The sequence below is a fragment of the Delftia sp. JD2 genome (genome assembly GCF_001682645.1).
GTDB lineage: Bacteria > Pseudomonadota > Gammaproteobacteria > Burkholderiales > Burkholderiaceae_C > Comamonas > Comamonas acidovorans.
This window is the reverse complement of the sequence record NZ_LFJT01000016.1, coordinates 56,190-111,060: the sequence shown is the minus strand read 5'-3', so window position 1 is coordinate 111,060 and position 54,871 is coordinate 56,190. Positions and strand designations below refer to the sequence as shown.

57 protein-coding genes (2 of these 57 only partly in view) are annotated in these 54,871 nt (G+C 67.4%); 25 read left to right on the top strand and 32 right to left on the bottom strand.

Going from position 1 to position 54,871, the window contains the following annotated elements; all coding sequences use genetic code 11:
- The 12 genes from ACM14_RS11380 to ACM14_RS11325 all read right to left on the bottom strand — a co-directional run.
- Positions 1-1,000, bottom strand: the 5' portion of a protein-coding gene (locus tag ACM14_RS11380) for an acyl-CoA dehydrogenase family protein (RefSeq protein ID WP_065346186.1). 182 nt of this gene lie to the left of the window's left edge; the window shows 1,000 of its 1,182 coding nt (coding positions 1-1,000); it begins with the start codon at positions 998-1,000; the stop codon falls past the left edge of the window.
- Positions 997-1,620 carry an FMN reductase gene (gene msuE / locus ACM14_RS11375; protein WP_013803959.1) on the bottom strand — a complete coding sequence of 208 codons (624 nt, stop codon included), beginning with the start codon at positions 1,618-1,620 and terminating at the stop codon, positions 997-999. Before msuE ends, ACM14_RS11380 begins: the two co-directional genes overlap by 4 nt.
- Positions 1,621-1,891: 271 nt before the next feature.
- On the bottom strand, positions 1,892-3,193 hold the full coding sequence (locus ACM14_RS11370) for an acyl-CoA dehydrogenase family protein (RefSeq protein WP_065346185.1): 1,302 nt from the start codon (positions 3,191-3,193) through the stop codon (positions 1,892-1,894).
- A gap of 88 nt (positions 3,194-3,281) precedes the next feature.
- Positions 3,282-4,646 carry an LLM class flavin-dependent oxidoreductase gene (locus tag ACM14_RS11365; RefSeq protein WP_065346184.1) on the bottom strand — a complete coding sequence of 455 codons (1,365 nt, stop codon included), beginning with the start codon at positions 4,644-4,646 and terminating at the stop codon, positions 3,282-3,284.
- Positions 4,647-4,671: 25 nt separating this feature from the next.
- Entirely contained in the window at positions 4,672-5,496 is an 825-nt protein-coding gene (locus tag ACM14_RS11360; RefSeq protein ID WP_012203704.1) for a MetQ/NlpA family ABC transporter substrate-binding protein, read from the bottom strand.
- A 25-nt stretch (positions 5,497-5,521) separates the two neighbouring features.
- The gene (locus ACM14_RS11355; protein WP_012203705.1) at positions 5,522-6,799 is read right to left on the bottom strand and encodes an SfnB family sulfur acquisition oxidoreductase; all 1,278 of its coding nucleotides are present in this window, start codon (positions 6,797-6,799) and stop codon (positions 5,522-5,524) included.
- Between the two features lie 5 nt (positions 6,800-6,804).
- On the bottom strand, positions 6,805-8,097 hold the full coding sequence (locus tag ACM14_RS11350; protein ID WP_065346183.1) for an SfnB family sulfur acquisition oxidoreductase: 1,293 nt from the start codon (positions 8,095-8,097) through the stop codon (positions 6,805-6,807).
- 83 nt (positions 8,098-8,180) lie between these two features.
- A complete protein-coding gene (locus ACM14_RS11345; RefSeq protein ID WP_012203707.1) occupies positions 8,181-8,843 on the bottom strand; it encodes a methionine ABC transporter permease in 663 nt (220 codons plus the stop codon).
- Positions 8,815-10,008, bottom strand: coding sequence for a methionine ABC transporter ATP-binding protein (locus ACM14_RS11340; RefSeq protein WP_065346182.1), 1,194 nt, complete (start codon positions 10,006-10,008; stop codon positions 8,815-8,817). Before ACM14_RS11340 ends, ACM14_RS11345 begins: the two co-directional genes overlap by 29 nt.
- 23 nt (positions 10,009-10,031) lie before the next feature.
- Positions 10,032-10,838: a MetQ/NlpA family ABC transporter substrate-binding protein gene (locus tag ACM14_RS11335; protein ID WP_065346191.1), complete on the bottom strand. Its 807-nt coding sequence runs from the start codon at positions 10,836-10,838 to the stop codon at positions 10,032-10,034.
- Positions 10,839-10,885: 47 nt separating this feature from the next.
- Entirely contained in the window at positions 10,886-11,701 is an 816-nt protein-coding gene (locus tag ACM14_RS11330) for a MetQ/NlpA family ABC transporter substrate-binding protein (protein WP_016449091.1), read from the bottom strand.
- A gap of 267 nt (positions 11,702-11,968) precedes the next feature.
- On the bottom strand, positions 11,969-12,541 hold the full coding sequence (locus ACM14_RS11325) for a MarR family winged helix-turn-helix transcriptional regulator (RefSeq protein WP_065346181.1): 573 nt from the start codon (positions 12,539-12,541) through the stop codon (positions 11,969-11,971).
- A gap of 141 nt (positions 12,542-12,682) precedes the next feature.
- Between ACM14_RS11325 and ACM14_RS11320 the strand changes: the two genes are divergently transcribed.
- From ACM14_RS11320 to ACM14_RS11305, 4 genes are all read left to right on the top strand, one after another.
- Positions 12,683-13,141, top strand: coding sequence for a VOC family protein (locus tag ACM14_RS11320; RefSeq protein WP_012203712.1), 459 nt, complete (start codon positions 12,683-12,685; stop codon positions 13,139-13,141).
- A gap of 39 nt (positions 13,142-13,180) precedes the next feature.
- Positions 13,181-13,867 (top strand): flavin reductase family protein, encoded by a 687-nt coding sequence (locus ACM14_RS11315; RefSeq protein WP_012203713.1) that lies wholly within the window; start codon positions 13,181-13,183, stop codon positions 13,865-13,867.
- A 10-nt stretch (positions 13,868-13,877) separates the two neighbouring features.
- The gene (hpaH, locus tag ACM14_RS11310) at positions 13,878-14,681 is read left to right on the top strand and encodes a 2-oxo-hept-4-ene-1,7-dioate hydratase (protein ID WP_016449088.1); all 804 of its coding nucleotides are present in this window, start codon (positions 13,878-13,880) and stop codon (positions 14,679-14,681) included.
- Between the two features lie 138 nt (positions 14,682-14,819).
- Positions 14,820-15,590 carry an SDR family oxidoreductase gene (locus ACM14_RS11305; protein ID WP_013803947.1) on the top strand — a complete coding sequence of 257 codons (771 nt, stop codon included), beginning with the start codon at positions 14,820-14,822 and terminating at the stop codon, positions 15,588-15,590.
- Positions 15,591-15,608: 18 nt separating this feature from the next.
- On the opposite strand, the gene ACM14_RS11300 is transcribed toward ACM14_RS11305, so the two are convergent.
- Positions 15,609-16,616, bottom strand: coding sequence for an AraC family transcriptional regulator (locus tag ACM14_RS11300; RefSeq protein ID WP_016454133.1), 1,008 nt, complete (start codon positions 16,614-16,616; stop codon positions 15,609-15,611).
- Between the two features lie 192 nt (positions 16,617-16,808).
- Here ACM14_RS11300 and ACM14_RS11295 point away from each other — a divergent pair, with 192 nt between their 5' ends.
- The 8 genes from ACM14_RS11295 to cutA all read left to right on the top strand — a co-directional run bounded on the left by ACM14_RS11295 (position 16,809) and on the right by cutA (position 23,787).
- Positions 16,809-17,600, top strand: coding sequence for an SDR family oxidoreductase (locus ACM14_RS11295; RefSeq protein ID WP_012203717.1), 792 nt, complete (start codon positions 16,809-16,811; stop codon positions 17,598-17,600).
- Positions 17,601-17,636: 36 nt separating this feature from the next.
- Positions 17,637-18,932: a styrene monooxygenase/indole monooxygenase family protein gene (locus tag ACM14_RS11290; RefSeq protein WP_065346180.1), complete on the top strand. Its 1,296-nt coding sequence runs from the start codon at positions 17,637-17,639 to the stop codon at positions 18,930-18,932.
- 14 nt (positions 18,933-18,946) lie between these two features.
- A complete protein-coding gene (locus ACM14_RS11285; RefSeq protein ID WP_043824614.1) occupies positions 18,947-19,474 on the top strand; it encodes a flavin reductase family protein in 528 nt (175 codons plus the stop codon).
- Between the two features lie 59 nt (positions 19,475-19,533).
- Positions 19,534-20,769, top strand: a complete 1,236-nt coding sequence (locus tag ACM14_RS11280) for a dienelactone hydrolase family protein (protein ID WP_065346179.1) — start codon at positions 19,534-19,536, stop codon at positions 20,767-20,769.
- Positions 20,770-20,920: 151 nt separating this feature from the next.
- Positions 20,921-21,466 carry a MarR family winged helix-turn-helix transcriptional regulator gene (locus tag ACM14_RS11275; RefSeq protein ID WP_065346178.1) on the top strand — a complete coding sequence of 182 codons (546 nt, stop codon included), beginning with the start codon at positions 20,921-20,923 and terminating at the stop codon, positions 21,464-21,466.
- Entirely contained in the window at positions 21,459-22,292 is an 834-nt protein-coding gene (locus ACM14_RS11270) for a class II aldolase/adducin family protein (RefSeq protein ID WP_302621867.1), read from the top strand. The genes ACM14_RS11275 and ACM14_RS11270 overlap by 8 nt, the downstream gene beginning before the upstream one ends.
- A gap of 18 nt (positions 22,293-22,310) precedes the next feature.
- A complete protein-coding gene (locus tag ACM14_RS11265) occupies positions 22,311-23,336 on the top strand; it encodes a 2-dehydropantoate 2-reductase (RefSeq protein WP_016454138.1) in 1,026 nt (341 codons plus the stop codon).
- A gap of 52 nt (positions 23,337-23,388) precedes the next feature.
- On the top strand, positions 23,389-23,787 hold the full coding sequence (gene cutA, locus ACM14_RS11260) for a divalent-cation tolerance protein CutA (protein WP_065346176.1): 399 nt from the start codon (positions 23,389-23,391) through the stop codon (positions 23,785-23,787).
- Here cutA and ACM14_RS11255 read toward each other — a convergent pair.
- From ACM14_RS11255 to ftsY, 4 genes are all read right to left on the bottom strand, one after another.
- A complete protein-coding gene (locus ACM14_RS11255) occupies positions 23,774-24,763 on the bottom strand; it encodes a tripartite tricarboxylate transporter substrate binding protein (protein ID WP_065346175.1) in 990 nt (329 codons plus the stop codon). The genes cutA and ACM14_RS11255 overlap by 14 nt on opposite strands.
- Positions 24,764-25,086: 323 nt before the next feature.
- Positions 25,087-26,016 (bottom strand): DMT family transporter, encoded by a 930-nt coding sequence (locus tag ACM14_RS11250; protein WP_065346174.1) that lies wholly within the window; start codon positions 26,014-26,016, stop codon positions 25,087-25,089.
- A 524-nt stretch (positions 26,017-26,540) separates the two neighbouring features.
- Positions 26,541-27,278 carry a GntR family transcriptional regulator gene (locus tag ACM14_RS30590; protein ID WP_254662032.1) on the bottom strand — a complete coding sequence of 246 codons (738 nt, stop codon included), beginning with the start codon at positions 27,276-27,278 and terminating at the stop codon, positions 26,541-26,543.
- Positions 27,279-28,224: 946 nt separating this feature from the next.
- Positions 28,225-29,445: a signal recognition particle-docking protein FtsY gene (gene ftsY / locus ACM14_RS11240; protein WP_013803937.1), complete on the bottom strand. Its 1,221-nt coding sequence runs from the start codon at positions 29,443-29,445 to the stop codon at positions 28,225-28,227.
- Positions 29,446-29,473: 28 nt separating this feature from the next.
- Here ftsY and ACM14_RS11235 point away from each other — a divergent pair, with 28 nt between their 5' ends.
- From ACM14_RS11235 to coaD, 4 genes are all read left to right on the top strand, one after another.
- The gene (locus ACM14_RS11235) at positions 29,474-30,952 is read left to right on the top strand and encodes a pitrilysin family protein (RefSeq protein WP_013803936.1); all 1,479 of its coding nucleotides are present in this window, start codon (positions 29,474-29,476) and stop codon (positions 30,950-30,952) included.
- A 26-nt stretch (positions 30,953-30,978) separates the two neighbouring features.
- Positions 30,979-32,340 (top strand): pitrilysin family protein, encoded by a 1,362-nt coding sequence (locus ACM14_RS11230; RefSeq protein ID WP_065346172.1) that lies wholly within the window; start codon positions 30,979-30,981, stop codon positions 32,338-32,340.
- Entirely contained in the window at positions 32,337-33,047 is a 711-nt protein-coding gene (gene rsmD, locus ACM14_RS11225) for a 16S rRNA (guanine(966)-N(2))-methyltransferase RsmD (protein ID WP_012203729.1), read from the top strand. The genes ACM14_RS11230 and rsmD overlap by 4 nt, the downstream gene beginning before the upstream one ends.
- A gap of 130 nt (positions 33,048-33,177) precedes the next feature.
- Positions 33,178-33,678, top strand: coding sequence for a pantetheine-phosphate adenylyltransferase (coaD, locus tag ACM14_RS11220; RefSeq protein WP_013803934.1), 501 nt, complete (start codon positions 33,178-33,180; stop codon positions 33,676-33,678).
- Positions 33,679-33,756: 78 nt separating this feature from the next.
- Here coaD and ACM14_RS11215 read toward each other — a convergent pair whose 3' ends face one another.
- The 5 genes from ACM14_RS11215 to ACM14_RS11195 form a co-directional block, all read right to left on the bottom strand.
- Positions 33,757-34,878, bottom strand: a complete 1,122-nt coding sequence (locus ACM14_RS11215) for a putative zinc-binding metallopeptidase (protein ID WP_065346171.1) — start codon at positions 34,876-34,878, stop codon at positions 33,757-33,759.
- Positions 34,879-35,050: 172 nt separating this feature from the next.
- The gene (locus tag ACM14_RS11210; RefSeq protein WP_013803932.1) at positions 35,051-35,371 is read right to left on the bottom strand and encodes a BON domain-containing protein; all 321 of its coding nucleotides are present in this window, start codon (positions 35,369-35,371) and stop codon (positions 35,051-35,053) included.
- Positions 35,372-35,443: 72 nt separating this feature from the next.
- Positions 35,444-35,833, bottom strand: coding sequence for a hypothetical protein (locus tag ACM14_RS11205; protein ID WP_013803931.1), 390 nt, complete (start codon positions 35,831-35,833; stop codon positions 35,444-35,446).
- A gap of 111 nt (positions 35,834-35,944) precedes the next feature.
- The gene (locus ACM14_RS11200; RefSeq protein WP_013803930.1) at positions 35,945-36,106 is read right to left on the bottom strand and encodes a DUF1328 domain-containing protein; all 162 of its coding nucleotides are present in this window, start codon (positions 36,104-36,106) and stop codon (positions 35,945-35,947) included.
- A gap of 361 nt (positions 36,107-36,467) precedes the next feature.
- Positions 36,468-37,847 carry a CHASE3 domain-containing protein gene (locus tag ACM14_RS11195; protein WP_013803929.1) on the bottom strand — a complete coding sequence of 460 codons (1,380 nt, stop codon included), beginning with the start codon at positions 37,845-37,847 and terminating at the stop codon, positions 36,468-36,470.
- A 143-nt stretch (positions 37,848-37,990) separates the two neighbouring features.
- Here ACM14_RS11195 and ACM14_RS11190 point away from each other — a divergent pair, with 143 nt between their 5' ends.
- Positions 37,991-38,623, top strand: a complete 633-nt coding sequence (locus ACM14_RS11190) for a response regulator transcription factor (protein ID WP_012203736.1) — start codon at positions 37,991-37,993, stop codon at positions 38,621-38,623.
- Between the two features lie 88 nt (positions 38,624-38,711).
- Here ACM14_RS11190 and ACM14_RS11185 read toward each other — a convergent pair whose 3' ends face one another.
- From ACM14_RS11185 to gpmA, 4 genes are all read right to left on the bottom strand, one after another.
- Positions 38,712-39,110 (bottom strand): response regulator, encoded by a 399-nt coding sequence (locus ACM14_RS11185; RefSeq protein ID WP_013803928.1) that lies wholly within the window; start codon positions 39,108-39,110, stop codon positions 38,712-38,714.
- A gap of 119 nt (positions 39,111-39,229) precedes the next feature.
- On the bottom strand, positions 39,230-39,982 hold the full coding sequence (locus tag ACM14_RS11180) for a HesA/MoeB/ThiF family protein (protein ID WP_065346170.1): 753 nt from the start codon (positions 39,980-39,982) through the stop codon (positions 39,230-39,232).
- Between the two features lie 76 nt (positions 39,983-40,058).
- Entirely contained in the window at positions 40,059-41,495 is a 1,437-nt protein-coding gene (locus ACM14_RS11175) for a S41 family peptidase (RefSeq protein WP_013803927.1), read from the bottom strand.
- A gap of 121 nt (positions 41,496-41,616) precedes the next feature.
- Positions 41,617-42,360 (bottom strand): 2,3-diphosphoglycerate-dependent phosphoglycerate mutase, encoded by a 744-nt coding sequence (gpmA, locus tag ACM14_RS11170; RefSeq protein ID WP_034390756.1) that lies wholly within the window; start codon positions 42,358-42,360, stop codon positions 41,617-41,619.
- Positions 42,361-42,458: 98 nt separating this feature from the next.
- On the opposite strand from gpmA, the gene ACM14_RS11165 reads away from it, so the two are divergent.
- The 4 genes from ACM14_RS11165 (at position 42,459) to ACM14_RS11150 (ending at position 44,928) form a co-directional block, all read left to right on the top strand.
- Entirely contained in the window at positions 42,459-42,866 is a 408-nt protein-coding gene (locus ACM14_RS11165) for a rhodanese-like domain-containing protein (RefSeq protein WP_013803926.1), read from the top strand.
- An 88-nt stretch (positions 42,867-42,954) separates the two neighbouring features.
- On the top strand, positions 42,955-43,212 hold the full coding sequence (grxC, locus tag ACM14_RS11160) for a glutaredoxin 3 (protein ID WP_034390758.1): 258 nt from the start codon (positions 42,955-42,957) through the stop codon (positions 43,210-43,212).
- 129 nt (positions 43,213-43,341) lie between these two features.
- Complete coding sequence (secB, locus tag ACM14_RS11155; RefSeq protein WP_013803924.1) at positions 43,342-43,797, top strand: protein-export chaperone SecB; 456 nt, start codon at positions 43,342-43,344, stop codon at positions 43,795-43,797.
- 120 nt (positions 43,798-43,917) lie between these two features.
- A complete protein-coding gene (locus ACM14_RS11150; RefSeq protein WP_013803923.1) occupies positions 43,918-44,928 on the top strand; it encodes an NAD(P)H-dependent glycerol-3-phosphate dehydrogenase in 1,011 nt (336 codons plus the stop codon).
- Between the two features lie 178 nt (positions 44,929-45,106).
- On the opposite strand, the gene lysA is transcribed toward ACM14_RS11150, so the two are convergent.
- On the bottom strand, positions 45,107-46,360 hold the full coding sequence (gene lysA, locus ACM14_RS11145) for a diaminopimelate decarboxylase (RefSeq protein WP_065346169.1): 1,254 nt from the start codon (positions 46,358-46,360) through the stop codon (positions 45,107-45,109).
- A 102-nt stretch (positions 46,361-46,462) separates the two neighbouring features.
- Between lysA and ACM14_RS11140 the strand changes: the two genes are divergently transcribed.
- Complete coding sequence (locus tag ACM14_RS11140) at positions 46,463-47,392, top strand: LysR family transcriptional regulator (RefSeq protein WP_013803921.1); 930 nt, start codon at positions 46,463-46,465, stop codon at positions 47,390-47,392.
- A 22-nt stretch (positions 47,393-47,414) separates the two neighbouring features.
- Here the strand turns inward: ACM14_RS11140 and ACM14_RS11135 are convergent, their stop codons facing one another.
- From ACM14_RS11135 to ACM14_RS11115, 5 genes are all read right to left on the bottom strand, one after another.
- Positions 47,415-47,627, bottom strand: coding sequence for a DUF3079 domain-containing protein (locus ACM14_RS11135; RefSeq protein ID WP_013803920.1), 213 nt, complete (start codon positions 47,625-47,627; stop codon positions 47,415-47,417).
- 45 nt (positions 47,628-47,672) lie between these two features.
- Positions 47,673-48,524, bottom strand: a complete 852-nt coding sequence (gene panC, locus ACM14_RS11130) for a pantoate--beta-alanine ligase (protein WP_012203748.1) — start codon at positions 48,522-48,524, stop codon at positions 47,673-47,675.
- A gap of 58 nt (positions 48,525-48,582) precedes the next feature.
- A complete protein-coding gene (gene panB, locus ACM14_RS11125) occupies positions 48,583-49,464 on the bottom strand; it encodes a 3-methyl-2-oxobutanoate hydroxymethyltransferase (protein ID WP_012203749.1) in 882 nt (293 codons plus the stop codon).
- Between the two features lie 87 nt (positions 49,465-49,551).
- Positions 49,552-51,114: a hypothetical protein gene (locus tag ACM14_RS11120; RefSeq protein WP_065346168.1), complete on the bottom strand. Its 1,563-nt coding sequence runs from the start codon at positions 51,112-51,114 to the stop codon at positions 49,552-49,554.
- Positions 51,115-51,117: 3 nt separating this feature from the next.
- The gene (locus ACM14_RS11115; protein ID WP_065346190.1) at positions 51,118-52,338 is read right to left on the bottom strand and encodes an ABC transporter ATP-binding protein; all 1,221 of its coding nucleotides are present in this window, start codon (positions 52,336-52,338) and stop codon (positions 51,118-51,120) included.
- A 165-nt stretch (positions 52,339-52,503) separates the two neighbouring features.
- On the opposite strand from ACM14_RS11115, the gene ACM14_RS11110 reads away from it, so the two are divergent.
- The 3 genes from ACM14_RS11110 to pabB form a co-directional block, all read left to right on the top strand.
- A complete protein-coding gene (locus ACM14_RS11110) occupies positions 52,504-53,229 on the top strand; it encodes a Crp/Fnr family transcriptional regulator (protein WP_034366081.1) in 726 nt (241 codons plus the stop codon).
- 222 nt (positions 53,230-53,451) lie between these two features.
- Positions 53,452-53,763: a DUF4148 domain-containing protein gene (locus ACM14_RS11105; protein ID WP_013803916.1), complete on the top strand. Its 312-nt coding sequence runs from the start codon at positions 53,452-53,454 to the stop codon at positions 53,761-53,763.
- A 189-nt stretch (positions 53,764-53,952) separates the two neighbouring features.
- Positions 53,953-54,871, top strand: the 5' portion of a protein-coding gene (gene pabB / locus ACM14_RS11100) for an aminodeoxychorismate synthase component I (RefSeq protein WP_065346167.1). The gene runs 251 nt beyond the window's last position; 919 of the gene's 1,170 nt are visible here — the first part of the coding sequence; its start codon is at positions 53,953-53,955; its stop codon lies beyond the right edge, outside the window.

Sequence of the window (54,871 nt, the reverse complement as noted above, 5' to 3'; positions counted from 1 at the left end):
CCAGCCCCGAGCGCGTGGTGGCAATCTTGGCGGCCGTCACGGCCACGGCGACTTCGCCGCGCTCGTGGGCGGTCAGCGCCGGGCCACGGCGCCAGGCGGCGTCAAAGCGCTGCGCGGCCTGCAGGGTCAGCAGGCGCGCGCCTTCCAGCGCGGCCCACAGCTCGCCATACAGCGCCTGGATGTGGGGGTCTGCGCCGGCCGCATCGGCAGGGGACTTGAACCAGGGCCGCGCCTCGTTCAGCGTGTAGCCGCGCGCCTGCTCCAGCGCGCCCTGGGCAATGCCCAGGAACAGATGGGCCAGGATGAGCTGGGCCAGCAGCGGGCGCAGCGCGGCATGCGGCGTGGACAGCGGGCCGGGGTCCAGCAGCAGCTCGGCCGCCTCCACGCGCACGCGCTCGAACAGGGCCGAGCCGCTGTCGGTCTGGCGCTGGCCCATGTTGTCCCAGTCGCGCAGCAAGGTGATGCCCGTGCGCTCCGTGGGCACCACGCCGATCAGCAGCTGGCCGCTGTCGGCATCGATGGCCGAGGCCACCAGCATCTGCGAGTCCAGCGCGCCCGAGGTGAAGCTTTTCTTGCCCGAAAACTCCCAGTGGCCGGGCTGGCGCGTGGCCGTGGTGCGGCGGTCCAGAGGGTTCAGCGTATTGCCCCAGAACCAGCGGTGGCGTGCCGTCTGCAGCAGCCAGGGCCGCCACTGGGCGGGCTGGCCGAACAGCTGCACGGTGGCCAGGTGCAGGTGCTGGAAGCCGTAGACATGGGCCAGCGAGCCGTCTGCCGTGGCCAGGATGCGCACCGTCTCCAGCGTCTGCACCCAGTCCGCGCCCAGGCCGCCCAGCTCGCGCGGAATGCTCAGTGCCAGCAGGCCGCTGGCGCGCAGCGCATCGCGCTCGGCCTTGGGCGTGCCGCCTGCGGCATCGCGCCGGGCCGCCGTGGCGGCAAGGCGCTGCGCCAGATCCTGCGCAGTGGCTATCGGGTCCGCAGGGACGGCCTCTGCCTGGCTCACGCGGGCTGCCCGGCCAGGGCCAGGTCGGCGGCTTCGGGAACGGGCCGCTGTGCCTCGGCCTGGGCCTGCACCAGCTGCTGCAGCGCACCGCGCAGCACCGGGGCCGACAGCTGCACGGTCAGCTCGATGCGCTGGCGCAGCGATTCGCTGTGCACCTGGCCGTCCTGGATGTCCTCGGGCGTGGAGTACACGCCAATGGGCAGGGTGAGGGCCGAGAAAAAGCCGAACAGCGGGCGCAGCTGGTGGTCCAGGATGAGGGCGTGGCGCGGGCTGCCGCCGGTGGCGGCCAGCAGCACGGGCGTGCCCTGCAGCGCGTCCAGGTCGATGAGGTCGAACAGGTGCTTGAGCAGGCCCGGCAGGCTGGCGCGGAAGACCGGCGCGCCGACGATCAGGAAGTCGGCCTGCTCGATGGCTTCGATGGCCTGCAGCGTGGCCGGCGGCAGGTCGTTCTTGGACAGGGCCGCGCCCAGATGGGGCTGCAGGTCCAGCAGGTCGATGACCTGTGCCTGCAGCGGCAGCTCCTGGCCCAGGCGGGCATGCAGGGCGTCCAGCAGGACACGGGTACGAGAGGGGCGGCTCAGGCTGCCATTGACGATGACAGTCTTCAGCGATCGGCTCATGGAAACTCCTTGGCGTGGGTTCCAGGAGGCAGCGCGGCATGCGGTTTGCGAAGACTGCCAGCCCGGATGAGGTGGGATGGATGCCTTCATTACAGGGCCGAACGCCGGTATGGCGAAAGAAACTTAACGCATTTGCTTATCGGTTTGGGTGCCTTGGCAAGTGCTTGTTTCTGAAAGGAATTTTGTGGCGCATGGCATGTGCTAATGCGTTCTGGCGATATGCGCACGGCCGCTGCGCCCGTCCCTGCGCAGCGCGGCCGCGCAAGGGCCTTCAGCCCGCCACTCCCGCCACTCCCACGTGCCAGTAGTAGATGGGGTCGGCGCCGTTGAGCAGGATGTCGCCCGCCGAGCGGGCCTTGTACAGCACGGGGTTGTGCGAGGCCAGGGTGCGCGCATTGCGCCAGTGGCGGTCCAGTGCCAGGTCTTCGGACAGGGCGCTGGAGCCGCCCACCTCGAACAGCCGCGCGGCCGCCTGCAGCACGGGATCGACCACGGCCACCTGGGCCTGGGCCGTGCGCAGCTCCAGGGCATGCAGCTGCTGCAGCGGCACCTCGCGCCCGGCCTCGCGCTCGCGCGCGATGCGGCCCAGTTCGGCGGCCACGTCGGCCACGGCCAGGCCTGCGATGTAGGCCGTGCCGGCCAGCTGGCCGACGATGTGCTGCACCAGCGGATCGTCCTTGGGCAGGGTGGCGCTGCCGTGGCTGAACACGCGGCGGCGCGCCTGCACGTAGGCGATGGCATCGCGCTGCAAGGCCCGTGCAATGCCAGCCAGGGTGGCCAGGTGGGCCAGCTGGAAATAGGCCACCAGGGGCGTGGGCTGGGCGCGCGGGAAGCGGATCACGGCGTCGTCGGGCACGCGCACCTGGCTGAGCACGGTGGTGCCCGAGCCGGTCAGGCGCTGGCCAAAGCCGCGCCAGTCATCGAAGCGCTGCACGCCGGCCTCCGAGGTGGGCACGACGGCGTGCACGGTCTGGTCTTCCCTGCCCGGCTCCACCGCGCGCGCCACCACGGTCACCCAGTCGGCATACAGCGTGCCCGTGCTGTAGAACTTGCGCCCGTCCAGCCGCCACCAGCCGGGCTGCGCATCGGGCACCAGGGTGGTCTGCAGCGTGCCCAGGGTGCCTGCGCCCACCTCGGTGGTGGCATTGCCGAACACGGCGCCGCGCGCGGCCAGCGGCAGCCAGCGGGCCTGGGTGGCGGCATCGCGGTCGATGAGCACGCGGTCCAGAAAGCCGAAGTGCGGGCGCAGGATCTGGGCGACGTTGGAGTCGGCCTCGGCCAGCTCGGTCCACAGCGCGAACAGCTGCTCCACGCTGGCGCCGGCCCCGCCAAGGCGGCGCGGCACGCGCAGCGCGGTGAAGCCGCTGTCACGCAGCCAGGCGATGGGTTCATGGGCCAGGCTGCGCGTGCGTTCGCGCTCGGCCGCACCCTGGGCGATGCGGTCGAACACGGGGCGAAAACGCGCCTGCAGGGATGGCAGCGAGGGCGCGTCGGGATCGGCCGGGCCGTCTGTGGTTGGGCCGGGCGCCGCGTAGGCCGCAGGCTCGGTGGCGCAGGGGAGGGTGGTAGTCATGGCTTTGCAAATTCAAAGGCCCGCCAACCCGGCCTGCCTGCAAGGCAGGGCCGGGCCACGGGCCGGTGGGGGAGGGTGGCTAAGGACTTCAACGCCGCCAGCGCGCGGCGGCGTGGCTGGCGGGCAGGCGGTCGCCCTGGCCGAACAGGCGCTGGCGCAGCGTGGCGTCCTCGCCGTAGCTGGTGCGGTAGCGGCCCCGGTTCTGCAGCTCGGGCACGACCAGGCGGGCGAAGTCTTCCCAGGTCTCGGGCGCGACGATGCGCGTCAGGTTGAAACCGTCGATTTCGCCCACGTCGATCCAGCGCTCCAGCTCGTCGGCCACCTGGGACGGGTCGCCCACGATGGTGGCGTAGCGGCTGCCCAGCGTGAACTGCTCCAGCAGCTTGCGCCGCGTGGTCCAGCCCTGCTTCTGCGCGGCCTGGGCCGCCGACTGGATGGCGTTGGTGTTGCTGAAGGAGATGGGGTCGTCCAGCCCGTACTGCGCAAAGTCCACGCCGGTGCTGGCGGCAAAGTGGGCCAGCCCGCTTTCCGCGCTGGCGTGGGCCAGGTAGTCGGCGTATTTCTCTCGCGCCTCGGCCTCGGTGCGGCCGGGCACCACGGCCACGCCGGCGTAGATCTTGATGTCCTCGGGGCGCCGGCCCGCGTCCACGGCGGCCTGGCGCAGCTGGCGCGAGGCCTCGCGCGCGGCCTCGGGCGTGCGCGCGCCGATGAAGATGCCCTCGGCATGCCGGCCCGCAAAGCGCAGCCCGCGCGGCGAGGTGCCGGCCTGGAACAGCACGGGCGTGCGCTGGGGCGAAGGCGCGCTCATGTGGATGGCGTTGGCGCGGTAGAACGGCCCCTCGTGCACCACCGGGTGCACCTTGCCGGGCAGGGCGTGGATGCGCCGCGCCTTGTCGGCGATCACGGCACCCTCTTCCCAGCTGCCTTCCCAGAGCTTGTAGGAAAGCTCCAGGAAGTCGTCGGCGCGGTCGTAGCGGCTGTCGTGCTCGGCCAGGCCGTCCTGGCCCAGGCCGCGCGCGCCGCTGTCCACATAGCCGGTGACGATGTTCCAGCCGATGCGGCCATTGGTCAGCTGATCCAGCGTGGTCACGTCGCGCGCGAAGGTATAGGGCTGGTGCGCGCCCACGGTGGCCGTGAGGCCGAAGCCGATGTGCCGCGTCACCGCCGCCATGGCCGAGACCAGCAGCCAGGGGTTGTTGACGGGCAGCTGTATGCCTTCGCGCAGGGTCAGGTCCACGCCGCCCTGGTAGACGTCGTAGTAGCCGACCACATCGGCGATGAAGATGCCGTCGAACAGGCCTTCCTCCAGCACCCTGGCGATGTGGGTCCAGTAGGCCAGCGTGCCGTACTCGGTGGAGCGGTCGCGCGGATGGGTCCACAGGCCGTGGTGTATGTGGCCCACGCAGTTCATGTTGAAGGCGTTGACGTGGATGTGGCGCTTGGCTTGCGTCATGGGGCGGGTCCTGCAGTCCGTTGCGTCAGTTCTTCAACCAGGCCAGGCGGTAGAGCTTCTGGTCGTTCAGGTAGAAGGCGTGGATGGTCTTGCGCACCACGTCGGAGTTTTTGTAGATGTCCAGGAAGCGGGCGATGCGCGGGTCGGCCGCGCGGTCGCTGCGGGCCACGAACTGGATGGCCCAGGAGTCGTCCTCGTAGCTGGTGTAGGCCAGGCCCTTGCTGGCATCGAAGGCCTTGGAGGCGATGATGAAATACGGAAAGCCCTGGGCCAGGTCCACGTCGGGCGTGGTGCGTGCCAGCTGCGGGCCCTCGATCTCCACGAACTGCAGCTTCCTGGGGTTGGAGACGATGTCCGCCTGGGTGCCCAGCAGCCCGGTGTCGGGGCGCAGCGTGATCAGGCCTGCGTGCTGCAGCAGGCGCAGGCCGCGGCCCACGTTGACGGGGTCGCTGGCAATGGCCACCTTGGCGCCCGTGGGCAGGTCGGCCAGGGATTTGTGGCGCGTGGAGTACAGGCCCAGATAGGACAGGATGCCCGCCTGCACGCTGGTGAACTTGAAGCCCTTGCTGCGCGCTGCATTGGCCAGGTAGTTGCTGTTCTGGTAGTAGTTGAGGTCGATATCGCCCGCGTCCAGCGCCACGTTGGGCGTGGCCCAGTCGGTGAATTCCACCACCTGCACGTCCAGGCCCTGCTTCTTGGCCTCCTTGGCGGCGGCTTCCACCGAGTCCGCGAAGATGCCTGGCACCACGCCGATCTTCAGGGGCGCGGCCAGGGCGCTGCCCGCGAGCAGGGCAGCGCCCAGGAAGGCGGCCAGCCGGGGCCAGAGGGTGGGGGAGGTCGTTGTCATCATTGCATTCCTGTGTCGTTGATAAAGGTCAGAGCGCGCCATGGCGCGGCGGGCGTATGCCGTTGAGCACGTAGTTGCCCACGGCGTGGTATTTCCAGCGCACGGGGTCGTGCAGGGTGTGGGTGCGCGCGTTGCGCCAGAAGCGGTCCAGGCCCTGTCCCGCCAGGGTGGAGGCCGTGCCTGCCAGCTCGAACAGCTTGCTGCCCGCCAGAAGGCTGGCGCTGGTGCTCAGCGCCTTGGCCTGGGCCACGGCCACCGAGGCGGCGGCCACGCTGTCGTCCGTGGGCGTGCGCTGGGCGGCGTCCACGGCCAGGGCCGCGCGGGCCACCAGGGCATCGGCGGCGCGCAGGCGCACGTGGACATTGCCCAGTTGCTGCAGCAGCAGCGGGTCCTGCGTGGCGCTGGCCACGCCCGCGTCCACCCAGGGCCGCGCATGCTCGCGGATGAAGGGCAGGGCGGCCTGCAGCGCGCCGTGGCCAATGCCCGCGTCCAGGGCGGCATGGATGATCTGGGCAAAGGGGCCGATGGTGGTGGGCCGCTCGAAGGAACTGGTGAAGGGCACCACCCATTCGGGCTCCACGCGCACGCGGTCGAACTGCACCGAGCCGCTGCCCGTCACGCGCTGGCCAAAGCCATCCCAGTCGTCGGTGACGGTGACGCCGGCCGCATCGCGCGGGATGAAGACCAGATACATGCGCTCGCCTTGCCCCGGCGCCTCTTCCTGCGCGCTGACCAGGGTGGGAATCCAGTGCGCGAACAGGGCGCCCGTGCAATAGAACTTGCGCCCCTGCACGAACCAGCCGCCGCTGTCGCGCAGCAGCCGGGTGCGGCGCTGGAAGTCGCGGTGGCCGATCTCGGCCAGCGCATTGCCCAGGCGTTCGCCGCGCAGCACACGGTCATAGAAGAAGGCCTTTTGCGCGGGCGATCCGCCCACGCGCAGCACTTCCAGCGAGTAATAGTGGTTCTGCGGAATGTGGCCGAAGTTGCCATCGGCCGCCGCAATCAGGGCAATGGCCCGCGTCAGCGTGGCCGTGGACACGCCCGCGCCGCCGTACTCCCGGGGAATGGTGATGCCCCACAGGCCGCTCTGGCTGAACTGCTCCACCTCCTGCCAGGGCAGCAGGCGGTCGCGGTCGCGCGCCAGGGCGCCGGGGGCGATGAGGGCGGCAAAACTGCGGGCCGCCTCCAGCGCCTCGGCCTCGCTGCCGATGATGTGGGCGGGCCGGGCCGGAGGCGCTGCGGGAGCGGGCTGGCTGCCCGGTGTGGAGGCCAGGGCCTGCAGCTCTTGGGTCGATGTCTGTGTCATGGCGGTCAGTTCCACTGGTGGCGGCGCGGCAGGGCGCCGTTGAGCAGGTAGTTGCCCAGCAGGTGGTATTTCCAGCGCACGGGGTCGTGCAGCGTGTGCACGCGGGCGTTGCGCCAGTGGCGGTCCAGGCGGTGGGCAGCGCGGCTGGCCGAGGAGCCGGCCAGCGCGAACAGGTGCTCGCCGGCCTGCAGCGCGGCCTCGGTGGTGAGGATCTTGGCCTCGGCCACGGCCACCGAGGCCTGGGCGCTGGCCTGCTCGTCCACCGCGCCACCAGCCGCTGCAGCAAGCGCATCCAGCGTGCGCGCGGCCTCCAGCAGCACGGCATGGGCCGCGTCCACCTCGATCTGCAGCTGGCCGACCTCGTGGATGAGGTGGGGATCGTCGCTGGCGCGCGCCACGCCGGAGTCCATCCAGGGCCGGCTCTTGTCGCGCACGAAGTCCACCGCGTCGCGCAGCGCGCCCTGGGCGATGCCCGCGTCGATGGAGGCCTGGATCAGCTGCGACACCGGGCCGGACAGCGAGGGCGTGGCCTCGAACTGCCAGGCAGGCACCACGTCCTCGGGCTGTACCTGCACCTGGTCCAGCTGCGCGCTGCCGCTGGCCGTGGTGCGCTGGCCGAAGGAGTCCCAGTCGTCGAACACGGTCACGCCTGGCGCATCGCGCCGCACCCAGACCTGCACGATGCGGCCCTCCTCGTCCTGGGCGCGAAACGGCACCCAGTGCGCGAAGGCCGAGCCTGTGGAGTAAAAGCGCGTGCCGCTGACGCGCAGGCCGCCTTCGGCATCGCGCGACAGGCGCGCCGTGGCCTCCAGCACATGCGCGGCGCGCCCCTTGCGCTCCGGCCCGGCATTGCCCAGGCGGTGGCCGGCCAGCACGTCGGCGAACCAGCGGCGCTTCTGGGACTCGCTGCCCATGTCCCGCAGGTTCTGCAGCACGGCGAAATGGTTCTGCGGAATCTGGCCCAGCGAAGGGTCGGCCGCGCACAGCGTGACGAAGACCTGGGCCAGCGTCTCGTAGGAAGCGCCCAGGCCGCCGTAGGCGCGGGGCACGGTGATGGCGCCCAGCCCGCTGGCCGTGTGGCGCTCGATTTCCTGCCAGGGCAGGCGCCGCTCATGGTCGCGGGCGGCTGCGTCCACGCGCCATTCATCGGCCAGGGCCTGGGCGGCCTGCAGGGCCTCGGCCTCGCTGGTGATGCGGTGCGGAGGGGAGGGGGGCAGGGGCAGGCGCCGCAGCGCCCCGCCCGGGGTGTGGTGTGTGTTGCCGGGCAAGGCTGCGCCCAGGGCATCCGGTGTGGTCATTCCGTGCCTCGTTGCTGAGTCGGTGGGGAGAGGGCCGCCAGGCGGCGGCCCCGGAGGGAAAGGCGTGGTGCCTGTTTTCAGCGTCAGCGGCTGCGCAGCCGGCGCACGTAGCGGTCGCCCAGCACCTGGACCACGGTGACCAGCGCGATCAGCACGGCAATCACCAGCAGCATCACCTGGGTGTCGAAGCGCTGGTAGCCGTAGCGGATGGCCAGGTCGCCCAGGCCGCCCGCGCCCACGGCGCCGGCCATGGCCGAGGAACTGATCAGCGCCACCAGGGTGATGGTGAAGCCGCCCACGATGCCGGGCAGGGCCTCGGGCAGGTAGACGTGGCGCACGATGTCCCACTTGCGGCAGCCCATGGCCTGGGCGGCTTCGATGAGGCCGGGATCGACCTCGCGCAGGCTGACCTCGACAATGCGCGCAAAGAACGGCGTGGCGCTGATGGCCAGCGGCACGATGGCCGCCCACACGCCGATGGTCGTGCCCGTCACCAGCCGCGTGAACGGGATCAGCGCCACCAGCAGCACGATGAAGGGCGTGGCACGGAAGCCGTTGATCACGCTGCCCAGCGCGCGGTGCGTGCGCGGCGAGGCCAGGAAGCCGCCGGGCGCGGTGACGATGAGCAGCACCGCCAGCGGAATGCCCGCCGCCAGCGCGATGCCGCCCGAGACGCCGACCATCATCAGCGTGTCGGCCAGCGCGTTGCCATAGCGCTCAATGGGAATGGACAGATTCAGCGACATATCCGAGATCCTTGATGTCATGCGCAATGGCCGCCGGGCCCTGCGTCAATGTGTGCCAGTCATGCGCGGCGGCGCCGCCGCCCAGCGCGATCAGCAGCTGCCCCTGGGCATGGCCCTGGATGCGGTCCACGCCGCCATGCAGCAGGCGCACCCGGCCGCCCAGGGCCTGGGCGATGCGCGGGAAGTCGGGCTCCAGCCCGTCCTCGCCGCGGTAGGTCAGCTGCAGGATGCGTTCGTGGCGGCCTGCGGGCGCGGTGCTCAGCAGGCGCTGGCGCAGGTCGTCGGGCAGGCCGTGCTGCAGCGGTGCCAGCAGGGCGCGCGTGGCCGGGTGCTGCGGGTTGCCGAAGACCTTCCAGACCTCGCCCAGCTCGGCGATGCGGCCCTGCTCCAGCACCAGCACGCGGTCGGCGATCTCGCGGATCACGCTCATCTCGTGCGTGATCAGGATGATGGTGATGCCCAGCTTGCGGTTGATGGTGCGCAGCAGCTCCAGGATGGACTGCGTGGTCTCTGGGTCCAGGGCCGAGGTGGCCTCGTCGCACAGCAGGATCTCGGGGTCGGTGGCCAGGGCGCGGGCAATGCCCACGCGCTGCTTTTGCCCGCCAGACAGCCGGCTCGGATAGGTGTCTGCCTTCTCCTGCAGGCCCACCAGGGCCAGCAGCTCTTTCACCCGCGCATCGATGCGTGCGCGCGGCAGGCCCGCCACCTGCAGGGGCAGGGCCACGTTGTCATGCACCGTCTTGGCCGACAGCAGGTTGAAGTGCTGGAAGATCATGCCGATGCGCCGGCGCAGCTGCACCAGCTGCGATTCGTCCAGCGTGCCGATGTCCACGCCATCGACCCGCACCTGGCCGCTGCTGGGCTGCTCCAGCCGGTTGATGGTGCGCAGCAGGCTGGACTTGCCCGCGCCGCTGCGCCCGATGATGCCGAAGATGCTGCCCGGCGAGATCTCCAGGCTGATCGCGTCCAGCGCCTGTACGGGCCCGGCCGAAGACTGGTAGGTCTTGGCCACGCCGCTGAAGGCCACGGCGCCGGGTCCACGGATGGATTCCCGCGTGCTGCCGGCCGCTGCCGATGAGCGCCTGCCCGCGTCATGGGCCGGCCTGTCCGCCTCGTGGGCCGGCCTGTCCGCCAGGGGCTGCCTGGCTGCAATGCTGGTTGACATGGCTGAAGTCCTCCCCGTGCCGCTCAGGGCTTGACCCAGGCCAGGTTGTACAGGCGCTTGTCGTTGGAAAAGGCGCGCTGGGCCTCGGCCTTCACCGCATCGGAGTTCTGGTAGATGCGGATGAACTTCTGCACCACGGGGTCCTGCGTGCGGCTGGCCTTGACCACGAACTGGATGGAAAAGCGCGCGTCCTCGATGCCCGAATACGCAAGCCCGCTGGAAGGATCGAAGGCCTTGGCCGCCACGATGAAGTGCGGGTAGCCCTGGGCGATGTCCACGTCGCCCGTGATGCGCACCAGTTGCGGCCCCTCGACCTCGACGAAGCTGAGCTTCTTGGGGTTCTCGACGATGTCGTCCAGGCTACCCAGGTAGCCCACGCCGGGCTTGAGCTTGATCAGCCCCACCTTCTGCAGCAAGAGCAGGCCGCGCCCCTGGTTCACGGGGTCGTTGGCAATGCCCACCTTGCCGCCCTGCGGCACCTGGGCGATGGCCTTGTGCTTGAGCGAGTACAGGCCCACGTTGGCCAGGATGCCCGTGCCCGCGCTGGCCAGCTTGTAGCCGTTCTTCTGGATGGCGTTGTCCAGGAAGGGCTGGTGCTGGAAGTAGTTGATGTCCAGGTCGCCCGAGTCCACGGCCACGTTGGGCGTGGTCCAGTCGGTGAACTCCACCACCTGCACATCGATGCCCTGGGCCTTGGCCTCCCTGGCGGCCACGGCCACCGAGTCGGCGTAGGCGCCGGGCACCACGCCGATGCGCAGCTTGTCGGCAGCGTGGGCGGAGAACAGGGCCAGGGCGGCCAGCGGGGCGATCAGGGCACGGGAAAGCTTCATCGGGATCTCCGGAAAAAAAGGTTCGAAAAAGGCAGAAAGGGGCTGCGTCACGGCTTGCGCCACGGCAGGCTGTACAGCCTGTCGTTGGCGGCGAATGACTTGTGGATCTGCGCCTGCACGGCGCCCGAGGTCTGGTAGATGCGCACGAACTGCGCAATGCGCGGGTCCCGGGCGTTGTCCTGGCGCGAGACGAAGCGGATGGCGTAGTACAGGTCGTCAATGCCCGAATACAGCAGCGCATTGCCGGCCACCTGCGGCCGCCCGGCGTTGACGAAATGGGCCGGGTAGCCCTGGGCCAGGTCCACATCGTCCAGCGCGCGCACCAGCTGCGGTCCCTCGATCTCGACAAAGCGCAGCCTGCGCGGGTTGGACACGATGTCGTCCAGCCCCGCGCGCGGGCCCTTGCCTTCGCGCAGCTGGATCAGGCCGGCCTTCTCCAGCAGCAGCAGGCCGCGCCCTTGGTTGACGGGGTCGTTGGCCACGCCGACGCGCGCACCCTCCTTCAGGTCGGCAAAGCGCTGGGTCTTGAGCGAGTACAGGCCGATGTTGGGCAGCAGGCCCGTGGCCACGCTGGTGAAGGCATAGCCGCGCTCGCGGATGGCGTTGTCCAGGAAGGCCTGGTGCTGGAAGTAGTTGAGGTCGATGTCGCCGGCCGCCAGCGCCGTGTTGGGCGTGGTCCAGTCGGTGAACTCGATGACCTGCACGTCCAGCCCCTGGGCGCGCGCCTCCTTGGCGGCGACCTCCACGGAGTCGGCCAGCGAGCCGGGCGTGACGCCTATCTTCAGCGCGGCGGCCGCCGCAAGGCCGGGCAGCGCCAGCGTGGCGGCGAGCGACCAGAGCAATGTGTTTCTGCGCGTGGGCAAGGCGTGGTTCCTCCAGCTCGGCCAGGCCCGGCGCCGGCGCCCACATGGCGCCTGCCGGCATGGCCTCTGGAGGCATTGCAACACCCGGCCCCGGCGCGCACCACGACGGAATTCACATTTCCTTATAGCGAGCCATGCGCGGCGCAAGGCATTGATCGCAAAGGAAATTTTGCACAGGCAAGATTGAGCTTATGCCCGCGCGAAATATGGCACCGTGCCGGCTGCGCAGGCTTGCGGCAGCCAGGGCAGCCTGCCGCGCTCCCAGGATCAAGCGCCCTGTTGCGCCTTCATCCTCGTCCAGGCCTTGAAGAGGATGGACTGCAGGCTGGCACGCTCGTCCTCGTCCAGGTAGTCGACCAGGGACTCGCACATGCGCCAGAAGGCCGGCAGCGCGCGGGCCAGCACCTCGCGGCCCTGGTCGGTGAGCGTCAGGTCGAAGCTGCGGCGGTCTTCCTGGCTGAGGCTGCGCGCCAGCAGCGAGCGCTTTTCCAGCCAGTCCAGCAGGCCCGTCACCGACGAGCGCGTCACGCCGACGTAGCTGGCGATATAGGAGGGCGTGACCACCGTGTCGCCCAGCAGCCCGCGCTCGGCCAGGCCGAAGATCATGAGCACGTCGAGCTTGCTCTCGGACAGGCCGAACGCCTGCAGCGATGCGTTGGCGCGCTGCTCCACATCGTCGGCCAGCCACAGCAGCAGCAGGCCCAGGCCGGCGGCCGGCGTGTCGGTGCCGGGCTGCGCGGTCTCGGCCATCAGGGCCAGGTGCGGGCGCAGCGCTTCGGGGGCATTGGCGAGGGGAGTGGAATCGGGGGCCGGTGCGGCAGCGGTCTTGCGCGGACTCATGGGAGTGGATGAAAGCAGGTGAAACCGGGTTGAAGCCGGGAGAAGAAATGGCGGTTGATTTTACGTCTTTCATATATTACGCTTTGTGTATAGTACGTTAAGCGTATTATTTGGCGGCACACAAATCTGCAAGGACATCCCATGCCCATCAAAGTTCTGGAACTCCACCATGTCGGATTCGGCGTCAACCACGCCCAGGCCGACGCCATGCTCGACTTCTACCGCGAAGTGCTGAACCTGCCGCAGGACGCCGCGCGCTGGAAGATCCCCGGCATCTACGGCTCCTGGATCAACCTGCCCAACGGCAGCCAGTTGCACATCCTCGGCAGCGAGGGGCCGTCGCGCTATGCGCAGGGCCCGGGCAAGGACCCCGTGTCCAACCACATCGCGCTGGCCGTGGACGACATCCTCGGCGCCGAGCAGGAGCTGCAGGCGCGCGGCGTCGATTACTTCACGCTGGACAACGTGGCATCGCCCAGCCTCAAGCAGCTGTTCCTGCGCGACCCGGCCGGCAACCTGGTGGAACTGCACCAGTCCAATGCGCGCGCCCCGGGCATCGCCCAGGCCGAGCAGGACGCGGCGCGCGCCGGCAACGAGTGACGCGACGCCCTCCCTTTTTCCCTTCCCCTACGGATTCCCATGTACTTTGAAATGCAATCGCTCAACAGCGAGCAGCGCAGCAACATCCTTCACTCCCTGGTTCTGCCCCGTCCCATCGCCTGGATCAGCTCGGTGGACGGGGACGGCACGGTCAACGTCGCGCCGTTTTCCTTCTTCAACGCCATGTCGGGCGATCCGCCGCTGCTGTGCGTGTGCATCGGCTCGCGCCAGGGCGTGCTCAAGGACACGGCGCGCAACATCGCGGCCACGGGCGAGTTCGTGGTGAACCTGGTGTCCGAGCCGCTGGCGCGCCGCATGGCGGTGACGGCCATAGAGTTCGGCGCGCAGGTGGACGAGTCGGCCCAGGCCGGCCTGGTCCTGGGCGATGCACGGCGGGTGAAGGCGCCGCGCATCGTGGACAGCCCTGCGTCCTTCGAGTGCCGCGTGCGCCAGATCATCGATATCGACGGCGTGCGCAGCCTGGTGCTGGCCGACGTGCTGGCCGCCCATGTCATGGATGCGGCCGTGGTCGATGGCGAGCTCATGTACTTTGACCCCGCGCCCATGGAGCTGATCGCGCGGCTGCAGAACCCCGGCTGGTATGGCCGCGTGGGCGATGCCTTCCAGATGCCCACGCCCTCGGTGGCGCAGTGGGATGCCATGCAGCGCCAGGGCGTGTCCGACAGCTACCTGGCCTGGGCCGACGATGGCGCCGCCGCGCGCTGAAGGGCCGCCCATGCTTGCGCAACACACCATAGACAGCCTGGCGGCCGAGCTGCACGCCAGCGAAAAAAGCCGCGTGCAGGTCCGGCACTTTTCCCGCCGCCATCCGGACATGACGGTGCAGGACGGCTACGCCATCTCGCGCGCCTGGATGCGGCTCAAGCGCGCCGAGGGCCGCACGGTCAGGGGCCACAAGATCGGCCTGACCTCGCGTGCCATGCAGCAGGCCGTGCAGATCACCGAGCCGGACTACGGCACCCTGCTGGACGACATGTTCTTCGAGCCCGGCGGCGACATTCCCTTTGCGCGCTTCATCGCTCCGCGCGTGGAGGTGGAGCTGGCCTTCGTGCTGGGCCGCGCGCTCAAGGGGCCGGGCGTCACCCTGTGCGATGTGCTGGCCGCCACCGACTGGGTGGTGCCCGCCGTGGAAATCATCGACGCCCGCATCGAGCAGAAGGACCGCGATACCCAGGCCATGCGCACGGTGCGCGACACCATCGCCGACAACGCGGCCAATGCCGGCATCGTCATGGGCGGGCGGCCCGTGCGCCCCGACGCGGTGGACCTGCGCTGGGTGTCGGCGCTGCTGCAGCGCAACGGCGTGATCGAGGAGTCCGGCGTGGCGGCCGCCGTGCTCAACCATCCGGCCACGGGCGTGGCCTGGCTGGCCAACCGGCTCGCGCAATGGGATGAGCAGCTGGACGCAGGCCAGGTGGTGCTGGCCGGCTCGTTCACGCGCCCCGTCACGGCCCAGGCCGGCGACAGCTTCCATGTGGACTACGGGCCGCTGGGCTCCATTGCCTGGCGCTTTGCCTGAGCTTCGTCCGCAGTGTGGCGATGGTGTCGCCTGCGGCACAGTCCGCAGGCCCGGCGCGTCGCCGACAATGCAGCGGCGCCGCCCGCCACCGGTGCGCGGGCGGCGGCTGCAACACATGCACTACAGGATGGACAAGCAATGGAGATGAAGAACGCAAAGACGGCCGTGGTCACGGGCGGGGGCACGGGCGTGGGCAAGGCCGTGGCGCTGGCCCTGGCGGGCGCGGGCTACCAGGTGGTGGTGGCAGGCCGCCGCCAGGCGCCGCTGGATGAGACCTGCGCCGAGGCCCAGGCAAAGTACGGCGCGGGCGAGCGCATGCTGGGCATTGCCACCGATGTCAGCGATCCGGCTGCCGTGGAGCAGCTGTTCGCGCGCACGGTGCAGCGCTTCGGTCGCGTGGACCTGCTGTTCAACAACGCGGGCCGGGGCAATCCGCCCGGCTCCTTCCTGGACTGGACGCCCGAGCAGTGGCGCGAGGTGGTCGATGTCAACCTCAACGGCATGTTCTATTGCCTGCAGCAGGCCTTCCGCACCATGCGCGACCAGTCGCCGCGCGGCGGCCGCATCATCAACAACGGCTCCATCTCCGCGCATGCGCCGCGCCCCAATTCCAGCGCCTACACGGCCACCAAGCATGCCGTCATGGGCCTGACCAAGACGGCTGCGCTGGACGGCCGTGCCTACGACATCGCCGTGGGCCAGATCGACATCGGCAATGCCATGACCGAGCTGGCATCGCGCATGGCCAAGGGCGTGCCCCAGGCCAATGGCGAGATCGCGGTGGAGCCGCTGATCGACGCGGATGTGGTGGGCCAGTCCGTGCTCTACATGGCCAGCCTGCCGCTGGAGGCCAATGTGCTGTTCCACACGGTGATGGCCACCAAGATGCCGTTCGTGGGGCGGGGCTGAACCGGAAAAGGCAGGCCCTCAGGCCTGCACGCGGCGGCTCGCCGTTTCGGACGGGAGCTCGCCGAAGCGGCTGCGGTACTGGGCCGCGAAGTGGCCCAGGTGCAGGAAGCCGTATTTCTGCGCCACGTCGCGCACGCCGGAGCCGGCTGCGACGCCCGGGCCCTTGGCTGCCTGGAGTTCGGCGCGCACCCGGTCCAGCCGCAGCTGGCGCAGGAAATCCATGGGCCCCATGCCTGCGTGCTGGCGGAAGGCGGCCTGCAGCGTGCGCGCGCTGCAGCCAGCCTCGCGGCAGACATCGGCCAGCGACAGGGGCTGGTCGGCATGGGCCTGCATGTACTCCTGGGCCTTGCGCACGCCGCGCGGCAGCAGGCTGCGCCGGCTGTCCCCGGCCAGTGCGCGGCTGTGGCTGTGCGTGGCCGACATCAGCAGGCTGGTCAGCAGGTATTCCTCCGCATGCTGGGCCAGTGCCTGCGTGGCCTGCAGGGCGTTGCCCGCATCCAGCGTGTGCCGCAGGCAGTCGATGAAATGCACCAGCGGTGCCAGCGCCGGCTGGTCCAGCGGCACGCCCAGATCGAACACCAGGGGCCGGCCTGCGGGCGCCTGCAGCAGCGCCTCCAGCCGCGCCACCAGGGCCGGGCGGGCCATGCGCACGATCAGGTGCGGGCTGTCGTCGGCCCAGCGCATGGACAGCGGCTCGGTCGGCGAGGGCAGGGAGGCCAGGCGCGGCGTGGCATCCACCTGCTGCGCGCCGCAGCGGATCTCGGCACTGCCGCGCAGGGGAATCTGCAGCAGGAAGAAGTCCCGCAGGTAGCCGGGCTCGATGTGCACGCCGGGACCGTACTGCACATAGTTCAGGCTGACGTTGCGGGAAAGCGGCGCGCTGTGGTGGCAGGCGTCCAGCTCGGCGCGCGGGCGCAGCATGCCCAGGCCATGCGGACAGAAGACGCGCGCCACGCTTTCGCGGGCCTCGTCCATGTCGTGGCTCTCGAAAAGCCGGTAGCGCTGCAGCGGCAGCGGTGTGTGCATGGCGTGTTCCATAGGCTGGGCAGAACGTAGCAAAAACCACCCGCTCCCACAATTCGGACCATTCCCCGGGAGCCAATTTCTGCGCGTCAGGGACAGCGCCTGCGCTTGCCGGATGCCTGCGCGGCCCGGCCCCCCGTAACGTGTGCTGCACAGGCCAGCCCGGCCTGGCATCCACACGGGAGAACAAGCGTCATGTTCAAGGGACTCGAAGGCAAAAGCGCCATCGTCACCGGCGGCTCCACCCTGATAGGCGCCGGCGTGGTGCGTGCGCTGCACGCGGCCGGCGTGAAGGTGGTCATTGCCGACATCGATGCCGACAACGGCCAGGTGCTGGCCGATGCGCTGGGCGAGGGCGCGCTTTTCGTGCGCACCGACATCACCGACGACGCGCAGGTCGCCGCCTGCGTGCAGCAGGCATGCAGCCGGCACGGCGGCGTGCACATCCTGGTCAACCTGGCCTGCTCGTATGTAGACGAAGGCCTGCAGTCGCCGCGTGCCGACTGGCTGGCCTCGTTCAACGTGAACGTGGCCAGCGCCGTGGCCATGCTGCAGGCCGTGCACCCGCACATGGTGGCCGCCGGTGGCGGGGCCGTGGTGAATTTCACCAGCATCTCTTCGGAAGCGGCGCAGACGGGGCGCTGGCTCTACCCGGCCAGCAAGGCGGCCATGAAGCAGCTCACGCGCAGCATGGCCATGGACCTGGCGGCCGATGGCATCCGCGTCAACAGCGTCTGCCCGGGCTGGACCTGGTCGGCGGTGATGGACCGGCTCAGTGGCGGCGACCGCGCCAAGACCGACCGTGTGGCCGCGCCCTTTCACCTGCTGGGCCGCGTGGGTGATCCGCACGAGGTGGCGCAGGTGGTGCTGTTCCTGTGCTCGGACCATGCCAGCTTCGTGACGGGGGCCGACTACGCGGTGGACGGCGGCTACGGCGCCATGGGGCCCGAGCGCGCCGTGGCCGCCATTCCCCAATTGATGGACTAGTACGCAGTACGGACACGGAGCCGCAAGGAGACAGCCATGAAGAAAATCGCCATCGTCGGAGCCGGCCAGTCGGGCCTGCAACTGGGCCTGGGCCTGCTGGCCGCGGGCCATCAGGTCACGATACTGAGCAACCGCACGGCGCAGGACATCGCCCAGGGCCGGGTCATGTCCAGCCAGTGCATGTTCGACAGCGCGCTGCAGATAGAGCGCGGCCTGGGCCTGGACCACTGGTCGCGCGAATGCCCGCTGGTCGAGGGCATCGGCCTGTGCGTGCCGCATCCGGCGCAGCACGGCGGGAAATCGGCCGACAAGGCCATCGACTGGGCCGCGCGGTTGAACGCGGGCGCGCAGTCCGTGGACCAGCGCCTGAAGATCCCCGCATGGATGGACGACTTCCGCCGCCAGGGCGGCGAGCTGGTGCTCAAGGACGCGGGCATCGCCGAGCTGGAGGAATGCACGCGCAGCCATGACCTGACCCTGGTCGCCAGCGGCAAGGGCGAGATATCGAGGCTGTTCGAGCGCGATGCCCATCGCTCGCGCTTCGACCAGCCCCAGCGCGCGCTGGCGCTGACCTATGTGACGGGCATGAAGCCGCGCGAGCCGTTCTCCGCTGTCTCCTTCAACCTGCTGCCGGGTGTGGGCGAGTATTTCGTGTTCCCGGCGCTGACGACCACGGGGCCCTGCGAGATCATGGTGTTCGAGGGCGTGCCCGGCGGCCCCATGGACTGCTGGGGCGATGTGAAGACACCGGAGCAGCACCTGGAGCGCAGCCGCTGGATCCTCGACACCTTCGTGCCCTGGGAGGCCGAGCGCTGCCGCGACATTGCGCTGACCGATGACAACGGCATCCTCGCGGGCCGCTTCGCCCCCACGGTGCGCAAGCCCGTGGCCACGCTGCCGTCGGGGCGCAAGGTGCTGGGCATGGGCGACGTGGTGGTGCTCAACGACCCCATCACGGGCCAGGGCTCCAACAACGCGGCCAAGTGCGCCGACACCTATCTGCGCAGCATCCTGGCGCGCAGCAATGGTGACGGAAATCGTGACGGAAATGGCGCATTCGACGCCGCCTGGATGCAGCAGACCTTCGACCGCTACTGGTTCGGCTATGCGCAATGGGTCACGCAGTGGACCAACATGCTGCTGGCGCCACCGCCACCCCATGTGCTCAAGCTGCTGGCCAGCGCGGGCACGCTGGCACCGCTGGCCAGCGCCTTTGCCAACGGCTTCGATGACCCGCGCACCTTCTTCCCCTGGTTCGCGGACGCGGGCGAGGCAGACCACTACATCGACAGCTGCGCGGCCATCGCCGCCATGGCAGCCGTCCCCGCCTAGCCGCAGAGGCCGCCATGAGCACATGCGACACCCCGGCCGCCGCCCCGGCCTGCTCCTTCGATCCGCGCGAGCTGCGCAAGGCCTTCGGCCAGTTCACCACGGGCGTGACCGTCATCACCACGCGCGCGCCGGACGGGCGGCGCGTGGGCATGACGGCCAACTCGTTCTCCTCGGTCTCGCTGGACCCGCCGCTGGTGCTGTGGAGCCTGGCGCGCCAGGCGCCCAGCGTCTGCGATTTCCAGGGCGCCAGCCATTTCGCCATCCACGTGCTGGCTGCGGGCCAGCACCTTCTGTCGCGGCGCTTTTCCACGCCGCAGCAAGACAAGTTCGGCGGCCTGGACTGCGCGGAAGGCCCGGCCGGCGTGCCCCTGATCGATGGCGTGCTGGCCCGCTTCGTCTGCCGCAACGTCCGGCAATACGATGGCGGCGACCACCTCATCTTCATCGGCCAGGTCGAGCGCTGCGAACGCTTCGACGGCGAGCCCTTGGCCTTTCACGCGGGCTACTATCAGGTGACGGTGCGGCACCCCGAATGCGTATGACGGGCCATGAAAAAAGCGGCACCGCAGCTTTCCCCACCCTTTGAAACGGAGACAGACCCATGCAGCAGAAAGAACCCCCGGCAAGCCGCCATGTGCGCATCAACGCGCTGGACGGCAGCGGCAGCTTCAACGCCTACCTGGCCGTGCCGGCCTCGGGCAGCGGCCCCGGCCTGGTGCTGGCGCAGGAGATCTTCGGCGTCAACGCCACCATGCGCGAGGTGGCCGACTACTACGCCGAAGAAGGCTACGTGGTGCTGGTGCCCGACCTGTTCTGGCGCCAGCAGCCCGATGTGGAACTGGGCTACACGCCGGCGGACTGGGAGCGCGCCTTCGGCTTCTACAAGGGATTCGACGAGGCCCTGGGCGTGCAGGACATCCAGGCCTGCCTGAACGCCTTGCGCCAGCGCCCCGAGGTCACGGACGGCAAGGCCGGCGTGCTGGGCTTTTGCCTGGGCGGCAAGCTGGCCTACCTGGCCGCCTGCCGCACCGATGCCGATGCGGTGGTCGGCTACTACGGCGTGGGCATCGAGGCGGCGCTGGACGAGGCCGAGCGCATCTGCTGCCCGCTCACCCTGCACGTGGCCGAGCTCGATGCCTTCTGCCCGCCCGAGGCGCGCCAGCGCATCGTCCAGGCGCTGGGCGGGCGTCCCGGCGTGGCCGTGCATGTCTATCCGGGCGTGGACCATGCCTTCGCGCGCAAGGGCGGCGATCACTTCCACCGCGCCTCGGCCCTGATGGCGCACGAGCGCAGCATTGCCACGCTCAAGTCCGCCATCGGCCCGCATTTCGACCTGGCCGCGCTGTGGGACAAGCACTGCGAGTACGAGTTCGCCACGCGCAACGTGGACGACACCATGGCCACCATGGTGGCCGAGCCCTATGTGAACCACATCCCCACCATGACCGGCGGCGTGGGCTTCAGCAACCTGCATGCCTTCTACACGAACCACTTCGTCAACAGCAATCCGCCCGACACGTCGCTGACGCCGATTTCGCGCACGGTGGGCGCCTCGCAGGTGGTGGACGAGATGCTGTTCTGCTTCACGCACACCACCGAGATCCCGTGGATGCTGCCCGGCGTGCGGCCCACGGGGCGGCGCGTGGAGATCCCGCTGCTGGCCGTGGTCAAGTTCCGTGGCGACAAGCTCTACCACGAGCACATCTACTGGGACCAGGCCAGCGTGCTGGTGCAGGTGGGCCTGCTGGACCCGGCGCTGCTGCCCGTGGCGGGCGTGGAGACGGCCCGCAAGCTGCTGGACGAGACACTGCCTTCCAACGAACTGCTCAAGCGTTGAGCGCGGCGCGGGCGCATGGGTTTCACCCTGCGCCCGCTTGCGGCCTGCAGGCCGCCCAGGGCTCTCAGGGTTGCCACCAATGTTGATATATCAACATTGATAGATCATGCGGCCATCGCAATCGCCATCGCCGCCCGGTTCCCTCCGCCCAATGCCCCGCCCACGCACATCCACGATCCCTGCCGCCGATGCCGCCACCGGCCCTGCACCGGACACGCAGGTCTGCAGCCACACGCTGGCGCTGGAGGACTTCATCACCTTCCGCCTGGGCGCGCTGTCCAATGCGCTGCAGACCCAGGTGACGCGCCACTACATCGCACCGGCATCGCCCGTGGGGCTGACCGAGTGGCGGCTCATGGGCCAGATCCAGCGCCATGGCGAGCTGCATGCCAGCGCGCTGTCGCGCCTGAGCCTGATGGACAAGGCCCAGATCAGCCGCGCGCTGCAGCCGCTGATCGACCGGGGCTGGGTGCTGCGCCGCGCCGATCCGCAGCACGCGCGCCGCCACCTGCTGCAGCTGAGCGAAGCAGGGCAGGCGCTCTTCGACGAGGTGCTGTCCCGCGCACGCCCCTACCAGGCGGCCCTGCTCAATGCCCTGACGGCCGATGAGCGCGCCATGCTGGACCGCATCCTGGACAAGCTGGGCCGTGCCTCCCAAGCGCTGGACCAGGGGCTGGACCAGGGGCTGGATGCCTGATTTCCCCACAAGCCACTGCACAACCCACCTCAAGACCCACCTCAGAACCCACCCCACGAGCCACACCATGAATTGCTCCATGCACCCTGATGAGCGGGCCGCCCGCATCGAACTGGCCGCCTGCTACCGCGTCTTCGCCATGCTGGGCTGGGACGAACTGATCTACAACCACATCACGGTGCGCCTGCCCGACAGCGTGACGGGCGGTGAAAAGCAGTTCCTGATCAACCCCTTCGGCCTGCATTACGAAGAGGTCACGGCCAGCAACCTGGTGCGCATCAACGTGCGCGGCGAGGTGCTGGACGGCTCGCGGCATCCGGTGAATCCGGCCGGCTTCGTGGTGCATGCGGCCATCCACGACGGACTGCCGGGCGCGCACTGCGTGATGCACACGCACACCACCTCGGGCATGGGCGTGGCCTGCCTGGAGCAGGGCCTGTCGCAAAGCAACTTCTACAGCGCCCAGCTGCACGGCATGGTGGCCTACCATGACTTCGAGGGCATCACCATCCATGCCGACGAAGGGCCGCGCCTGCTGGCCAGCATCGGCCGCCGCAAGGCCGTGATCCTGCGCAACCATGGCCTGCTCAGCTGGGGCAGCGACCTGCCCCAGGCCTTCGTGGTGCTGTGGACGCTGCAGCGCGCCTGCGACGTGCAGATGGCCACCCTGTCCATGGGCGCGCCGCGCATGGTCTCCGACGCCGTGGCGCGGCGCTGCAACGAGGACTCGCTGACCTTCAACGACAGCCACGGCGGTGCCCGCGATGTGTTCGACCACCTGGTGCGCCGCGTGAACCGGCGCGACAGCAGCTATCTCGATCTTTGAACCCGGAGCTTCCCGCGCATGACCATGGAACAGACAAGCATTTCATTCGACAAGGCCTGCATCTTCGGCGCCGGTGCCATCGGCGGCTGGATGGGCGCGGCCCTGGCCCGCGCCGGCTGCCAGCTCAGCGCCGTGGCGCGCGGCGCAGCACTGCAGGCCCTGCGCACCCAGGGCCTGACCCTGGTGCACGGCGAGCAGCGCGAGCACTTCGCGCTGCGCGCCGAACAGGACCCGGCCGCCCTGGGCGTGCAGGACCTGGTCATCATCTCCGTCAAGGCGCCGGGCATGCCCGATGTGGCCGAGCGCATCGCCCCGCTGATCGGCCCGCAGACCGTGGTGCTCACGGCCATGAACGGCGTGCCCTGGTGGTTTCTGCAAGGCGGTGTCGATGCCAGCGTGCGCGGCAAGCAGCTGAAAGCCGTGGACCCTGAAGGCCGCATTGCGCAAGCAATCCCGCTGGGCCAGGTGCTGGGCTCCGTGGTCCATGCCAGCTGCTCCAACGATGCGCCCGGCGTGGTGCGCCGCCACTTCGGCAACAGCCTCATCCTGGGCGAGCCCCTGGCCACAGGGCCCGGCCAGCCGCCCACGCCGCGCCTGGCAGCACTGGCCCAACTGCTGCAGCGTGGCGGCATCGAGGCCAAGGTCTCCGACAATATCCAGCGCGACGCCTGGTACAAGCTCTGGGGCAACATGACCGTCAACCCCGTCAGCGCGCTGACGGGCGCCACCTCGGACCGCATCCTGGGCGACGACCTGGTGCGCGGCCTGATCACGCGCGTGATGCTGGAGGCCAAGGAGATCGGCGCGCGCATCGGCCTGCCCATCAACGAATCGCCCGAAGACCGCCATGCGGTCACGCTCAAGCTGGGCGCCTTCAAGACCTCCATGCTGCAGGACGTGGAAGCCGGCAAGCCCGTGGAACTCGACGCCCTGGTGGGCGCGGTGCGCGAAATGGGCCAGCTGTGCGGCGTGGACACCCCGTTCACCGATGCGCTGCTGGGCCTGGCGCGGCTGCAGGCGCGGCAAAAGGGGCTGATGGCCTGACGCCGCAAGGGCCAGTACCGGCCTGCAGCGCGCAACCGTAGACTACGCCTCCATGACTTCCGCCAAGAACCCCGCCTCGCCCTGGTCCACGCTGTGCGTGGTGGCCACCACAGTCCCCAGCGCCGAGGAGGCCGCCCATCTGGCGCGCAGCCTGGTGCAGCAGCAGGCTGCAGCCTGCGTGCAGGTGGAGCCCATCACCTCGCACTACGTGTGGGAGGGCGAGATGCACGCTACGCCCGAGTGGCGGCTGGTCTGCAAGACCCTGCCCGACGTGCTGGAGCGCCTGGCCCGGCTGCTGCGCGCCGGCCACAGCTACAGCGTGCCGCAGATCACCATGCGCACCGAGCGCTGCATGGCCGACTATGCGCAGTGGCTGCGCTCCCAGGTCTCGACCCGGGACGTGGCGGACGCTGCAGACATGGCCGCCGCGCCCCGCATCACTGCGGCGTGACGTTGGCGGCCTTGATCACGGGCACCCAGGTCGCTGTCTCCTTGCGGATCAGCTCGCCGAAGGCGCTGCCCGTGACCACCCAGGGCTCGATCCCCTGCAGGTCCAGCTGCCTGACCACGGCCGGCGTGTTGAAGATCTCCTGAATATCCTTTTCCAGCTGCTTGAGCACGGCTGGCGGCGTCTTCTTTGGCGCCATCACGCCGTACCAGGACGAGATGGCAATGCCCGGCACGCCCGCCTGGGCCAGCGTGGGCACCTCGGGCAGGTACTTGCTGCGGGCCGGGTCGGTCACGGCCAGCGCGCGCAGCTTGCCCGACTGCACATGCGGCAGCAGCGCGGGCACATTGCCCACGATCATCGGCACCGTGCCGCCCAGCACATCGTTGAGGCCGGGCGCCGTGCCCTTGTAGGCCACGTGCAGGATGTCGGCGCCGGTCTGCTGCTTGAACAGCTCACCGGCCAGATGCAGGCTGGAGCCCACGCCGGGCGAGGCATAGCTGATGGTGGCCGGCTTGGCCTTGGACAGGGCCACCAGCTCCTGCACCGTTTTGGCCGGCACGCCAGGGTGCACGGCGATCACATTGGCCGCCTTGGCCAGCGAGGCCACGGGCGCGAAGTCCGCCTCCACGCTGTAGCCGGGCTTGGCCAGCAGCGTGGGATTGATGGTCAGGTTGCCCTGGGGCACGACCAGCAGCGTATGGCCGTCCGGCGCGGCGCGCTTGACCATGTCGATGCCGATATTGCCGTTGGCCCCGGGCTTGTTCTCCACCACCGAGGTCTGCTTGTAGCGCTCGGCCAACCCCGTGGACAGCAGGCGGGCCAGCGCATCGACCGGGCCGCCGGGCGGAAAAGGCGCGACGATGGTGAAAGGCTTGGCGGCCAGTTGCTGCTGTGCGGCGGCATCCTGGGCCAGGGCGCTCTGGCATGCGGCTGCGGCCAGCAGGGCGGCAGCGCCGAGCAAGGTGGGGGCTTTCATGGGGAACTCCGGGGAACAAGGCAAGGCAGGTACAAGCAAAAGAAATGCCTGAGGGCTATCGATTGTTTCTTGTATAAAACAACGTTCTTCTTATAAATCAATGCAAAGCATAAAACCTGCGGCTTGATTCGAATCAAGGGAAAACCCTTGCCTGCATGCCCTGGTCTTCTCGGTACCTGCGCGCCCATGAAAATAGGAGCGCAGCGCGCTCCCGTAAGTCCACTCCAGAGAATGGGTCAAAGCGCATCAACAGGGGAGCTGATGCAGTCGATGCCAAGCCGCAGGACGACAGCGCGACAAGCAGGTCTTGCTGCCATCGCATGTCAGGCCTGTAGGCAAGTCACCACCAGACCCAACAGCATCAGGCCCATGCCGATCTTCTCTGCTCGACTGAAGCTTTCGCTGAACACGCGGCGCGAAACCAGGTAGCTGAAAACGACCTCGATCATTCCCAAGGTGCGCACAGGCGATGCTCCTTGCATGGCGTAGGCCGTGAACCAGGCAATTGAAGCGGCTGCACCCATGCAACCGGCAAGGAGCGAGATGCGCCAAGCTCGAAAAATAGGTGCCAGACCTTGAGCTGTGCGCAACTGAATCCAAAGTCCCATGCCGACGGTTTGCATCGACTGTGCGATCAGCACGCCCCAGGCGCCAGATAACCATGCCGTTTCGGCGCCAAGTGCCAGCGACCCTCCTCGAAATCCTACTGTTGCAACTGCAAAGCAGGAGCCGCAAGCCAGGCCATAAAGTGCCGATCGGTTGAGCCAGGCGGACAGTGAGAGCAACTGGTCGCGTGGCGGCAGGGACAGCAGCAGCATGCCGATTGTGGCTACGATCATTGCGGCCAACGCCAGCGGTGTTGGAAGTTCATGGAGAAAAACCGATGCGAACAGAGCTAGCTGCAGCACCTCTGTCTTTGTCAGAGTGACAGCCACGGCAAAGTTGCGCTCCTTCATCGCCAGCAGCAAAGCGACTGTTCCAGCCAATTGGAAAAAAGCGCCCAATGCAATCCAGCCAAGGTAAATCGGCGTGATCGAAGGTACAGCGTATGGCTTTGCTGGTACCAGATACAGCAGTGCCAGCCACAACATGGCAAAAGGTAGGCCATACAGAAAACGCACCAGCGTGGCCGATAGCGCGCCCAGCTCCTGTGTCAGGCTGCGCTGCGCTGTGTTTCGTACCGTTTGAGCGAGAGCGGCGAACAGGGTTATGGGAACCCATAACCAAGAAAAACCTTGAATGGATTCAAGCATGAATATGGAGGAGGTATGGGTAAATAGGGCGTAGAGTAAATTTCTACATTGCTGTGGATTATTTGGTAATGCGCAGCAATGCTCATTTGCTGAGTAGAGAAATTTTGCTCTGTTGAAGATTTATTGAACGGTTGAAGACAGAGACTCGAGATAGAACATGAGGCCTGCGTAGAGCGTTTCTTCCGGGGTGCCCGCGCGAGGAGAGCTCGGCATCATCCAGGTATCCTTGCTGCCATTTATCCGCATGCTGCGGAGAAAGCAGTATGTAGTCAATGCGTAGAATTTGCGACTCGAAAAATACGCTTAAGATAAAAATTTCTCTTAAATACGGAGATATTGAAATCGATTTGCAAAATGCGCAATTCCAGTAAGCAATTCAGAGAAAGAACTGATTTTCTCAACAAGCACGCATAGCGTGATTGTTATGAAAAGGTGATGCTGGGTCTTTATTTCTTAATGCTATCTGAAAATAGTGTGGCTATAGATGGTGGCTTATCTTGCGTACCAATTTTGAAAGAGCGATTTCATAGGTCCCTGCGTATAGCCGCCAGCAGGCTTTTCGAAGAATTCCAGATATGCTGCTCGGCAAGGGCCTGGGCCTTCTTTGGGTCGCGATTACGGATGGCGGCGAGGATGCCGCGTTTTTCTTCTGTGCTTTCTGAGGCCCGTGAGCTGTGAGAAAGTGAGAGTCTCCGCAGGCGTGCGAGGCGGCTCCTTTGTGAAGAAAGATAGCTTGCCATCAGCGAATTTTGGGCTGCATCCAGGAGAACTTCGTAGAACTCTTCGATGGTCTCGATCTGAGCCCCGACATCGCCCGAAATCTGCGCTTCATTCATCGCTTTCACTGTGACATCCAGGCGCTCGATTTGCTCTATGGTGGCTCGCTCTGCGCACAGTGCCGCCACATAGCCTTCAACGGCTGCACGCATTTCAAAGATCTGGCGAATGCCGTCTTCATCGATAACGGCGACTATCGGGCCTTTATAGGGCTCCTTTGTGATCCACCCTTCTGCCTCCAATTGCCCCAGGGTTTCACGAACGATCGTTCTGCTCACATCAAGGAGATCGCACAGCTTGCGTTCTACCAAACGTGATCCAGGTGGAAGTTGGCCTTCCACAATGGCGCGCTTCAATTGCTCAAGTGCCAGCTGTCGGAGCGTTGGATTCACACGCTCTACGGCCATACTGCCTCGCGGAATTCCCATGTCTGTCAATGCAGGTCTGTCTGTGTCTGTACCTGCTTTAGAGGCTTGCCGTTTCATGTCTGTTGGACTTTCTTGCGAATTGAGTGATGGTATACCAACATACAATCTTGGGTCAAGATATGGAAGGGTGCGAAAAATTGAGAGGCATCTGGTGGGGAAGGCAGCAGGAAGACAGTGACCAAGCCATCTCCGCCATCGATGGTTTGTCTCTGATTGGTTTGCAAGCCACATAAATTGGCCTGAATTTGCCATCCGCAGCCAGCAAGTAGCCTAATCGGCTGGTTTAAAACTCTTGTGTGCTTTTACGAGCCCGAAAAGTGGGGGTAGCAGAGCGGGAGAATATGCTTGGAATGATGCGCGGCACACGCCGTAGTTGGCATATCGAAGGCAGGTCGCACTGAAGAGTCTGTTGCCGAGTTTTCGCACACGCTACTCTGAGTGTGGGCACTCAAAAGAGTTGGTGCGCTTGCCGAGGCATGGGCCGTGCGCTCACCCGCACGCAAAGCTGGAGCGACGGGAAAAAATGCGTTCTCCACATCGGAGGCCAGAGTTGAGTGCGGTGGTGCACCGCAAGGCCTGCCCGCCGGCGTCAGTGAGGAAGAGCTAGGATTTCTGACCGTCCGAAGCAAGGACGGGCTTGTCGGTGCTACCGAGCACTGGCGGAAGTGCTGCTTTGACTGGCCGAAGAGATTCGTCAATTGCCCCGTGACGATGAGAGGCTGCTTCGGTGATTGAAGGGCATGCCCTTTCTGGTCTTTGCCGCGCCCACGCTGTCGGCTGTGGCGAAGTTACTGGGCTTTTGCGGCAAGTCACATGAGCTAACCCGGTAGGGCCTGGCCTGATCAGTCCCGAGGCGGTTGAGTGCGTCAGAGGTTGAGGCTGGAGAGCTCTTCGTTGAGCGGTCACTCCCCAATGGATGAGCGGAGAGCGGCTTGAGCGCCAGCTCGCAATTCATCCATTCCGCCTTCCTGTGGCGCCTTTCGAGAAAACTCTGAACAGATTGTCAGGACAGCAGCGCTTGCGCGAATTCCCGGGCGTTGAAGGTTTCCAGGTCCTCGACCTTTTCGCCCACGCCGATGAAGTACACGGGGATCGGCCGTTCCTGGGCAATGGCAGCCAGCACGCCGCCCTTGGCTGTGCCGTCGAGCTTGGTGACGATCAGGCCCGTGAGCTGCAGCGCATCGTCGAAGGCGCGCACCTGGGCCAGCGCGTTCTGGCCGGTGTTGCCGTCGATGACCAGCAGCACCTCATGGGGTGCCGTGGCGTCGGCCTTGCTGACCACGCGGCGGATCTTGCGCAGCTCTTCCATCAGGTGCAGCTGGGTGGGCAGGCGGCCTGCCGTGTCCACCAGCACCACATCCTTCTTGCGCGCGCGGCCGGCGGTGACGGCGTCAAAGCTCACGGCCGCAGGATCGCCCCCTTCCTGGCTGACGATCTCCACCGTGTTGCGGTTGGCCCAGACGCCAAGCTGCTCGCGCGCGGCGGCGCGGAAGGTGTCGGCGGCGGCCAGCAGCACGCTCTGGCCTTCGTCGGCCAGGTGGCGGGTCAGCTTGCCGATGGAGGTGGTCTTGCCCGCGCCGTTGACGCCAGCCACCATGATCACGGTGGGCTGGTGCTCGCCGATGACCAGCGGCTTCTCCAGCGGGCGCAGCAGGTCGGCCAGGGCATCGGCCAGCAGCGCCTTGACGGCGGCGGGGTCGGTGGCCTTGGCCTCCTTGACGCGGCGGCGCAGGTCGGCGAGCAGGTGCTCGGTGGCCTTGACGCCGGTGTCGGCCATCAGCAGGGCGTCTTCCAGTTCCTCGTAAAGCGCATCGTTGATCTGCGTGCCCGTGAAGACCGTGGCAATGCTGCTGCCGGTCTTGCGCAGGCCGGTCTTGAGGCGTTGCATCCAGTTCTGACGGCTGGCACCCTCGGCCTCGGGCTTGGCCGTGGGCTCGGGCGCGGCAATGAAGTCCGCAGGCGCGATGGTGGACGCGGGTGCAGCAGCTGGGGCAGGCGGAGTCTCGGGGGGCGCGGCATCGCCCTTGCCGCCGCCAAAGGGCTTGCGCCACCAGGCACTGCCGGTGTCGGCGGCCGGGGCCGCTGGCGCGGCCGGTGGCAGGGCAGGGGGGCTGTCCTGCGGTGGGGTTGCGGGAATGCCGGCCTTTTCAGGCGCGGCGCTGCTGTCCGTCGGGGAAATCTCGGCGGCGGAGGGGGTGGGCTTTTTCTTGAAAAAACTGAACATCGGCAGGTTCTTAGAATCACAGCATTCTATGAAACATGCACTCACCCTCCTGGGCTTAATGGCCTGCATGGGCACCGGGGCTGCTTTGGCAGCTCCGGATGCATCCTCTTCCATCCCTTCATCGCTGCTGCAGACGGTGGCCAGCCAGGCCGCCGGCGGCACGCGCACCGCCACTTCGGCACAGCAATTCACCTTGAAGAACGGCATGCAGCTCATCGTGCAGCCCGACCGGCGCGCGCCCACGGCCGTGCACATGGTCTGGGTGCGTGTGGGCTCCGTGGACGAGGTCGATGGCACCTCGGGCGTGGCCCACGCGCTCGAACACATGATGTTCAAGGGCTCGCGCAAGGTGGCTCCCGGCGAGTTCTCGCGCCGCGTGGCCGCGCTGGGCGGGCAGGAAAACGCCTTCACCAGCCGCGACTACACGGGCTACTACCAGCAGATTCCGTCCAGCCGCCTGGAAGACGTGATGAAGCTCGAATCCGACCGCTTCGCCAACAACCACTGGCCCGACAGCGAGTTCAAGAAGGAGATCGAGGTCATCAAGGAAGAGCGCCGCATGCGCACCGAGGACCAGCCGCGCGCCGTGCTCATGGAGCAGTTGATGGCGGCGACCTTCGTGGCCTCGCCCTACCACCGCCCCGTGATCGGCTGGATGAGCGACCTGGACGCGCTGACGCCCGGCGACGTGCGCGACTTCCATGGCCGCTGGTATGTGCCCGGCAATGCCACCATCGTCATTGCCGGCGATGTGGACGTGGCCAAGGTCCGCGCCTGGGCCGAGAAGTACTACGGCAGCATTCCCGCACGCGCCCTGCCGGTGCGCAAGCCGCGCACCGAGCCCGCGCAGATCGGCATCCGCCGCATCGAGGTCAAGCAGCCCGCCGAGCAGGCCCTGGTGGCCCTGGCCTTCCGCGCGCCCTCGCTGACGCGCGTCAGCGACCTGCAGGCCGACGACCGGGATGCGCTGGCGCTGCTGGTTCTGTCGGCCGTGCTGGACGGCTATGACGGCGCCCGCCTGGAGCGCGCCCTGGTGCAGGGCGAAGGCCGCGTGGCCGACGGCGCGGGCAGCTCCATGTCCCTCATGGGCCGTGGCCCCGGCCTGTTCATGCTGACGGGCGTGCCCGCCACGGGCAAGACCGCCGCCGAGGTCGAGGCGGCGTTGCGCGCCGAAGTGGCCAAGGTCGCCAAGGATGGTGTGGAGCCCGCCGAGCTGGAGCGCGTGAAGACGCAGTGGATGGCCTCCAATGTCTACGAGCGCGATTCGGTCATGGGCCAGGCCCAGAGCCTGGGCAATTACTGGATACAGGGCATGCCGCTGGATGCGGAAGACCAGCTGCTGACCCAGCTGCGCACCATCACGCCCGATGACGTCAAGCGTGTGGCTGCCAAGTACTTTGGCGATGACCAGCTCACGGTGGGCACCCTGGTGCCGCAACCCCTGCCCGAAGGCGGCAAGCCCCGTCGCCCCGATGCGGGTGCCGGCATCGGCGGACCCCTGCATTGATGCCCCCGAAGCACGCTGGAGTGAAGATGAAGAACATGAAAAAAATGGTGGCCAGCACGGTGCTGGCAGGCGTGGGCCTGGGCTTTGGTGCCACGTCCGCATGGGCCCTGCTGCCCATCCAGCACTGGACCCAGCCCAGCGGGGCGCAGGTCTGGCTGGTGGACAGCCCGGGCATTCCCATGGTCGATGTGCAGATGGACTTCGATGCCGGCAGCCGGCGCGATCCCGCCAACCAGGTCGGACTGGCCAGCGCCGTGGCGCTGATGGCCTCCAAGGGCGTGACCGCCCAGGGCGATGCGCCTGCGCTGGACGAGAACGGTCTGGGCCAGGCCTGGGCCGATCTGGGTGCCAGCTTTGGCGCCCAGGCGGGCCGCGACAGCTTCAGCTACGGGCTGCGCTCCCTGACCGAGCCTGCGCTGCTGCAGCGCGCCGTGGCGCTGGCGGCGCGCCAGATCGCCAACCCCAGCTGGCCGCAGGACGTGTGGCTGCGCGAGCGTGAGCGCTGGACTGCGGCCATCAAGGAATCGGACACGCGCCCCGGCACGGTGGCCGGCAAGGCCCTGAGCCAGGGCGTGTTCGGCACCCATCCCTACGGCGCACGCGCCACGGGCGAGAGCCTCGCGCACATCGACCTGTCCGACATGCAGTCCTTCCACCGCCGCCTGATCGCGGCCTGCCGCGCCAAGGTCAGCATCGTCGGTGCGGTCAGCCGTGAACAGGCCGACCAGCTGGTGCAGCAACTGCTGGCTCCGCTGCAGGCGGCGCAGGGCCAGGACGCCAGTGCCTGCGCGCCTCTGCCCGACGTGCCCAAGGTGCAGGCGCTCAAGGCGCCGGTCAACGAGAACATCCCCTTCGCCTCGGCCCAGGCGCAGGTGCTGATCGCCCAGCCCGGCATTGCACGCAACAGCCCGGACTTCATGGCAGTGCTGGTGGGCAACCACATCCTGGGCGGCGGCGGCTTCACCTCGCGGCTGACCGAGGAAGTGCGCGAAAAGCGCGGCCTGAGCTACAGCGTCTACAGCGATTTCTCGCCGGGTCTGGACGCAGGCGCCTTCACGATCGCCCTGCAGACGCGCCCCGACCAGGCAGCCGAGGCCCTGAAGGTGTCGCAGGACACGCTGCGCCGCTTCGTGGCCGAAGGCCCGACCGAGAAGGAGCTCAAGGCCGCAAAGGACAATCTGATCGGCGGCTTTGCGCTGCGCATCGACAGCAACCGCAAGCTGCTGGGCAATGTGTCCAACATCGCCTGGAACGGCTTGCCGCTGGACTACCTGGAGCATTGGACCGAGCGCGTGCAGGCGCTCACCGTGCGTGATGTGCGCGAGGCCATGCAGCGCATGCTGCAGCCCGAGCGCATGGTGACCGTCATCGTGGGAGGCAAACAATGAGCCGCAACAGCATCAAAATTCATACCCCTGCCGGCAAGCGCTGGCTGGAAAAGGCCACGGCCGAGGCCGCAGCACCCAAGGCAGCTGCCGCAGCGCCTGCTGCCGCCAAGGCGAAAGCCGGACGGCCGGCGCCGGTGGGCGCAGGCGAAGTCCGCATCATCGGCGGCCAATGGCGCCGCACGCGGCTGCCCGTGGCGCAGCACCCGGGCCTGCGGCCCACGCCGGATCGCGTGCGCGAGACCCTGTTCAACTGGCTGGGCCAGGACCTGACGGGCTGGCACTGCCTGGATGCCTTCGCGGGCACGGGCGCGCTGGGCTTCGAGGCCGCATCGCGCGGCGCGACCAATGTGCTGATGAACGAGCAGGACGCCACCCTGGTCCAGCAGTTGCAGCGCCTGCGCGAGCGCCTGGACGCCCAGTCCGTGCGCGTGCTGCGCGGCGATGGCATCGGCTGCCTGCGCCAGGTGGCGCCCGGCACGCTGGACCTGGTGCTGATCGATCCGCCCTTCGACCATGCCGATCTGTTCGAGCCTGCGCTGAAGGCCGCCGCGCAGGCGGTGTCCGCCACGGGCTATGTCTATCTGGAGGCGCCCCAGGCCTGGACCGAGGAGCAATTGGCCGAGGCCGGTGGCCTGCAGCTGTTCCGCCATCTGAAGGCGGGCGCCGTCCACGCCCACCTGCTGCGCAAGGCGCCGCAGGACGAGTAAAGGCGCTGCGGCGGCCGCGTTCCCTGGCAGGAGCGCGGCTGTCGCACAGCCGACCGGCCATGCTGCAGCGCAATGCATAATGCGCCATCCGTGCCGGACAGGGCACGCGCAGCCAATGAAAGCGACCGCCATGAGCCACGACGTGATTGCCGTCTATCCCGGAACTTTCGATCCGATCACGCTGGGTCATGAAGACGTGGTGCGCCGCGCGACCCAGCTGTTCAGCCACGTCATCGTCGCCGTGGCGGCGGGCCACCACAAGAAGACCATGTTCAATCTTGAGGAGCGCATGCAGATGGTGCGCGAGGCCGTGTCCATCTATCCCCATGTCCAGGTCGAGAGCTTTCATGGCCTGCTGCGCGACTTCGTGGTCGAGCGCGGCGGCAAGGCCATGGTGCGCGGCCTGCGTGCGGTCACCGACTTCGACTACGAGTTCCAGCTCGCCGGCATGAACCGCACGCTGATGCCCGAGGTGGAGACCGTCTTCCTCACGCCCAGCGACCGCTACCAGTTCATCAGCAGCACCTTCGTGCGCGAGATCGCCACGCTGGATGGCGAGATCGACAAGTTCGTCTCTCCCAGCGTGCGTACCCGCCTTCTGCAGAAGGTACAGGCCAATCGTGGATCGTGATCGCACGCCCTGATGCCCTGACCGCCTGGCTGTCCTGAGGCCCGGCAAGGGCGGCCAGGACCCTCTCGCAGTTCCTTCTTAGAAGGCAGCCTGCCGCGTGGCGCTCGCATTCACGGCGGCGTGCACGAATTCCAGCTTGCGCCTGGCCCCGGCCGAAAGGGCGAACGGATAGGCATCGCCATGGCCCAGGCTGCGGTTGAGGCTGTTGGTCAGCAGCGTCAGCGGCACCCACTGGTCCAGCATGGTGCCGAAGTCCGGCTGTGCATGGACCGCGAAAGGGTCCTGCACGCACAGCGCCGGCTGCGCGACCGAGCCTGTACTTGTCCCTGAGCCTCCGGGCATGGTGATGCAGGTGCCATAGCTGGCCGCAGTCTCCAGCAGATCCACCATGTGCAGGTAATGGGCCCAGCTTTCGGCCCAGTCTTCCCACGGGTGGGAGGTGGCATAGGCGCTGACGAAGTTGTCGCGCCACTGCTCATCCATCGGGTCGCGCGCATAGTAGTTCTGCAGGGCCTGGCCATAGTCCTGGCGCTCGTCGCCGAACAGGCGGCGGAATTCCTCGATACGGCCCGCGCCCACCACCAGCCTGTCCCAGAAGAAGTGGCCGGATTCATGGCGCAGATGGCCCACCAGCGTGCGGTAGGGCTCGTGCAGGGCCTGGCGGCGCCGGGCACGCTCGGCATCGTCGGCCTCCACCACGTTCAGCGTGATGGTGCCGTTGGCGTGGCCGGTCATCACGGGCGCCTGCCCCGGCAGGTCGGCCAGCAGCTCGAAGCGCGGCCCATCCTCTCCAGGCCGGGGACCCAGGCCCAGGCGGGCCAGCGTGTAGAACAGCTGGCGCTTGGCGGCCTCGATCCGGGTCCAGCGCAGCGCATTGGACGGGTCTGACAGATCGGGCAGCCAGCGTGTCTGGCGGCAGGACTCGCACAGCGCATGGGGATCGTCTGCGGGCAGGGCGAAGTTGCACTGTCCCACGGGACCCCGGTGGCTGCACATCTTGTAGAGCCGGCCTGGCGGCTTGCCGCTCGTCAGCGACGACAGGCTCTCCCACAGCACGCTGTCCCGCGTGCCGGAAACCGGGCGCAGGCAGGCCACATGCAGTCGCTCGGGCAGGAAGGCCAGGGTGGCGCCGCAGTGCACGCATTGAACGCTGTCGAAGAAGACCGGGTGGCCACAGGCATCGCAGTTGAAGACTCGCATGTCGGTCACTTTACGCCGTATGTCCGGCGCACGGTGGAAAGGGGTCGTACCTGCCGTCGGCTGCAATGGTCGGCAATCCTTGCGGCGGACCGTGCGGCAGTTGGAGCCCTGGATGAAAAAAGGCCGGAAGTCTCCGGCCTTGTACTTGGATCAGCCCCCGCAGGGGCCTGCATCAGGGACGAACCACGATGCTGTTGCGCACTTCACGCACGTTCTTGGTGGTGCGGGCGATCTCGGCGGCGCGGGCCTTTTCCGATTCGGACTTGGCAAAGCCCGACAGCTGCACCGTGCCGTTCAGGGTCTCGACGCTGATGGAAGTGGCCGAGACGCTCTTGTCCTCTGCCATCTTGGCCTTCACCGCGGTGGTGATGCCGGCGTCATCCACATACGAACCCACGGACTGCTGGTCGCGGGCCACGGAGCAGGCGGTGGTACCGAGCACGGTGGCACCGGCGACGAGAGCGAAAGCGATGGCACGGGTGTACTTTTGCATGATCAGTTCTTTCCTGGACAAGAAGATTGAGAGTAACGGTACTCGAGGGAACTCAGGGGACTCGGCGGCAGCTCACTTGCGCGAGCGGGAACTCATGAAGAACGCGGTGGCCAGGGCAGCGCCCGTGGCTGCAGCCAGCAGGATGGAGCGGCCAGGCTGCTCGATGACGTAGCGCGTGGTGGCTTCCGTGGCCGATTGCAGCTGGCGGCGGGCGCGGTCGGAGCTGTCGGCGCAGAAGTTGATGCCGCGTGTGGCCAGTTCCTGGGCACGTGCCGCGAGGTCATCGATGACGGGGTTCAGTTCACGCTCGATGGACTGGACACCTTCCTCGGCCTTGTCCAGCGCATTCGCTGCAGTGCGGCGTGTCGTGTTGACGGCTTCCTTGGCGGCGTCCGCGACATCCTGGGCAACGTCCTTGGCGGTATCGGCGGCTTTGTTCACGGCTTTCTCGGCTTGGCTCATTGGTTCTATCTCCTCAAAACTGGCATGAATGCGAAAGGCGGTCGGGCTGCCGGGCTGGCTGCCCGCGGGAAGCGGGCTTGGGCTGGCAGGGGGCTGAAGGCGGCGCCGCCGCTACTTCTTGATCAGGCTCATCACAAAGGTGACGACAGCCATGATCACGAAAATATAGAACAGGATCTTGGCGATGCCTACAGCACCTGCCGCAATACCACCAAAACCGAATATGGCGGCTACCAGGGCGATGACGAAGAACACGATGGCGTAGTGCAGCATGTAAAACTCCTTGGGTTGTTCGTTTCCAAGAAACGGCACGGGGCGGATGGGCCAAGTGCTGTTTGCATGGGTTCGACTGTACTGAGCCGCCAAAGGTGTATCTGACGGTGGCCGGCGTGGCATGGCGTCAGGGTTAGGCGGGGGGGTGGTGTAGGAATGCTCCGGCTGCAGAGGGCTTGCAGCCACCGCCGGCTGCGGCCATTCGGGGGCGCGCATGGAAAATGGCCCCCACGCTACCCTTGCTGCGCAAGGTCCGCTGCCCCCCCGAGGGGGCTGCTTTTCATCTTGGGGCGGCCCGGCGATGAAAAAAACCCCTGGCGCGTGGGCGCGCAGGGGCTTTTGCATGGCGGATGCTGCTGCTTCAGGCGGTGGCGACCGTACCGGCGCTTTTGTCCGTGGAAATGGGCGCCAGCGGGATGACGGCGGAGATTGCCGTGCCCTTGCCCAGTTCGGACGAGACCGTCAGGCGGCCGCCTGCGGCCTCCACGCGGTGGCGCATGCCGGCCAGCCCGTGGGAGTTGGGGCGCATGGCCGAGGTCTCGAAGCCTTCGCCGTCGTCCTGGATCTGCACCGTCACATAGGTCGGATAGTTGTGCACGGAGACCAGGACATGGCTGGCCTTGGCATATTTGCCGATGTTGGTCAGCGACTCCTGGACGATGCGGTAGACCGTGAGCTGGGTGGATTCCGGCAGCTCCACCTGCTCCAGGTTGGCCGTGACTTCGATGCCGCTGCGCTCGCCGAACTCGCGCGCCAGGATTTCCAGCGCCGTCGTCAGGCCCAGGTTGGACAGGGAGGAGGGGCGCAGGTCCTCGATGATGCGGCGCTTGAGGGCGATGCCGCTGTTGAGCGTCTCCACCAGATGGCTGACGCGTTCGCCCACGTCCGGCGCGCTGAGGTCGATCTTGGATTTGAGGCGCGCCACGTCGAGCTTGGCCGCCGTCAGCAGCGAGCCCAGCTCGTCGTGCAGTTCGCGCGCCAGGTGTCCGCGCTCGTCCTCGCGCACCTGCTGCAAGTGGTTGGCCAGCTCCGTCAGCGTGGCCGTGCGCTCGCGCACCAGGGCTTCGAGGCGGTTGCGCTCGTCGCGCTGGATCTCCTGCTCGCGCTGGTGGGCCTGCTGCAGCGCGTGGGCCTGGCGCAGGTACATGAAAAAGCCCAGCACGCCCAGGGCCGTGACCGTGGCGATGCCTATGCGTGACAGCGACAGCGTGTGCTCGATGTCCTGCAGGTTCTTGGCCGAGCGCTGGTCTATGCCTGACAGCAGCTTGCCCGTGTAGTCGCGGATGGCGTCCATGTTCTCCATGCCCACGTCGGTGAACATGACGAAGCGCCAGGCCTCCTCGTTGCCCTGGCGGTACAGGCGCAGGCTGAGTTCCATCTCGCTCATCTTGCGTTCGACCTGGCGCGCCAGCGGCGTGAAGATCGCCAGCTCCTGCGGGTCGTAGATGAAGATCTGGCGCAGCTCGTCCATGTTGTAGTTGATGGCCGTAATCGCCTTGCTGTAGGGCTCCAGGTAGCGCTCCTCGCCCGTGAGCAGGTAGCCGCGCAGGCCGGTCTCCGCATCCAGCATCAGCCGCAGCAGCTGGCTGATCTCCGAGCGGGTGTTCTGGGTCTGGGTCATGGCCTCCAGCGCCTTGGTGGAGCGCTTGTAGCTGGCCTCGTTAATGCTCACCAGCAGCACGGCCGCGACGATGGCGAATGCCAGGCTGATCGCAATTCTTCGGAAATTTATCCAACGCATAAGCATCCTCTCACCTACAAGATCTTCGCCGATATTCTGCATAATTCGTGTTATCGGCTGCCGGGGCAGTTCCTGCGCCGGCCGTTACCATATATTGTTTGCACGACCAGCGATCCCGCTGGTCCCCCGAAAAAGAGGTATTCATGATCAGAATTGGCATTGTGGACGACCATGCAATTGTGCGCTCGGGCCTGCGTCAGTTTCTCTCGGAACACGTGGACCTGCGTGTAGTCGGTGAGGCCGCCAATGGCCGCGAGGCCATCGATCTGGTGCGTGCCCACGAGATCGACGTGCTGTTGATGGACCTGTCCATGCCGGGCCAAAGCGGTATCGACGCGCTGGCCATGCTGCGCGCCAAGGCGCCGGACATGGGCATCCTGATCCTGAGCGGCTATCCCGAGGAGCACTACGCGATCAACCTGATCCGCCAAGGCGCCAGCGGCTACCTGAACAAGGAATGCGATCCCCAGGAGATTGCCGAAGCGATCCGCACCGTGGCCCTGGGCCGCCGCTACCTGACGCCGGCCGTGGCCGACCTGCTGGCCCAGCAGCTCAACCGCAAGGATGACGCGCCAGCGCATGAACAGCTGTCCGAGCGTGAGTTCCAGGTCTTCCTCAAGCTCGCGCGTGGCGAAACCGCAGGTGATATTGCAAAGTCGCTTTCACTGAGCGTAAAGACGGTCAGCACCTATCGCACGCGACTCATGGAGAAAATGGGATTGTCGTCCAACAGCGATCTGACGTATTACGCACTGAAGAACAGGCTGATCGATTGATTTTCAGTCAATAGAAAATACGGGCTGCACGATTATCAAGTCGTGCAGCCTTTTTCTTTGGTGAAAAATCAAATGCAGTGCTTTGGGTTCAGGCTGTTTTGAGTTGGTTGAGTGACGCCGCATCGATATTCATGCAATAGTCCATGAGTGCGTCGATTTCATTGGACTTGTCGAAGACGGCATCCACGCCGAGCTGGGCACAGCGGCTGCGGATGTCTGGTGTGGCGTAGTTGCTGAGCACCACGATCTTCTGGTGCGGCTGGCGCTCGCGGCAGGCGGTGAGCACACCCAGGCCGCTGCCCTGGCGCAGGAACAGGTCGACGATGGCGAGATCCCATGCGTCGGGGTTCTGCTGAAGCCAGTCCGTCCCCGCGCTCTCCGTCTCCGCGATGCCCACGGCCTCGACATCGGCCAGTTCTTCGAGCGTGGCGATCAGGTTCTCGCGGATCGTAGGGTTGTCTTCAACAAGATAGGTGCGCAATTTCACGGCTGTATCCAATAGGGACGCGGATGGCAATCGGAGTCCGGTGGAGCCCGGCCTCCATTGTCCTGCGCGACAGCGGGCGATTGTGCCAGTGAGGGATCGGCGTGGAGGTCAGCCGATTCCTACGCCTTGTTACCGCAAACGGGACATTCCGGTACACGAGTGGTTTGCATGCTACTCCAATCCAGGCTGCGGCTGTCGAACATGGTCAGGCGGTTTGTTGCAGGCGTGCCAAATCCCGCGATCAGCTTGAGGGCTTCCGCCGCCTGCAGCGTGCCCATGACGCCCACCACGGGCGCGAAGACGCCCATGGTCGAGCACTGCACTTCCTCGAACTGCGCGTCGGGCGGAAACACGCAGGCATAGCAGGCGCAGTTCTCGTCGCGCGGGTCCATGACCATGAGCTGGCCGTCCAGCCGGATGGCCGCCCCCGCCACCAGGGGCACCTTGTGTCGCACGCAGGCCGCGTTGATCATGTGGCGCGTGCGGTAGTTGTCCGTGCAGTCCAGCACCAGGCTGGCCTGCGGCACGAGCTCGTCGAGCAGGGCGTCGTCGGCGCGCTGCTGGCGGCAGTCGATGCGGATGCCGGGGTTGATGGCGTGCACGGCCGTGCGTATGGATTCCACCTTGGGCTGGCCCACGCGATCCGTGGTGTGGGCGATCTGGCGCTGCAGGTTGGTCATGTCCACCGCATCGTCGTCCATCAGGGTGATGCGGCCTATGCCGGCCGAGCCCAGGTACAGCGCGGCGGGCGCGCCCAGGCCGCCTGCGCCGATGATGAGCACATGCGCTGCCAGGATGCGCTCCTGGCCCTCGATGCCGATTTCGTCGAGAAGGATGTGGCGCGAGTAGCGCAGCAGTTGATCGTCGTTCATTCGCGTCTCCAGACGTGAAAAAGCCGGGCGCAAGGCCCGGCTTGGTGCAGGCGCGGACCCGGTCCGCGCCGCGCTGTCAGTTTTCCTTCTTCTCGGGCTCGCGCTCGGTCAGGGTCTTGCTGACCATGACGGGCTGGCCCTTGAGGCGGTTGAGCGCCTGCTGCAGCTGGAAGTCCTTTTCGGTGCCGAACTCGGGCAGGCGGCGCTCGGCCGGCGGCTTCTTGGCTTCCTCTTCCAGGCGCTTGCGTGCTTCCTCGCGGGCCTTCTCGCGCACCTCGTCCTTGACCTCGGCACCCTGTCCGCTGGACAGGTGCTTTTCCAGGTCGGCCTCGCGCATGCGCAGGGCGGCGAACAGGTCGCCTTCGGGCGTCTCATCCACCATCACGTCGGGCACGATGCCCTTGGCCTGGATGGACTTGCCGCTGGGCGTGTAGTAGCGCGCCGTGGTCAGCTTCAGGCCCGTATCGGGGCCCAGGGGGCGCACGGTCTGCACGGAGCCCTTGCCGAAGGTCTGGCTGCCCATGATGATGGCGCGCTTGTGGTCCTGCAGTGCGCCGGCCACGATTTCGCTGGCCGAGGCCGAGCCTTCGTTGACCAGGACCACCAGCGGCAGCTTCTTGAGCGAGGCGGGCAGGCGCTGCAGCGGGTCACCCATGCCGCGGCGGGCATAGAAGCTGGGCGATGCCTTGTAGGTTTCCTTGCTCTCGGCCAGTTGGCCGTTGGTGGAGACCACGGTCACATCCGGCGGCAGGAAGGCGGCCGAGATGGCGACGGCAGCGTCCAGCAGGCCGCCCGGGTCGTTGCGCAGGTCCAGCACCAGGCCCTTCATGTTGGGGTCCTGCTTGTACAGTTCCTCGACCTTGCGCACGAAGTCGTCCACCGTGCGTTCCTGGAACTGGCTCAGGCGGATCCAGCCGTAGCCGGGCTCGATCACCTTGCCCTTGACGGACTGCGTCTTGATTTCTTCGCGCGTGATGGTCACGGGGAAGCTGCGGCTTTCATCCTTGCGCAGGATGGTCAGCTGCACCTTGGTGTTGGGCTCGCCGCGCATGCGCTTGACGGCGTCGTTGAGCGACAGGCCCTTGACGGCCGTGTCGTCGATCTTGGTGATCAGGTCGCCGGTCTTGAGGCCGGCGCGGAAGGCGGGGGAGCCTTCGATGGGCGAGACGACCTTGATCAGGCCGTCTTCCTGCGTGATCTCGATGCCCACGCCGACGAAGCGGCCCGAGGTGCCCTCGCGGAATTCCTTGTAGGACTTCTTGTCGAAGTACTGCGAATGCGGATCGAGGCTGGACACCATGCCGGAGATGGCATCGGTGATCAGCTTCTTGTCATCGACCGACTCGACATAGTCGGTCTTGATCAGGCCGAAGACGGCGGACAGCTGCTGGATTTCCTCCAGCGGCAGCGGGGTCATGGCACCGCGGGCCACGGTCTGCAAGGAAACCGTGGTCAGTGCTCCGGCGATTACGCCTACGGAAACCCAGCCGGCAATTTTGATTTTCTGGCCCATATCACCCCTTTAACCGCGTCAATATACACCCGCTTGGAAAGGCAAGCGCCCGCGTGGTTCCCTAAAAACGGCGCAGCAAGCGCAATTTCCGCAGCAGGCGCTCACCTCAAGCGGGCCCGGCTCAGGCCTTGCCCTGTGCGGCCACGGCGGCTGCAGCCTTGGCGGCAGCTTCCGCATCGCCCAGGTAATAGTGGCGAATGGGCTTGAGATCGGCATCCAGCTCATAGACCAGCGGAATGCCATTGGGCACGTTGACGCCGACGATGGCGTCATCCGAGATGCCGTCCAGGTACTTGATCAGCGCGCGGATGGAGTTGCCGTGGGCCGCGACCACGACGCGCTTGCCGGACAGGATGGCGGGCGCGATGGACTCGTTCCAGAACGGCAGCACGCGGGCCACCGTGTCCTTCAGGCATTCGGTCAGCGGCACCTGGCTGGGGTCCAGCTGTGCGTAGCGCACGTCGCTGCGCTCGCTGCGCGGGTCTTGCGGCTCCAGGGCCGGCGGGGGCGTGTCGTAGCTGCGGCGCCACACCAGCACCTGGGCGTCGCCGTATTGCTTGGCCATGTCCGCCTTGTTCAGGCCCTGCAGGCCGCCGTAGTGGCGCTCGTTCAGGCGCCAGCTGTGCTGCACGGGCAGCCAGGTGCGGTCCATTTCGTCCAGCGTGTGCCACAGCGTGCGCGTGGCGCGCTTGAGCACGCTGGTGTAGGCCAGGTCGAAGTCATAGCCCTCGGCCTTGAGCAGGCGGCCGGCGTTCTTGGCCTGTTCGACGCCGGTGGCGGTCAGGTCCACATCGGTCCAGCCGGTGAAGCGGTTTTCGAGGTTCCAGGTGGATTCACCGTGGCGGATCAGCACGAGCTTGTACATGGCGGCTTTCTAAGTCTCTCGATGCGACAAAGCTGGGCTGTCGCGGGGGCAAAAGCCAGCATTCTAGAATTGACAGGTTTGCCAACCCAAGGAATGACGTGAAATTCATCATCGATAACTGGTATTTGATCCTGATCGCGCTGGCTTCCGGCGTGATGCTGCTGCTGCCCCTCGTGCGCGGCGCAGGCGGCGGCTCGCTGACGGCGGCGCAGGCCGTGCAACTGATCAACCGCCAAAAGGCCGTGGTCATCGATGTCTGCGAGCCCGAAGAGTACGCGGCCGCCCATGCCAACGGCGCCAAGAATGTGCCGCTGAGCCAGTTCGAGGAAAAGCTGCCCACCACCGTGAAGAACAAGGCGCTGCCGCTGGTGCTGATCTGCACCAAGGGCAACCGCGCCTCCCGTGCCGAAGGCATTGCGAAGAAGCTGGGCTACGAAAAGGCCCAGGCCCTGGCCGGTGGCCTGAAGGCCTGGCGCGATGCCGGCATGCCGGTTGAAAAGGCCTGAGACGCCCCCATCTGACGGCGATGGAAGCCGCTGCTCCGCGCCCCGGGCGCCAGCCGGCGGCACGCCGCAAACTCGAAGAAAGACGCACATGCAAGCCGTGAAGATGTACACCACCGCTGTCTGCCCCTATTGCATTCGGGCCAAGCAGATCCTCAAGTCCAAGGGCGTGGAGCAGATCGAAGAGATCCGCATCGACACCGATCCGGCCGCGCGCGACGTGATGATGCAGAGCACGGGCCGCCGCACGGTGCCCCAGATCTTCATCGGCGACCACCATGTGGGCGGCTGCGACGACCTGATGGCGCTGGACGCCGACGGCGGTCTGGTGCCTCTGCTGCAAAGCTGAAACACGGGCACTGCATAATGCTGGCCCAGGTGCCCGCTGCGCAAGCTCTTGGCAGCGGGCATTTTGTTGGTGATTTTTTTGATGCCCTGGTCACCGCACCAGGGTTTTTTGCCCAGAAAGACTGATTCCATGGCCGAACAGGACACTCCCGTCTTCCAGATCCAGCGCGTCTACCTCAAGGACCTGTCGCTGGAGCAGCCCAATTCGCCCGCCATCCTGCTGGAGCAGGAGCAGCCCAGCGTGGACATCCAGCTTGGCGTCGAGGCGACTCCCGTGGCCGAAGGCATCTACGAAGTGGCCGTGACCGCCACCGTGCAGACCAAGATCCAGGACAAGACCGTGTTCCTGGTCGAGGCCAAGCAGGCCGGCATCTTCGAGATCCGCAACGTTCCCGAAGACCAGATGGGTGGCGTGATCGGCATTGCCTGCCCCCAGATCATCTATCCCTACCTGCGCGGCAACGTGGCTGACGTGGTCACGCGCGCCGGCTTCCCGCCCGTGCACCTGGCCGAGATCAACTTCCAGGCCATGTACGAGCAGCAGCAGGCAGCCGCCCAGGCGGACGGCAACTCGCTGCCGCAGTAAGCCGGTCCATTCCCGGACGATGTGATTTGCGCCCAGGCGCGTCTCATCGCTGTGGTACAAGAAAAGAGGCCCGAGGGCCTCTTTTTTTCATCAACGTCGCTTCTTCAACGTCGAGCAGATATGAACATAGTGGTGATTGGCGCAGGCGCCTGGGGCACGGCGCTGGCGATGAGCGCGGCCTCGCGCGGTGACGGGCGTGTCGTGACCCTTTGGGCGCGCGACGCCGCCCAGGCGCAGGCCATGCACGGCAGCGGCGAGAACGCACGCTACCTGCCTGGCGTGGCACTGCCTGCCGCGCTGCAGGTGGTGCATGGCGAGATCGACGGCCATCTGGCGGCCGCAGACCTGATCGTGATCGGCACGCCCATGGCTGCCCTGCGCGAATGGCTGGGCCGGCTGCAGCATGTGCCCGCACCCGTGGCCTGGCTGTGCAAGGGCTTCGAGGCCGTGCCCGCAGGCGCTTCGGCTGCGGCCCATGGACTGATGGCCCACGAGGTCTGCGCCGAGGTGGCGCCCGATCTGCTGTGCGGCGTGCTCAGCGGCCCCAGCTTCGCGGCCGAGGTGGCACGCCACCAGCCCACGGCCCTGGTGGCGGCCAGCCGCCATGCCCAGGTCAATGACGCCCTGGTGGCCGCCTTCCACGGCGGCGCCATGCGCGTCTATGCCAATGCCGACATCGTGGGAGTGGAAGTGGGCGGCGCCGTGAAGAACGTGCTGGCCATTGCCACCGGCCTGTGCGACGGCCTGCAGCTGGGCCTGAACGCCCGCGCCGCACTGATCACGCGCGGCCTGGCCGAGATGACGCGACTGGGCCTGGCCCTGGGCGCGCGCACCGAGACCTTCATGGGCCTGTCCGGCCTGGGCGATCTGGTGCTGACGGCCACGGGCGACCTGTCGCGCAACCGCAAGGTGGGCCTGCTGCTGGCCCAGGGCCGCACGCTTGAGCAGGCCGTGGCTTCGCTGGGCCATGTGGCCGAGGGCGTGTACAGCGCGCGCACCGTGCTGGCGCGCGCGCGGCTGCTGAATGTGGAGATGCCCATCACCGAAACCGTGGTCGAGCTGCTGGATGGCCGGCTGCAGGCGGCCGAGGCCGTGCAGCACCTGATGGCGCGCGATCCGCGCGGCGAGTGATTCTTCGGTTTCCATGAAAAATGGCCCACACGCTTCCCTTGCTGTGCAAGGTCCACTGCCCCCCGAGGGGGCCGCTTTTCATCTTGGGGCGGCCCGGCGATGAAAAAGCCCCGGGGCTGGAAGGCCCCGGGGCTTTTTTGCGTCAGAAATCCTGGCGCCTTGCGCGCTACATGCCCAGTTACAGGCCCAGCTCCAGGCCCAGCAGTTCCTCCACCGTCTGGCGGCGGCGGATGAGGCGCGCGCTGCCGCCATCGACCAGCACCTCGGCGGCCAGCGGGCGCGTGTTGTAGTTGCTGGACATGGAGCTGCCATAGGCGCCCGTGTCATGGATGACCAGCAGGTCGCCCACCGAGGCGCCTGCCAGCGCGCGCGGCAGCACCACGCCGCCGTCGCCCTGGGTGAACACGTCGCCCGATTCGCACAGCGGGCCGGCGACCACGGCATCGCGCAGGGGCATGGCCTGGCCGTCGCGGCGCAGCACTTCCATGCCGTGCCAGCTGCCGTACATGGAGGGGCGCATCAGCTCGTTGAAGCCCGTGTCGACCAGCACGAAATGGTTGCTGCCCGCGTTCTTGGTGGCGCGCACCTGGCCCAGCAGCACGCCCGACTCGGCCACCAGGAAGCGGCCGGGTTCGATCTCCAGGCCCAGCGCGTGGCCCACGATGGCCTCGGCGTCCTTGCGTGCCGCATCCCACAGGCCGTGGTAGTGGGCGGTGTCGATGGTGGCGTCGCCATCGCGGTAGGGAATGGACAGGCCGCCGCCGGCCGAGATGGCCTGCAGGTCATGGCCTGCCTGGCGGGTGGCGCGCACCAGCTCGACCATGGCGCCGCAGACCTGCTGCAGGTGGCCGTAGTCCACGCCCGAGCCGATGTGCATGTGCAGGCCGGCCAGCTTCAGGCCGCCGTCGCGGATGGCCTGCAGCGCCGCCAGCAGGTCGCTGTGCCAGATGCCGTGCTTGCTGTGCTCGCCGCCCGTGTTGGTCTTGTTGCTGTGGCCGTGGCCGAAGCCGGGGTTGATGCGCAGCCACACGGGATGGCCGGGCGAGGCCTGGGCCAGCTGGTGCAGCATGTCGATGGAGCCGGCGTTCACGGGCACCTTGTGCTCGGCCACGCAGGCCAGCGTGGCCTCGTCCATCACGTCGGCGGTGAACACGATGTCGCTGTGCAGGTCGTCGCCATGGCCGGCCGCGTAGCCGGCGGCCAGCGCGCGCAGGATTTCGCCGCGCGAGACGGCGTCCACCTTCACGCCCTGCTCGCGCATCAGCCGCAGGATGTGGATGTTGGAGCAGGCCTTCTGTGCAAAGCGGATGGTGTCGAAGGCCTTGAGCTGGGCGATGCGTGCGCGGATGGTGGCGGCGTCATAGACCCACAGCGGCGTGCCGCGCTGGTCGGCCAGGGCCCAGAGCTGGGCGGGCGAGAAGGGATTGGACATGGTGTCTCTTTCAGGGGAACTGCAGCGCATGATGGCGGATGGGAGTCATTCAGTCCAATGCTTGTTCTTATGGTGTCTATTTGATTTGGATATGCTTTGGCCATGCAAGACCCCGCGCTGCCGCACACCTCCCCCGAGCCCCGCATCTCCCACCGCCACCTGGAGGTGTTTCGCGCGCTCATGCTCAGCGGCAGCGCCACGGCGGCGGCGCAGATGCTGTTCAGCTCCCAGCCCACCGTCAGCCGCGAATTGGCGCGGATGGAGAGCCTGCTGGGCTATGCGCTGTTCGAGCGTGCCCAGGGCCGGCTGCGGCCCACGGCACGCGCCCTCTCGCTGTGGGCCGAGGTGCAGCGCAGCTGGCAGGGTCTGGACCGCGTGGTGGAGCATGCGCTGGCCCTGGGCCGGCCGCACCAGGCGCGCATCAACGTGCTGTGCCTGCCCGCCCTCAGCCATGCGCTGCTGCCTGCAGCGCTGGCGCGCCTGCATGCGGAGCACGGCCCCGTGGCCGTCAGCGTGGCCACGCAGGAGGCGCCGCTGCTGCAGGAGTGGATGGCCGCCCAGCGCTACGACCTGGGCCTGGCCGAGCTGGCCGAGGCGCCTCCGGGCACGCGTGCCCTTGCGCTGCCCGCCATGGACGAGGTGGCCGTGCTGCCCGCAGGTCATGCGCTGGCCGCAAGGCCGGTGCTGGAGGTGGCTGACTTTGCCGGGGAAAGCTTTGTCAGCCTGGCGCGCGACGATCCCTATCGCCAGCAGATCGATGCCGTGTTCGAGCAGGCCGGCGTGCAGCGCCAGCTGCACCTGGAGACCCACAGCGCCGTGGCGGTCTGCGCCATGGTCCAGCATGGCCTGGGCGTGGCCATCGTCAATCCGCTGACGGCGCGTGCCTGCGCCGGGCCGCAGCTGGTGGTGCGGCCGCTGGCGTTTTCCATTCCCTTCCAGGTCCATGCGCTGCTGCCGCTGCACCGGCCGGCCGTGGCCGAGGTGCAGTGGCTGGTGGACGCGCTCGCCGCCGAGGTGGCCGCGGTCGGCTGAGGGCAGAGGGCGGGGTGCGGTCTCAGCGCGCCGCGCTGTCCAGGCCGGGAGCCTTGTCTGCAGCGGGCTCGGGCGGCAGGCCCCACTCCATCCAGTCGTCGCCAAAGATCTCCACCGGGTGCTGTGTGCGGTCCGATCCGTTGCCGCAGGCCAGCTCGTCGCGGGCGCAGTAGCGGTCACAACCCCAGCAGGTGCGCTCGGGATGGGCGGGGTGGATGGGGAATTTCTTGGCCATGGCATCCAGCTTGGACCGCCATGGCCGCCAGGGTTTTGCGCTGGATCAGAATTCCAGGTTGTCGATCAGGCGCGTCTTGCCCAGGCGCGCAGCGCCCAGGGCCACCAGTGGTGCACCGGCCAGTTGCGCGCCTTCGGCGGGGGGCTGCAGGTCACGGCGCAGGCGCACGGTCAGGTAGTCCGGCTCCCAGCCCTGGGCGGCCAGGGATTGCATGGCCCAGGCTTCCAGTTCGGCCAGCGGCGCCTGGCCCGCACGCGCGGCATCGGCCAGTTGCTTGAGCGCCAGCGACAGCGCCATGGCCTGCTGCCGCTCGTCGTCGCTCAGGTAGCCGTTGCGCGAACTCAGCGCCAGGCCGTCGTCGGCGCGCGCCGTGTCGCCGGCCACGATGTTCACGGGCAGGGCGAACTGCTCGACCATGCGGCGGATCACCATCAACTGCTGGTAGTCCTTTTTGCCGAACACGGCCGTTCCGCCGCCGCTGGCGAAGAATACGGCCGAGAACAGCTTCATCACCACGGTGCACACGCCCGTGAAGAAGCCGGGGCGGAAATGGCCTTCGAGGATGTCGGCCAGCTGCGCGTCGGGCTGGATCTTGAAGGTCTGCGGCTCGGGGTAGAGATCGGCTTCGCGCGGGGCGAACAGCAGGTCGCAGCCTTCGGCCTCCAGCTTGGCGCAGTCAGCCTCCCAGGTGCGCGGGTAGCTGTCGAAATCCTCGTGCGGCAGGAACTGCAGGCGGTTCACGAAGATGCTGGCCACGGCAATGTCGCCGTGCTGGCGCGCGGCGCGCACCAGGGACAGGTGGCCGTCGTGCAGATTGCCCATGGTGGGCACGAAGGCGGGGCGGCCCTTGCTCGACAGGATGGCGCGCAGGTCGGCGATGGAGTGGACGATTTGCATGGGAAAACGGGGGAACGGGAAGCGGGAAGCGGAAAAACGGATCGTGCAGCCTGCCGGACTACCAGGCGTGCTTGCTGTCGTCGGGGAAGCTGCCGTTCTTCACGGCATGCACATAGGCCTCGAAGGCGCCCTTGACGCTGCCCGCATCCGCCATGAAGTTGTGCACGAAGCGGGCCATCTTGCCCAGGTTCACGCCCAGCATGTCGTGCAGCACCAGGACCTGTCCGGCCGTGCCGCTGCCTGCGCCGATGCCGATGGTGTGGCAGTGCGGCAGCTCGGCCGTGAGTTCGCGCGACAGCTGTGCCGGCACCATCTCCAGCACCAGCATGGAGGCGCCTGCATCCTGCAGCTCCAGCGCATGGCGGCGCAGCGTGGCCGCGCCCTCGTCGCTCTTGCCCTGGACGCGGTAGCCGCCCAGCGCATGCACGGTCTGCGGCGTCAGGCCCAGGTGGGCGCAGACGGGCACGCCGCGCTCGACCAGGAATTGCACGGTGGGCGCGGTCCAGCCGCCGCCTTCGAGCTTGACCATATGGGCGCCGGCCTGCATCAGCTCGCAGGCGCTGCGCATGGCCTGCTCGCGGCTTTCGGCGTAGCTGCCATAGGGCATGTCGGCGATCAGCCAGGCCGTGCCCTGCACGCGGTGCAGGCCGCGCGCCACGCTGGCGGTGTGGTAGCACATGTCCTGCAGCGACACGCCCACGGTGCTGTGCAGGCCCTGGCAGACCATGCCCAGCGAATCGCCCACCAAAATGCACTCCACGCCGGCCGCATCGGCCACGGCCGCGAAGGTGGCGTCATAGGCGGTGACCATGGTGATCTTCTCGCCGGCCTCGCGCATCTGCGCCAGGCGCGGAAGGCTCACGGGGCGGCGCTGGGGCAGCGGCGAGGCGGGAGGGATGGTGCCGTAGGGCGTGCCGGCGGTGACGGGTGCTTGGGTCATGGGGCGCTCGGAGGGGGATGGAATTGCCGCGAGTCTATGCGATGCGCGCGGGGGGCACCTGTCCCTGAGCTGTCCTTTTCTTTTCCGTCACCTTTCGGGCAGGCCACGCCATCGGCGCCACAGCGGAGACAGCAGGGCCACGAGCATGGCCGTGCTGGCTGCCACGGCAGGCGCGCTCATCAGCAGGTCCAGCCAGTGCTGGGTATCCGTCCAGGGGCCTGCGCTGCCGGTGGGGTGTGGCAACAGCAGTCTGGACCACTCATACCAGGCGGCGGCGAGCCATATCAGGGCCAGCGACATGCCCAGGGCCAGCAGCACCGCGCCGGCCCAGGGGCGCTTGAGCACACGGATGCGCAGCCAGGCGACCGATATCAGCGCGGCTGGAAACAGCCCCAGCACATAGAGGCTGGTGATTCCCAGCATCCCGGCCAGCACGCTGCCAAGCAAGGTCAGGACCAGGCATGCGCCCCAGGCCACCAGCTGCATGGCAGGCATCAGGCGCACCAGCACCAGGGCCAAGGCGAGGAAAAAGCCAACGCTGGCGGCCGCCAGCAACTGGGACATCCTTGGCCATTCGTCGTCGCGGGACCTGTCAGCGCGCCGCAGATGGCTTTCCTGGTAGGCCGGCAGGGCCAAGCCGTAGCGCGCGTGCTTCCATTGCACATGCTGCAGCGGGCTCCATCGGCTGTCGAACATCTCCAGCAGCATGAGCCACTCACGGTTGCTCTGGGCCAGATAGGTACCGAAGCATTTGCGCGGATCCGGCTCCAGATCCAAAGGCCTGCTGCGACCCCAGGCTGGTTTGCAGTTGGAGTTCTGCGCTCTGGATACCTTCTCGCCAGTCTCTGATGGTGGGCTGGCGGCCAAGTAGGCGCGCCATTCCTCGGCCAGGGGGGATTGCAGCGCGCTGCGGTAGCTGGCCAGCAGGTGCTCCGCCTCGTCCTGCGCGGAGCTGGCAGACTGGCGCACATAGCCTCTGGCCTGCAATGGCTGGCCGTAGCGCTCGAGTGTCTGGGCAATCGCGGCCTGGTCTCCGCGCATCAACCAGACCAGGGCCTGGATGCTCGGGTACTTCGCCGGATCGACCTCTTCCTCGCGCAGCACACGTATCCATTCCACGAGCATGGCCGCCTGGCGTGGCGCGGTAAGCGCCTCCAGGGCGGCGACTTGCTCGACAGTCTGGATCTGTGCACTGACATCCGTGTCCGACCATTGGCGCTGAATCCGCATTTCATAGATGGGCGAAAAGGCGATCGCAGGCGCGAACAATAGCGATAGGAACAAGGCTCCCCACAGGTACTCCCACCACAGGCCCCAGCGGCCCACGGGGGCGTGTTCGCGCCAGCGGTTGTGGATGCGCACGCGCAGCAACCACCACAGCGCCAGGCCGATCGCCACGATCCAGGCCACGACGAAGCCGATGTCCAGTGCCAATTGCTCGGGCGTTTGCCGGGCCGTGGACGCAACGCCGGGCAGGGAGCCCATCCAGCGCGCGGGTTCGGCCATCCATTGCATCCAAACGCCCAGCACCAGCACGCACCACAGCAGCGCCAGCGGCAGATACCAGTGCAGGCGCAGCTGCCACAGCAGGGGGCAGCGCATCAGCGCCCATTGGTCCCAGCGGTTCGTCATATCGGAAAAACGTGGCATGGCTCAGTCCCTCACGAACAGGCGGCGGGTGGATGCGGTGATGTCGCGGAAATAGCGCACGGGCATCTGTGCCTGCACGGCCTGTGCCAGGAACTGCGCTGCCGTGAACGGCACGTGAAAGCTCACGATGTGGGTCTGGCCGCTGAGCTGGTGCGTATGGGATGGCAGCCGGTCCAGCCAGGGTTTCAGCTGCGCCATGGCCCAGCCGGTCTCGAACTCGATGGCGCAGCCTTCCATGGCGGCAAAGCTCTGCTGGACGCTGCGCGGCTGGCCTTGCTCCAGGAACAGCACCTGGTCGGCCACCTTTTCCACCTCGTACAGCTGCTGTGAACTCAGCACCAGGGCCATGGGTTGCCAGGGCGAGCGCGCCAGCGACTGCAGATCGGTCAGCAGGGTCTGCTGGGCGTTGATGTCCAGATTGGCCAGCGGCTCGTCCAGCAGCAGCACGCGCGGCCGGCAGAGCAGGGCGCGCGCCAGCTCGAAGCGCATCTTGTAGCCCGAGGACAGCTGTTTCCACTGGTGGCCCCGGAAGGCGCGCAGCCCCAGCTGCGCGATGACCAGCTGTACCAGGCAGATGTTGCGTTGGCCCACGGCGCCATGGCTGCGCGCGGCGAATTGCAGATGGTCCATCAGGCGCCCGCCCCAGACGGCCGGGCGCTGGGGGATATAGGCGAGCTGGGTGCGCAGCAGGTAGGCATCGGCGGCGGGAACGCCCCAGTCCAGCTGCCCTGCGTCGGGCGCCAGATCGGCGGCCAGCAGGCGCAGCAAGGTGGTCTTGCCGTTGCCGTTCTCGCCCACCAGTCCCAGGATGGTGCCGGGCTCCACGGCCACATCCACCGGCCCCAGCGCAAAGCCGCCGCGCCGGTAGCGCTTGACCAGTTGCCGTCCCTGTACACGGTACGCGCGGTACGCACGGGAAGGTGCGGAATCGGCCTGCAGCGCCTGGCCCGGGGCATGGGCGGCATGCAGGGCATCGAAGGCCTGCTGCACCAGCGCGCGGCGTGGCTCTGCGCCGGAATCGGCCGCAAGGCCATCCCAGGCATCCAGCGCAGTCAGCAGGCTCTGCTGCACGGCGGTTTCGGCCGGCAGGGCGGCGTCTATGAGTGCACGCCACGCGCCATGCCATTGCTGGCTGGCGATCGCCTGTTCCACGGATTGCGCCCAGGCCGCCACGGTGGCCTGCGGGCGCGCGGGTAGTCGTGCCGATTCGATGCTCGATTCCATGAAGCCCTCCCTTTTTTCTGTGCTGCGCGGTGCGGCCATCCGGGGAGCCGGACAGTGCGATTCCCGGCGCGCGACGAGTCTATGCGATCCCGCTATGCTGTACTTCCCGCGACGGACGACAGGGCCCGCACAGGCCCTGCGGATGCGCTTCAACGGTGTTGCACCATGTCCGGTTCCTTACAGACATCTCCGCTTCTTCCCGCCGTGGCCTGGCAGGGCCTGCGCCAGGTCCACGTGCTGCAAAGCCTGACCGACGAGCGCCTGGCCGAACTGGCGGCGCAGTGCCGCTGGCAGCATCTGGCGCTGCACCAGACGCTGGAGGGCGCGTACACCGATCAGCGTCTCTACATGCTCGTGCAGGGCGGCTTGCGCGTCAGCAGCTATGCCCCCAACGGGCGCGGGCTCACACTGGGCGAGATTGCCCAGGGCGTGTTCTTCGGCGGCCTGCCGCAGCAGCAGGCGGGCTGTACGGCCATGCCCCTGGTGGTCGAGGCAGGCGTCCCCAGCCTGATTGCCTCGCTGGCCCATGAGGATGTGGAAGCCCTGCTCATGAACGAGCCCCAGGTCCTGCGCGCCTTCATCGGCCGGCTCAGCGATCTGGCCGTGGCGCTGGCGCGCCGCATGGTGGATCTGGGAACGCTGTCGGTGCGCAGCCGCCTGCATACCCAGTTGCTGGAACGTGCCGAGCGCGCGGGCATCGACCAGGGGCAGGCCCTGCTGGCGCCCGCACCCCGGCAGACTGACCTGGCCCTGATGCTGGGCTCCAGCCGCGAGGAAGTGGCGCGCGAGATGTCGCGCCTGGTGCGCCTGGGCCTGCTGCGGCGTGAAGGCCGCAACCTGCGCATCTGCCATGTCGAAGGCCTGCGCGTGCTGCTCGAGGAAGCGCGCTGAGCCTTTGCCTGCCGCGGCTGTTTCAAGCCGCGAAAAACACTGTTTCAGGAACGCGTGAATTCGCCCTCTGTCGAGGGGAGTACGGGTGAAAAGGCAGCGGGCCGCCCAGGCCGGATGCGAAAACACGTGAGAAAACGCACAGACGAAGAATGCTGCAGCGCCGCATAGTACGTCCATGCCGTGAGGAAATGAATGCCGAGCGGCCTTTTGAAAGGATCTGACATGCGTACCCTCTCCGCTGCACTGGCCGCCCTGACCCTGGGCCTCGCCGGCACTGCAATGGCCCAAGAAGCCGTTTCCCCCTCGTCCTCCGCCACCGCAGGCCTGAGCCGCGCCGAAGTGCTGGCCGACCTCGAAATGTGGCACCAGGCGGGCATGACCTACCTGCCCTCGCCTTCGGCAGACCGCGACATCAGCTACAACTCGGCCGAATACCAGCGCGGCCTGGCCCGTTACCAGCAACTGCGCAGCGGCCCCGCCTACCGTGAGGCCGTGGCCCGCCTGGAAGGCCAGCACACCGTCACGCAGAAGTGATGTGAATGGATATGGGTCCGGCATGGTGCCGGGCCTGTTGGTGGAAAGCGTCCTTTCGGGATGCTTGGTTTGGCGCCCTTCGGGGCGCTTTTTTGTTTCCCTCGCTCTACACTGGGCGGCCCCGTGTCAGTGGCTGCTATCGATAGCGAAGCTGCTGATGCAAGTACAGCATGCGTTGACGGCCGTTTTGTGAAGTTTCTGATCGATTTTCCCAACCCCCATGACGGTTCGGCCGCCCGGCTGCGCCATGGCTTCGGGCCGCCGCTGCGCAGCCTGGCAGCCCATGCGCCCGAGCAGGTGCGCGGTGTGCTTGACGCCGTGCAGCAGGCCGCCCAGGCCGGCCTGTGGTGCCTGGGCTGGGTGCGCTACGAGGCGGCGGCGGCGTTTGACGCGGCCTACGCTGGCGCCTTGCATGCCACGCCGCAAGGCGAGCCGCTGGCCTGGTTTGCCGTCTTCGACGGCCCCCGGCCCTGGCCTGAAGACGCGGACGCAGTCGATACCGGCCCTCAGGTGCAATCTCAGGCGCAATCTCAGGTGCAATGGCAGCCCGGCCTGGAGCGCGCGGATTTCGATGCCGCCATTGCGCGCATCCACGAGGCGATTGCGGCCGGTGACTGCTATCAGATCAATTACACGGCCCAGTTCATGGGCCGGCTGCTGGGCGACATTCCATCGCTGTTCGCCGCGCTGCGCCGTGCCCAGCCCGGCGGCTACGTGGCCTGCATGGACAGCGGCGACGAGCAGGTGCTGTCCGTCTCGCCCGAGCTGTTCTTTGACTGGGATGGCGAGCGCATCCTCACGCGCCCCATGAAGGGCACGGCGCCGCGTGGCGCCACGCCTGAACAGGACGAGGCGAATGTCCAGGCCATGCGGTCCTCGCCCAAGGAGCGGGCCGAGAACGTGATGATCGTGGACCTGCTGCGCAACGATGTCTCGCGCATTGCCGAGCCTTTCAGCGTCCAGGTGCCGCGCCTGTTCCATGCCGAACCCCTGCCCACCGTGTGGCAGATGACGTCCGACGTGCAGGCGCGCACGCGGCCCGGCACCGGCCTGGCGGACGTGTTTGCGGCACTGTTTCCCTGCGGCTCCATCACGGGCGCGCCCAAGC

Coding starts and splice junctions, on each gene's coding strand:
- ACM14_RS11120 (WP_065346168.1), bottom strand. CDS start 51,114: ATGCCACGTTTTTCCGATATGACGAACCGCTGGGACCAATGGGCGCTG.
- ACM14_RS11275 (WP_065346178.1), top strand. CDS start 20,921: ATGCCCCGCCCACGCACATCCACGATCCCTGCCGCCGATGCCGCCACC.
- ACM14_RS11315 (WP_012203713.1), top strand. CDS start 13,181: ATGTACTTTGAAATGCAATCGCTCAACAGCGAGCAGCGCAGCAACATC.
- ACM14_RS11110 (WP_034366081.1), top strand. CDS start 52,504: ATGTCCGGTTCCTTACAGACATCTCCGCTTCTTCCCGCCGTGGCCTGG.
- ACM14_RS11205 (WP_013803931.1), bottom strand. CDS start 35,833: ATGAGCCAAGCCGAGAAAGCCGTGAACAAAGCCGCCGATACCGCCAAG.
- ACM14_RS11345 (WP_012203707.1), bottom strand. CDS start 8,843: ATGTCGCTGAATCTGTCCATTCCCATTGAGCGCTATGGCAACGCGCTG.
- ACM14_RS11250 (WP_065346174.1), bottom strand. CDS start 26,016: ATGCTTGAATCCATTCAAGGTTTTTCTTGGTTATGGGTTCCCATAACC.
- ACM14_RS11175 (WP_013803927.1), bottom strand. CDS start 41,495: ATGGGCCAGAAAATCAAAATTGCCGGCTGGGTTTCCGTAGGCGTAATC.
- coaD (WP_013803934.1), top strand. CDS start 33,178: ATGAGCCACGACGTGATTGCCGTCTATCCCGGAACTTTCGATCCGATC.
- ACM14_RS11105 (WP_013803916.1), top strand. CDS start 53,452: ATGCGTACCCTCTCCGCTGCACTGGCCGCCCTGACCCTGGGCCTCGCC.
- cutA (WP_065346176.1), top strand. CDS start 23,389: ATGACTTCCGCCAAGAACCCCGCCTCGCCCTGGTCCACGCTGTGCGTG.
- ACM14_RS30590 (WP_254662032.1), bottom strand. CDS start 27,278: ATGAAACGGCAAGCCTCTAAAGCAGGTACAGACACAGACAGACCTGCA.
- ftsY (WP_013803937.1), bottom strand. CDS start 29,445: ATGTTCAGTTTTTTCAAGAAAAAGCCCACCCCCTCCGCCGCCGAGATT.
- ACM14_RS11365 (WP_065346184.1), bottom strand. CDS start 4,646: ATGACGCAAGCCAAGCGCCACATCCACGTCAACGCCTTCAACATGAAC.
- ACM14_RS11290 (WP_065346180.1), top strand. CDS start 17,637: ATGAAGAAAATCGCCATCGTCGGAGCCGGCCAGTCGGGCCTGCAACTG.
- ACM14_RS11325 (WP_065346181.1), bottom strand. CDS start 12,541: ATGAGTCCGCGCAAGACCGCTGCCGCACCGGCCCCCGATTCCACTCCC.
- ACM14_RS11190 (WP_012203736.1), top strand. CDS start 37,991: ATGATCAGAATTGGCATTGTGGACGACCATGCAATTGTGCGCTCGGGC.
- msuE (WP_013803959.1), bottom strand. CDS start 1,620: ATGAGCCGATCGCTGAAGACTGTCATCGTCAATGGCAGCCTGAGCCGC.
- ACM14_RS11195 (WP_013803929.1), bottom strand. CDS start 37,847: ATGCGTTGGATAAATTTCCGAAGAATTGCGATCAGCCTGGCATTCGCC.
- ACM14_RS11270 (WP_302621867.1), top strand. CDS start 21,459: ATGCCTGATTTCCCCACAAGCCACTGCACAACCCACCTCAAGACCCAC.
- ACM14_RS11265 (WP_016454138.1), top strand. CDS start 22,311: ATGACCATGGAACAGACAAGCATTTCATTCGACAAGGCCTGCATCTTC.
- ACM14_RS11285 (WP_043824614.1), top strand. CDS start 18,947: ATGAGCACATGCGACACCCCGGCCGCCGCCCCGGCCTGCTCCTTCGAT.
- ACM14_RS11235 (WP_013803936.1), top strand. CDS start 29,474: ATGAAACATGCACTCACCCTCCTGGGCTTAATGGCCTGCATGGGCACC.
- ACM14_RS11350 (WP_065346183.1), bottom strand. CDS start 8,097: ATGACCACACCGGATGCCCTGGGCGCAGCCTTGCCCGGCAACACACAC.
- panB (WP_012203749.1), bottom strand. CDS start 49,464: ATGACCCAAGCACCCGTCACCGCCGGCACGCCCTACGGCACCATCCCT.
- panC (WP_012203748.1), bottom strand. CDS start 48,524: ATGCAAATCGTCCACTCCATCGCCGACCTGCGCGCCATCCTGTCGAGC.
- ACM14_RS11210 (WP_013803932.1), bottom strand. CDS start 35,371: ATGCAAAAGTACACCCGTGCCATCGCTTTCGCTCTCGTCGCCGGTGCC.
- ACM14_RS11295 (WP_012203717.1), top strand. CDS start 16,809: ATGTTCAAGGGACTCGAAGGCAAAAGCGCCATCGTCACCGGCGGCTCC.
- ACM14_RS11360 (WP_012203704.1), bottom strand. CDS start 5,496: ATGATGACAACGACCTCCCCCACCCTCTGGCCCCGGCTGGCCGCCTTC.
- ACM14_RS11115 (WP_065346190.1), bottom strand. CDS start 52,338: ATGGAATCGAGCATCGAATCGGCACGACTACCCGCGCGCCCGCAGGCC.
- ACM14_RS11215 (WP_065346171.1), bottom strand. CDS start 34,878: ATGCGAGTCTTCAACTGCGATGCCTGTGGCCACCCGGTCTTCTTCGAC.
- ACM14_RS11370 (WP_065346185.1), bottom strand. CDS start 3,193: ATGACTACCACCCTCCCCTGCGCCACCGAGCCTGCGGCCTACGCGGCG.
- ACM14_RS11335 (WP_065346191.1), bottom strand. CDS start 10,838: ATGAAGCTTTCCCGTGCCCTGATCGCCCCGCTGGCCGCCCTGGCCCTG.
- ACM14_RS11320 (WP_012203712.1), top strand. CDS start 12,683: ATGCCCATCAAAGTTCTGGAACTCCACCATGTCGGATTCGGCGTCAAC.
- ACM14_RS11150 (WP_013803923.1), top strand. CDS start 43,918: ATGAACATAGTGGTGATTGGCGCAGGCGCCTGGGGCACGGCGCTGGCG.
- rsmD (WP_012203729.1), top strand. CDS start 32,337: ATGAGCCGCAACAGCATCAAAATTCATACCCCTGCCGGCAAGCGCTGG.
- ACM14_RS11140 (WP_013803921.1), top strand. CDS start 46,463: ATGCAAGACCCCGCGCTGCCGCACACCTCCCCCGAGCCCCGCATCTCC.
- ACM14_RS11305 (WP_013803947.1), top strand. CDS start 14,820: ATGGAGATGAAGAACGCAAAGACGGCCGTGGTCACGGGCGGGGGCACG.
- secB (WP_013803924.1), top strand. CDS start 43,342: ATGGCCGAACAGGACACTCCCGTCTTCCAGATCCAGCGCGTCTACCTC.
- ACM14_RS11280 (WP_065346179.1), top strand. CDS start 19,534: ATGCAGCAGAAAGAACCCCCGGCAAGCCGCCATGTGCGCATCAACGCG.
- ACM14_RS11135 (WP_013803920.1), bottom strand. CDS start 47,627: ATGGCCAAGAAATTCCCCATCCACCCCGCCCATCCCGAGCGCACCTGC.
- hpaH (WP_016449088.1), top strand. CDS start 13,878: ATGCTTGCGCAACACACCATAGACAGCCTGGCGGCCGAGCTGCACGCC.
- ACM14_RS11355 (WP_012203705.1), bottom strand. CDS start 6,799: ATGACACAGACATCGACCCAAGAGCTGCAGGCCCTGGCCTCCACACCG.
- ACM14_RS11200 (WP_013803930.1), bottom strand. CDS start 36,106: ATGCTGCACTACGCCATCGTGTTCTTCGTCATCGCCCTGGTAGCCGCC.
- ACM14_RS11300 (WP_016454133.1), bottom strand. CDS start 16,616: ATGCACACACCGCTGCCGCTGCAGCGCTACCGGCTTTTCGAGAGCCAC.
- lysA (WP_065346169.1), bottom strand. CDS start 46,360: ATGTCCAATCCCTTCTCGCCCGCCCAGCTCTGGGCCCTGGCCGACCAG.
- ACM14_RS11255 (WP_065346175.1), bottom strand. CDS start 24,763: ATGAAAGCCCCCACCTTGCTCGGCGCTGCCGCCCTGCTGGCCGCAGCC.
- ACM14_RS11340 (WP_065346182.1), bottom strand. CDS start 10,008: ATGTCAACCAGCATTGCAGCCAGGCAGCCCCTGGCGGACAGGCCGGCC.
- ACM14_RS11180 (WP_065346170.1), bottom strand. CDS start 39,982: ATGAACGACGATCAACTGCTGCGCTACTCGCGCCACATCCTTCTCGAC.
- gpmA (WP_034390756.1), bottom strand. CDS start 42,360: ATGTACAAGCTCGTGCTGATCCGCCACGGTGAATCCACCTGGAACCTC.
- grxC (WP_034390758.1), top strand. CDS start 42,955: ATGCAAGCCGTGAAGATGTACACCACCGCTGTCTGCCCCTATTGCATT.
- ACM14_RS11230 (WP_065346172.1), top strand. CDS start 30,979: ATGAAGAACATGAAAAAAATGGTGGCCAGCACGGTGCTGGCAGGCGTG.